51 protein-coding genes, 3 tRNA genes and 1 CRISPR repeat array (1 of these 55 running past the window's edge) are annotated in these 56,095 nt (G+C 62.6%); of the genes, 29 read left to right on the top strand and 25 right to left on the bottom strand.

The genetic code is table 11. The features are described from left to right. Positions 1 to 64: 64 nt before the first annotated feature. The 3 genes from DFR34_RS04750 to DFR34_RS04740 form a co-directional block, all read right to left on the bottom strand. A complete protein-coding gene (locus DFR34_RS04750; protein ID WP_110390017.1) occupies positions 65 to 295 on the bottom strand; it encodes a hypothetical protein in 231 nt (76 codons plus the stop codon). Between the two features lie 159 nt (positions 296 to 454). Beyond that, positions 455 to 530: transfer RNA gene (locus DFR34_RS04745), tRNA-Asn, on the bottom strand. Between the two features lie 99 nt (positions 531 to 629). Next, entirely contained in the window at positions 630 to 1,388 is a 759-nt protein-coding gene (locus DFR34_RS04740) for a hypothetical protein (RefSeq protein ID WP_146215054.1), read from the bottom strand. Positions 1,389 to 1,807: 419 nt separating this feature from the next. Between DFR34_RS04740 and ccoG the strand changes: the two genes are divergently transcribed. Further along, the gene (gene ccoG, locus DFR34_RS04735) at positions 1,808 to 3,178 is read left to right on the top strand and encodes a cytochrome c oxidase accessory protein CcoG (RefSeq protein WP_110390015.1); all 1,371 of its coding nucleotides are present in this window, start codon (positions 1,808 to 1,810) and stop codon (positions 3,176 to 3,178) included. Between the two features lie 190 nt (positions 3,179 to 3,368). Next, a complete protein-coding gene (locus DFR34_RS04730) occupies positions 3,369 to 6,539 on the top strand; it encodes a DEAD/DEAH box helicase (RefSeq protein ID WP_245906812.1) in 3,171 nt (1,056 codons plus the stop codon). An 89-nt stretch (positions 6,540 to 6,628) separates the two neighbouring features. Here DFR34_RS04730 and DFR34_RS04725 read toward each other — a convergent pair whose 3' ends face one another. Together DFR34_RS04725 and DFR34_RS04720 are read right to left on the bottom strand one after the other, a co-directional pair. Then, a complete protein-coding gene (locus tag DFR34_RS04725) occupies positions 6,629 to 6,817 on the bottom strand; it encodes a YgaP family membrane protein (RefSeq protein ID WP_110390013.1) in 189 nt (62 codons plus the stop codon). Positions 6,818 to 6,914: 97 nt separating this feature from the next. Next, positions 6,915 to 7,583, bottom strand: coding sequence for a phosphoglycolate phosphatase (locus DFR34_RS04720; protein WP_158281735.1), 669 nt, complete (start codon positions 7,581 to 7,583; stop codon positions 6,915 to 6,917). Between the two features lie 497 nt (positions 7,584 to 8,080). On the opposite strand from DFR34_RS04720, the gene DFR34_RS04715 reads away from it, so the two are divergent. Next, positions 8,081 to 9,445, top strand: a complete 1,365-nt coding sequence (locus tag DFR34_RS04715) for a DEAD/DEAH box helicase (RefSeq protein WP_110390011.1) — start codon at positions 8,081 to 8,083, stop codon at positions 9,443 to 9,445. A gap of 160 nt (positions 9,446 to 9,605) precedes the next feature. On the opposite strand, the gene cysS is transcribed toward DFR34_RS04715, so the two are convergent. Next, positions 9,606 to 10,979 (bottom strand): cysteine--tRNA ligase, encoded by a 1,374-nt coding sequence (gene cysS, locus DFR34_RS04710; protein WP_110390010.1) that lies wholly within the window; start codon positions 10,977 to 10,979, stop codon positions 9,606 to 9,608. Positions 10,980 to 11,749: 770 nt separating this feature from the next. On the opposite strand from cysS, the gene DFR34_RS04705 reads away from it, so the two are divergent. Both DFR34_RS04705 and DFR34_RS04700 read left to right on the top strand, forming a co-directional pair. Then, positions 11,750 to 12,055 (top strand): type II toxin-antitoxin system HigB family toxin, encoded by a 306-nt coding sequence (locus DFR34_RS04705; protein WP_110390009.1) that lies wholly within the window; start codon positions 11,750 to 11,752, stop codon positions 12,053 to 12,055. Position 12,056: 1 nt separating this feature from the next. Continuing rightward, positions 12,057 to 12,437, top strand: coding sequence for a helix-turn-helix domain-containing protein (locus DFR34_RS04700; RefSeq protein ID WP_110390008.1), 381 nt, complete (start codon positions 12,057 to 12,059; stop codon positions 12,435 to 12,437). A gap of 277 nt (positions 12,438 to 12,714) precedes the next feature. Here DFR34_RS04700 and DFR34_RS04695 read toward each other — a convergent pair whose 3' ends face one another. The 9 genes from DFR34_RS04695 to DFR34_RS04655 all read right to left on the bottom strand — a co-directional run bounded on the left by DFR34_RS04695 (position 12,715) and on the right by DFR34_RS04655 (position 22,782). Beyond that, positions 12,715 to 13,212, bottom strand: coding sequence for a GNAT family N-acetyltransferase (locus DFR34_RS04695; RefSeq protein WP_110390007.1), 498 nt, complete (start codon positions 13,210 to 13,212; stop codon positions 12,715 to 12,717). After that, the gene (locus tag DFR34_RS04690) at positions 13,209 to 13,490 is read right to left on the bottom strand and encodes a type II toxin-antitoxin system TacA family antitoxin (protein ID WP_110390103.1); all 282 of its coding nucleotides are present in this window, start codon (positions 13,488 to 13,490) and stop codon (positions 13,209 to 13,211) included. The genes DFR34_RS04695 and DFR34_RS04690 overlap by 4 nt, the downstream gene beginning before the upstream one ends. 122 nt (positions 13,491 to 13,612) lie before the next feature. Beyond that, a complete protein-coding gene (locus DFR34_RS04685; protein WP_146215052.1) occupies positions 13,613 to 14,071 on the bottom strand; it encodes a hypothetical protein in 459 nt (152 codons plus the stop codon). 27 nt (positions 14,072 to 14,098) lie between these two features. Further along, positions 14,099 to 15,001: a CRISPR direct-repeat array (repeat unit 37 nt; unit sequence GTTTCAATCCACACCCGGCGGTGTCCCACCGGGTGAC). Positions 15,002 to 15,258: 257 nt separating this feature from the next. Then, positions 15,259 to 16,236, bottom strand: coding sequence for a type I-C CRISPR-associated protein Cas7/Csd2 (gene cas7c / locus DFR34_RS04680; protein WP_110390005.1), 978 nt, complete (start codon positions 16,234 to 16,236; stop codon positions 15,259 to 15,261). Next, the gene (gene cas8c / locus DFR34_RS04675) at positions 16,233 to 18,008 is read right to left on the bottom strand and encodes a type I-C CRISPR-associated protein Cas8c/Csd1 (RefSeq protein WP_110390004.1); all 1,776 of its coding nucleotides are present in this window, start codon (positions 18,006 to 18,008) and stop codon (positions 16,233 to 16,235) included. Before cas8c ends, cas7c begins: the two co-directional genes overlap by 4 nt. Next, complete coding sequence (gene cas5c / locus DFR34_RS04670; RefSeq protein WP_110390003.1) at positions 18,005 to 18,679, bottom strand: type I-C CRISPR-associated protein Cas5c; 675 nt, start codon at positions 18,677 to 18,679, stop codon at positions 18,005 to 18,007. Before cas5c ends, cas8c begins: the two co-directional genes overlap by 4 nt. Before the next feature lie 117 nt (positions 18,680 to 18,796). Further along, the gene (locus tag DFR34_RS04665) at positions 18,797 to 21,031 is read right to left on the bottom strand and encodes a CRISPR-associated endonuclease Cas3'' (protein WP_110390002.1); all 2,235 of its coding nucleotides are present in this window, start codon (positions 21,029 to 21,031) and stop codon (positions 18,797 to 18,799) included. 159 nt (positions 21,032 to 21,190) lie between these two features. Then, on the bottom strand, positions 21,191 to 21,502 hold the full coding sequence (locus DFR34_RS04660) for a hypothetical protein (protein WP_211309292.1): 312 nt from the start codon (positions 21,500 to 21,502) through the stop codon (positions 21,191 to 21,193). A gap of 509 nt (positions 21,503 to 22,011) precedes the next feature. Continuing rightward, a complete protein-coding gene (locus DFR34_RS04655; RefSeq protein WP_110390001.1) occupies positions 22,012 to 22,782 on the bottom strand; it encodes a calcium-binding protein in 771 nt (256 codons plus the stop codon). Positions 22,783 to 23,068: 286 nt separating this feature from the next. Between DFR34_RS04655 and DFR34_RS04650 the strand changes: the two genes are divergently transcribed. Together DFR34_RS04650 and DFR34_RS04645 are read left to right on the top strand one after the other, a co-directional pair. Beyond that, positions 23,069 to 24,205, top strand: a complete 1,137-nt coding sequence (locus tag DFR34_RS04650; RefSeq protein WP_110390000.1) for an ISAs1 family transposase — start codon at positions 23,069 to 23,071, stop codon at positions 24,203 to 24,205. 84 nt (positions 24,206 to 24,289) lie between these two features. Further along, entirely contained in the window at positions 24,290 to 25,498 is a 1,209-nt protein-coding gene (locus DFR34_RS04645) for a DUF1615 domain-containing protein (protein WP_110389999.1), read from the top strand. Between the two features lie 60 nt (positions 25,499 to 25,558). On the opposite strand, the gene tgt is transcribed toward DFR34_RS04645, so the two are convergent. After that, positions 25,559 to 26,674, bottom strand: coding sequence for a tRNA guanosine(34) transglycosylase Tgt (tgt, locus tag DFR34_RS04640; RefSeq protein WP_110390102.1), 1,116 nt, complete (start codon positions 26,672 to 26,674; stop codon positions 25,559 to 25,561). A 117-nt stretch (positions 26,675 to 26,791) separates the two neighbouring features. Here tgt and DFR34_RS04635 point away from each other — a divergent pair. The 13 genes from DFR34_RS04635 to DFR34_RS04580 all read left to right on the top strand — a co-directional run bounded on the left by DFR34_RS04635 (position 26,792) and on the right by DFR34_RS04580 (position 36,760). Further along, positions 26,792 to 26,868 (top strand) — tRNA-Val (locus tag DFR34_RS04635). A 206-nt stretch (positions 26,869 to 27,074) separates the two neighbouring features. After that, complete coding sequence (thrS, locus tag DFR34_RS04630; protein ID WP_110389998.1) at positions 27,075 to 28,979, top strand: threonine--tRNA ligase; 1,905 nt, start codon at positions 27,075 to 27,077, stop codon at positions 28,977 to 28,979. Between the two features lie 45 nt (positions 28,980 to 29,024). After that, positions 29,025 to 29,543, top strand: coding sequence for a translation initiation factor IF-3 (gene infC / locus DFR34_RS04625; protein ID WP_110389997.1), 519 nt, complete (start codon positions 29,025 to 29,027; stop codon positions 29,541 to 29,543). 167 nt (positions 29,544 to 29,710) lie between these two features. Continuing rightward, the gene (gene rpmI / locus DFR34_RS04620; RefSeq protein ID WP_110389996.1) at positions 29,711 to 29,908 is read left to right on the top strand and encodes a 50S ribosomal protein L35; all 198 of its coding nucleotides are present in this window, start codon (positions 29,711 to 29,713) and stop codon (positions 29,906 to 29,908) included. Positions 29,909 to 29,918: 10 nt separating this feature from the next. Continuing rightward, on the top strand, positions 29,919 to 30,278 hold the full coding sequence (gene rplT, locus DFR34_RS04615; RefSeq protein WP_110389995.1) for a 50S ribosomal protein L20: 360 nt from the start codon (positions 29,919 to 29,921) through the stop codon (positions 30,276 to 30,278). A gap of 266 nt (positions 30,279 to 30,544) precedes the next feature. After that, positions 30,545 to 31,468, top strand: coding sequence for a phenylalanine--tRNA ligase subunit alpha (gene pheS / locus DFR34_RS04610; protein WP_245906814.1), 924 nt, complete (start codon positions 30,545 to 30,547; stop codon positions 31,466 to 31,468). 19 nt (positions 31,469 to 31,487) lie between these two features. Continuing rightward, positions 31,488 to 33,845, top strand: a complete 2,358-nt coding sequence (gene pheT / locus DFR34_RS04605) for a phenylalanine--tRNA ligase subunit beta (RefSeq protein WP_110389993.1) — start codon at positions 31,488 to 31,490, stop codon at positions 33,843 to 33,845. Between the two features lie 190 nt (positions 33,846 to 34,035). Further along, entirely contained in the window at positions 34,036 to 34,338 is a 303-nt protein-coding gene (locus DFR34_RS04600) for an integration host factor subunit alpha (protein WP_110389992.1), read from the top strand. Then, a complete protein-coding gene (locus tag DFR34_RS04595) occupies positions 34,310 to 34,639 on the top strand; it encodes a MerR family transcriptional regulator (RefSeq protein ID WP_110389991.1) in 330 nt (109 codons plus the stop codon). The genes DFR34_RS04600 and DFR34_RS04595 overlap by 29 nt, the downstream gene beginning before the upstream one ends. 58 nt (positions 34,640 to 34,697) lie before the next feature. Further along, positions 34,698 to 34,774 (top strand) — tRNA-Pro (locus DFR34_RS04590). 332 nt (positions 34,775 to 35,106) lie between these two features. Beyond that, entirely contained in the window at positions 35,107 to 35,349 is a 243-nt protein-coding gene (locus tag DFR34_RS17075; RefSeq protein ID WP_158281734.1) for a hypothetical protein, read from the top strand. Positions 35,350 to 35,675: 326 nt separating this feature from the next. Continuing rightward, entirely contained in the window at positions 35,676 to 36,005 is a 330-nt protein-coding gene (locus DFR34_RS04585) for an H-NS histone family protein (RefSeq protein ID WP_110389990.1), read from the top strand. Between the two features lie 314 nt (positions 36,006 to 36,319). Then, positions 36,320 to 36,760, top strand: coding sequence for an ATP-binding protein (locus DFR34_RS04580; protein ID WP_158281733.1), 441 nt, complete (start codon positions 36,320 to 36,322; stop codon positions 36,758 to 36,760). Positions 36,761 to 37,150: 390 nt separating this feature from the next. Here DFR34_RS04580 and DFR34_RS04575 read toward each other — a convergent pair whose 3' ends face one another. Next, positions 37,151 to 38,302 carry a pyridoxal phosphate-dependent aminotransferase gene (locus DFR34_RS04575; protein ID WP_110389988.1) on the bottom strand — a complete coding sequence of 384 codons (1,152 nt, stop codon included), beginning with the start codon at positions 38,300 to 38,302 and terminating at the stop codon, positions 37,151 to 37,153. 171 nt (positions 38,303 to 38,473) lie between these two features. Here DFR34_RS04575 and DFR34_RS04570 point away from each other — a divergent pair, with 171 nt between their 5' ends. The 3 genes from DFR34_RS04570 to DFR34_RS04560 are packed head-to-tail and all read left to right on the top strand — an operon-like array spanning position 38,474 to position 41,861. After that, on the top strand, positions 38,474 to 39,463 hold the full coding sequence (locus DFR34_RS04570; protein WP_110389987.1) for an NADH-quinone oxidoreductase subunit B family protein: 990 nt from the start codon (positions 38,474 to 38,476) through the stop codon (positions 39,461 to 39,463). Further along, the gene (locus DFR34_RS04565) at positions 39,460 to 40,881 is read left to right on the top strand and encodes a nickel-dependent hydrogenase large subunit (protein WP_110389986.1); all 1,422 of its coding nucleotides are present in this window, start codon (positions 39,460 to 39,462) and stop codon (positions 40,879 to 40,881) included. Before DFR34_RS04570 ends, DFR34_RS04565 begins: the two co-directional genes overlap by 4 nt. Positions 40,882 to 40,889: 8 nt before the next feature. Further along, positions 40,890 to 41,861: a sensor histidine kinase gene (locus DFR34_RS04560; protein WP_110389985.1), complete on the top strand. Its 972-nt coding sequence runs from the start codon at positions 40,890 to 40,892 to the stop codon at positions 41,859 to 41,861. Positions 41,862 to 41,951: 90 nt separating this feature from the next. Here the strand turns inward: DFR34_RS04560 and DFR34_RS04555 are convergent, their stop codons facing one another. Then, positions 41,952 to 42,926, bottom strand: coding sequence for an NAD(P)/FAD-dependent oxidoreductase (locus DFR34_RS04555; RefSeq protein WP_110389984.1), 975 nt, complete (start codon positions 42,924 to 42,926; stop codon positions 41,952 to 41,954). Positions 42,927 to 43,073: 147 nt separating this feature from the next. Further along, complete coding sequence (gene fnr / locus DFR34_RS04550; RefSeq protein WP_110390101.1) at positions 43,074 to 43,832, bottom strand: fumarate/nitrate reduction transcriptional regulator Fnr; 759 nt, start codon at positions 43,830 to 43,832, stop codon at positions 43,074 to 43,076. 96 nt (positions 43,833 to 43,928) lie between these two features. On the opposite strand from fnr, the gene hemN reads away from it, so the two are divergent. The 5 genes from hemN to DFR34_RS04525 all read left to right on the top strand — a co-directional run bounded on the left by hemN (position 43,929) and on the right by DFR34_RS04525 (position 49,098). Then, the gene (gene hemN, locus DFR34_RS04545) at positions 43,929 to 45,341 is read left to right on the top strand and encodes an oxygen-independent coproporphyrinogen III oxidase (protein WP_110389983.1); all 1,413 of its coding nucleotides are present in this window, start codon (positions 43,929 to 43,931) and stop codon (positions 45,339 to 45,341) included. 13 nt (positions 45,342 to 45,354) lie between these two features. After that, a complete protein-coding gene (locus tag DFR34_RS04540) occupies positions 45,355 to 46,245 on the top strand; it encodes an alpha/beta hydrolase family protein (protein WP_110389982.1) in 891 nt (296 codons plus the stop codon). Between the two features lie 209 nt (positions 46,246 to 46,454). After that, positions 46,455 to 47,084 carry a uracil phosphoribosyltransferase gene (gene upp, locus DFR34_RS04535; RefSeq protein ID WP_110389981.1) on the top strand — a complete coding sequence of 210 codons (630 nt, stop codon included), beginning with the start codon at positions 46,455 to 46,457 and terminating at the stop codon, positions 47,082 to 47,084. Positions 47,085 to 47,167: 83 nt separating this feature from the next. Further along, positions 47,168 to 47,803 carry a hypothetical protein gene (locus tag DFR34_RS04530; RefSeq protein ID WP_110389980.1) on the top strand — a complete coding sequence of 212 codons (636 nt, stop codon included), beginning with the start codon at positions 47,168 to 47,170 and terminating at the stop codon, positions 47,801 to 47,803. A 47-nt stretch (positions 47,804 to 47,850) separates the two neighbouring features. Continuing rightward, positions 47,851 to 49,098, top strand: a complete 1,248-nt coding sequence (locus tag DFR34_RS04525; protein WP_110389979.1) for a uracil-xanthine permease family protein — start codon at positions 47,851 to 47,853, stop codon at positions 49,096 to 49,098. Positions 49,099 to 49,393: 295 nt separating this feature from the next. On the opposite strand, the gene DFR34_RS04520 is transcribed toward DFR34_RS04525, so the two are convergent. Both DFR34_RS04520 and DFR34_RS04515 read right to left on the bottom strand, forming a co-directional pair. After that, positions 49,394 to 50,440 (bottom strand): hypothetical protein, encoded by a 1,047-nt coding sequence (locus DFR34_RS04520; RefSeq protein WP_146215051.1) that lies wholly within the window; start codon positions 50,438 to 50,440, stop codon positions 49,394 to 49,396. A gap of 325 nt (positions 50,441 to 50,765) precedes the next feature. Beyond that, a complete protein-coding gene (locus tag DFR34_RS04515) occupies positions 50,766 to 50,945 on the bottom strand; it encodes a YjfB family protein (RefSeq protein ID WP_110389977.1) in 180 nt (59 codons plus the stop codon). A gap of 391 nt (positions 50,946 to 51,336) precedes the next feature. Between DFR34_RS04515 and DFR34_RS04510 the strand changes: the two genes are divergently transcribed. Next, positions 51,337 to 51,597: an acyl-CoA-binding protein gene (locus tag DFR34_RS04510; protein WP_110389976.1), complete on the top strand. Its 261-nt coding sequence runs from the start codon at positions 51,337 to 51,339 to the stop codon at positions 51,595 to 51,597. Positions 51,598 to 51,715: 118 nt separating this feature from the next. On the opposite strand, the gene DFR34_RS04505 is transcribed toward DFR34_RS04510, so the two are convergent. From DFR34_RS04505 to DFR34_RS04490, 4 genes are all read right to left on the bottom strand, one after another. Further along, positions 51,716 to 51,937: a SlyX family protein gene (locus DFR34_RS04505; RefSeq protein WP_110389975.1), complete on the bottom strand. Its 222-nt coding sequence runs from the start codon at positions 51,935 to 51,937 to the stop codon at positions 51,716 to 51,718. Between the two features lie 13 nt (positions 51,938 to 51,950). Continuing rightward, complete coding sequence (locus DFR34_RS04500; protein ID WP_110389974.1) at positions 51,951 to 54,764, bottom strand: EAL domain-containing protein; 2,814 nt, start codon at positions 54,762 to 54,764, stop codon at positions 51,951 to 51,953. Between the two features lie 8 nt (positions 54,765 to 54,772). Beyond that, the gene (locus tag DFR34_RS04495; protein ID WP_211309291.1) at positions 54,773 to 55,537 is read right to left on the bottom strand and encodes a phosphate/phosphite/phosphonate ABC transporter substrate-binding protein; all 765 of its coding nucleotides are present in this window, start codon (positions 55,535 to 55,537) and stop codon (positions 54,773 to 54,775) included. Positions 55,538 to 56,031: 494 nt separating this feature from the next. Then, positions 56,032 to 56,095 carry the 3' portion of a YbaY family lipoprotein gene (locus DFR34_RS04490; protein ID WP_158281732.1) on the bottom strand. The gene runs 344 nt beyond the window's last position, so only the last 64 of its 408 coding nucleotides appear in the window; its start codon lies off the right edge, out of view; the stop codon is at positions 56,032 to 56,034.

The raw sequence follows: 56,095 nt of genomic DNA, 5'->3' as shown, positions 1-56,095 counted from the left end.
AGGATGTGGGAACAACCCGGAGAAAACAGCCACAAGGCGGGTGGGGCAACCCGCCCCATGTGCATCAGGATGGCGTCAGAGCCGGGCGCAAGGCGCCTCCGGCAAACACCGTGCGAAAAAATTGGTCAATTTCTTGTTCGATCTCCACCACGGGGCGGGTATAGCGGCGTCGCAGCGCAGCCAGCAGGCTTTTGCGATTGACGATCTGGTCAAGATCGCGTTCGCTCAGGCGTTGCCAGCATTGGCGCAGCATGCGGCGCAAGCGGGGGGAAATCTGGCGGGAAGTCAGTTGCATCACGGCCTCCTGTCTGCAGCAACCTGGCGCGGCGGCGGCTTATCCGCTGGGCCTGAAACGCGCAAGTTGTAGAGTGTATGACTGGCTGTTTCAGCAGAAGTTCCGTCATGAAAACGAAAAAAAGCCCGATGTCGTGAAGACATCGGGCTTTTTTGAATCTGGCTCCTCGACCTGGGCTCGAACCAGGGACCTGCGGATTAACAGTCCGTCGCTCTACCGACTGAGCTATCGAGGAATCGAATTGAATCGATGGAGCGCATCATACGCATGCGCCCCATGCTTGTCAACAGTTAATGTGAAAAAAATGCCGTTATTCGTAAATTTTTTGAAAAAATCATGGTTTTTCAACAACATCATGTATGGTCGGCGGCATGCGGCGCGGTGGATGGCTGGCACTGGCCATCACCTGGGCACTCTGGGCTGCATAATGCGCCGACAGTAATTGCGCATCCAGACCGCGCCCCGGGCCGGTAGCCGGGTGGTTCAGCCGGCGTTGGGCGCCCAGCACCTGGGCATGCAGATTGGCCACCACGGCATCCAGCCGGCGCGCCATGTCCGGGCGCTGCTGGCAGGCCCAGGCCAGCCGGGCGGCATCCACATGCAGCTCACCTTCAGCCCCCAGCCGCACGCCCAGGCTGCTCATTGGCAGGCCATCGTCTTGTGCCGGCACATGCGTCAGCCCTTCCTGCAAGCTGGCTGCCACGCCCAGCAAATCGGCCGGGTTGTCATGCCGGCCATACGGCGCGGCCAGGCGCTGATAAGCCTGGCGCAATTGATCGGCGGCGCGCAGCACGGTGTACACCGCCTCATCGCTGGCCAGCCGGCTGCGCACCGCCAGAAGTTCTTCGGCCACATCATCCAGCAAGAGTAATAGTTCGCCGCGTTCAGACACATCCACCGCGTCCCAGTCGTTGGGCTTGCGCGGCCGCAGTGGCCGACGCTCGCTGGCGCGCTGGGCATCTTGCTGCACCGAACGGCCAAGCGTTTCTGCCTGTACGGGCGAGGTGCGGCCCACGGCGGTGACGTCCGGCACCATATCCGGCGCTTTCGGCTGGTACACCGGGAGCTGGGGAGAAACCGGGGGGATGAACATGATGACGCACTCCTTGCTGACCTCGGACACTGGGCTTGGCGCATGCCGTGCGCTGTTTTGGCGCTGCTGACAAAACCTGTCTGGGATTGTGCCGCAATCTTGCCGTATTGCGTGTACCGGCCGTGCGCCTAGCCAGGCGCGCTGCGCTGGGTATTGTGGGCGGCGTTTATTCGCCGTGTTGCAGAGTACGGCGGGCCCAGGCTCAGAAAAGTTCCCGCGCGTCCCAGAGTGTACAGCCATCAGTATGCATGCAATGTAATTGTCATGCAAGCTGATGATTTATCAACAAAAAGCAGATAGCTCATCAGGTGCTGGGCACACGGGTTTTCTGTGCTCTGCAAAATCGGGTTTTTCTGTGTCTGGCAGGGCACAGAATGGGCGCGTTACCCTGCGGCCATTCATTGTTGCCGGAGAATAACATGACTGTTGCCACCCTGCGCCGCCCTGCCACGGGCGGCCCCTGTGTGCCCAAGCTCACGTCTGGGCGCTTCAACACCTGGCGGGTGGCCATGGTGTTGCTCACCCAGCTGATTTTTTTGGGCGCGCCCTGGCTGCGCTGGGATGGCCACCAGGCCATCTGGCTGGATCTGGAAGGCCAGCGGATTTTTTTGTTTGCCTGGTGTTTCTGGCCGCAAGATTTGGTGTATCTGGCTGGCGCGCTGATTATCTGTGCGCTGGGGCTGTTCTGGTGGACGGCGCTGGCCGGCCGGCTGTGGTGCGGCAATAGCTGCCCGCAAACGGTGTACACCGAAATCATGCTGTGGATCGAACACTGGATCGAGGGCGACCGCCCGGCGCGGCTGAAATTGCGCGCCGACCCGTATAAACCGGCGCATCTGGCGCGGCGCGTGGCAAGCCAGGCGGTGATGATTGCCGTCAGCCTGGTGATTGGCTTTGGTCTGGTGGCGTATTTTGTGCCGGCGCCCGAGCTGTTGGCCAGTGTGCTGGACGGCAGCATGGGCGGCTGGACGCTGTTCTGGCTGCTGTCTTACGCCGGTTTTACCTATCTGCTGGCCGGCCGGCTGCGCGAGCAGGTGTGCCTGCATATGTGCCCGTATGCGCGTTTTCAGAGTGTGATGTTTGATTCGCACACCTTATTGGTGGGCTACGACGCCAAGCGCGGCGAGCCGCGCGGCGCGCGCCGCCAACAGCACACCGCCAATCCGCGCGGCGACTGCGTGGACTGCGGCGTGTGCGTGCAGGTGTGCCCCACCGGCATTGATATTCGCAACGGCCTGCAATACGAATGCATCGGCTGTGGCGCCTGCATCGACGCCTGCGACACAGTGATGGACAAGCTGCGCGCACCGCGCGGGCTGATCCGGATGACCACCCCGCACGCCGAGGCCAGCGGCCAGCCGGCGCGGGTAAGCTGGCTGCGTCCGCGTCCCTTGATTTATCTGGGCCTGATTGCCGCCACGGCGCTGGCCATGGCGGTGGGCCTGTGGCAGCGTGCGCCGCTGCATGTGAATGTGCTGCGCGACCGCGCAGTGATGGTGCGGGAAACGCCGGAAGGCCTGCTGGAAAACGCCTACCAGATCAAGGTGTTCAACGCCGACAGCCGCCCGCATGTCTTGCAGCTGAGCGCCGAAGGCCTGCCTGGCGCGCGGGTGCTGACCGAACCGGCGCAATTGCTGTTGCCGGCGCATGGCCAGCTGCAATTGCTGGCGCGAGTGCAAGCCGCGCCGGACAATGTGCAGCATGGTGCACAGGTACTGCACTTGAATGTGCGCAGTCGGGACGATGCCAGCTTCCAGCGCCAAGAAGACACGGTGTTTATCGGCGAATAAGCGCCGCTCACCCCATGCTTGTCGCGGTCGTGCGCCTGACCAGATTTGCTGCGCTGAGAGTGGTGAGCCGCTCGGCTCGCTGACAAATCACACGCAGCCACGCCCACCCAGCCCAGCGGGTGGGCGCCGCCACGTCGGGCCACAGGCTATAATCCGGGCCTTCCCCGTTTGCACCTTGTACTTGCCCGCCATGAACCTTCCCCCCGCCGCCCGCGCCGTGCTGCACGCGCTGGCCTGTGTGCCCGATGGCCTGTCCGACCGCGCTTTATTGATGGTGCTGCCGCCCTTGCTGCCGGCCGACGCCCCACCCTTGCCGCCGCGCCCGCAAGCCATCTTGCGCCGGCTGACTGAGCAAGGCTGGCTGACCGCCCGTCCCGGCGGCTGGCGGCTGGCCGAGGCGCGGCTGGGCGAGGTGTGGCGCGACATCGCCGAGCAGTCCTGGTTATGGCCGCTGCTGGCCATGCTGATGGAAAGGCTGTACGACGCGCCGCCCAGCCCGGCGCAGGCGCACCGGCAAGACTGGCTGGCCCGGCTGCAAGCCGGCGACCGCAGTTTTTTGCCGGGGCTGAGCGCCGCCCACGCCGCGCTGGCGCGGCTGAACGCCGAGGCCGACGCCGCCCAGCCGGCCGCCCCCAGCGTCGAGCGCCGGCTGGCCTGGCGGCTGGAAGCCAGCGATGGCGGCGTGGCGCTGGAAGCGCGCGAACAAAAACACAGCGCCCAGGGCTGGACCTCCGGCCGCGCGCTGAGCTGGAAGCGCCTGCTGGGCGAGCTGCCCGACTGGCTGAGCGCGCAAGACCACGCCGCGCTGCGCTGCGCCAAGGTCAGCGAGGTGTATTACTACGGCGGCGAAAGCTACACCCTGGACGAAGACGCCCTGCCGGCGTTGGTGGGCCACCCGGCGCTGTTTGCCGCCGAGCTGCCGCACGCGCGCATCGAGCTTAGCCTGGGGCAGCCGGCGCTGGTGCTGCGCCAGCAGGGCGATATGCTGCGGCTGGAAGTCTCGCCGCCACAGCTGACTGACGCCCGCACGCAGTGGCTGGACCACAGCCAGCCCGAACACTGGCGATTGTACCGGCTGGATGGCGAGCTCAAGCGGCTGGTGGCGCTGGTCGGCCATGGCCTGGCGGTGCCGCGCGCGGCGCGCGCGCCCCTGCTGGACGCCATCAGCCAACTGGCCCCGCTGTTGCCGATTCACAGCGACCTCACCGACCTGGCCGGCCAACTGCCGGCGCTGCCGGCCGACGCCACGCTGTATGCGCTGCTGCGCGCCGACGGCGACAGCCTGCGCGTGCAACTGCGCGTGCGCCCGCTACCTGGCGGGCGCGACTACCGCCCCGGCCAGGGCATGGTGACGGTGGTGGGCGCGGTGGACGGCGAGGCGGTGCACACCTGTCGCGACCTGGACGCCGAACGCCGCGCCCACGCCGCCGTGCTGCGCCAATGCCCGACACTGGCCGCCTGCCCGCACGACCCCATCATCGGCGAGCGGGTGTGTGTCAGCATTGATCAAGCCTTGGACGTGCTGGCTGAGCTGCAAGCGGTGGGCGAGGCGCAGCTGCGTTGCGTGTGGCCGGCAGGCCAGCGTTTGCGCCTGCGCGGCCCGGCGCACGCCGGCCAGGCGCGGCTGAGCATTCGCCAGCGCGGCGACTGGTTTGCCGTCAACGGCGAGCTGGCGCTGGACGACGACGGCCGCCTGCTGCAACTGCGCGAACTGTTAACCCTGGTCGGCCAGCACAGCGGCCGCTATGTGCGCTTGGGCGAAGCCGACTGGCTGGCGCTGGACGACGCGCTGCGTCAGCAATTGGCCGCGCTGGCCCGCGCCAGCGCCGGGCTGGACGCCGACGGCGCCACCCAGCTCAGCCGGCTGGCCGCGCCGATGCTGGCGCAACTGGCCGACAGCGCCGCCGCTTGTGAAGGCGACGCCGGCTGGACTGCGCAGCGCGCGCGCTGGCAAGCGCTGGAGCAGATCAGCCCCGCCGTGCCCAGCGCCTTGCGCGCCACGCTGCGCGATTATCAGCTGGCCGGTTTTCATTGGCTGGCGCGGCTGGCGCACTGGGGTGTGGGCGCTTGTCTGGCCGACGATATGGGCTTGGGCAAAACCATGCAAACCCTGGCGCTGTGCCTGCTGCGCGCCGAACACGGCCCGCAACTGGTGGTCGCCCCCACCTCGGTGGCGCAAAACTGGCTGGCCGAAGCCGCCCGCTTTGCCCCCAGCCTGCGCCTGCGGCCGTATGCCCAGCAACGCGCGCTGGACGCGCTGGCGCCGGGGGATCTGGTGGTGGTCAGCTATGGCTTGTTTCAGCTGGACGCCGAACGCTTTGCCCAGGTGCATTGGGCCAGCGTGATTCTGGACGAAGCCCAGGCCATCAAAAACCCGGACACCCGCCGCGCCCAAGCGGCGTTTGCCCTGCGCGCCGATTTCCGGCTGGCCGCCAGCGGCACCCCAGTGGAAAACCATCTGGGCGAGCTGTGGAGCTTGTTTCGTTTTCTCAATCCGGGTTTGCTGGGCAGCCTGGAGCAGTTTGGCGAACGCTTTGCCACGCCAATTGCCGAAGGCGACGAGCAAGCCCGCCTGGCGCTGCGCCGCCTGCTGCAACCCTTTATTTTGCGCCGCACCAAAACCCAGGTGCTGACCGAACTGCCGCCGCGCACCGAGCTGACCTATCGGGTCGAACTGTCCGACGGCGAGCGCGAGCTGTACGAAGCCCTGCGCCAGGAGGCGCTGGAACAAGTGGCGCAAGCGCCCGAGCACGAGCGCGCCATGCAGGTGCTGGCGCACATCACCCGCCTGCGCCGGCTGTGCTGCCACCCCACCCTGGCCCTGCCCAACGCCACCCTGCCCGGCAGCAAGCTGGCCGCCTTTGCCCGGCTGATGCGCGAGCTGCTGGACAACGGCCACAAGGCGCTGGTGTTCAGCCAGTTTGTCGATCACCTGGCGCTGGCGCGCCGCTGGCTGGACGAACAAGGCATTGCCTACCACTACCTGGACGGCGCCACCCCGGCGCGCCAGCGCCAGAAAAAAGTCGAAGCGTTTCAGGGCGGCCAGGGCGAGGTGTTTCTCATCAGCCTGAAAGCCGGCGGCTCGGGCCTGACGCTGACCGCCGCCGACTATGTGCTGCATCTGGACCCCTGGTGGAACCCGGCAGTAGAAGACCAGGCCAGCGACCGCGCCTACCGCATGGGCCAGCAACGCCCGGTGACCATCTACCGGCTGGTGGCCGCCCACACCATCGAAGAACGCATCCTCGCCTTGCACGCTGCCAAACGCGAACTGGCCGACGCCCTGCTGGCCGGCGGCGACGCCAGCGCCCGCCTGGACACCGATGCCCTGCTGGCCCTGCTGCGCGAAGCAAGCGCCTGAACAGACAAAGCCCCACGCCCGGACAACGGGGGTGGGGCTTTCGCCAGAGGGACGAGATGACGTCCCGTCTGGAATGAGCTTTCGGCGACTTACTTCTTCTTGCAGGTATTGATGCCCAGCATCGCATACGGCGGGCACCAGCCCAGCAGGCCGGTCAGCACCGGCACCAGGCCCAGATACGCCCACGGGCTTTGCGGGCCGACAAACGCCAGGCTGGTGATGATCAGGCCGACGATCACGCGCAGAATGCGCTCGGTTTTGCCGATATTGCAGGTCATGGTAAGGGCTCCTTGGGCTGAACTTGAACAATTTATATAAACATATAACAAATTGTGCTGAAAGGAAAGCCCTGTCCGGCAGGCATGCCCGCCCAGCTCACCCCAACAGCGCCACCATCTGGTCGATGCGGTCAATCACTGCATCTGCGCCCAGTGCGCTGGCCGATGCGGTATAGCCATAGCTCACCGCCAGCACCGGCGAGCCGTGCGCGCGGGCGGCCAGCACGTCGTTTTTTGAGTCGCCCACCATTAATAGCTGTGCCGGGGTGACGGCCAGGGCCTGGGCGACATGCGCCAGCGGCAGCGGGTCGGGTTTTTTGGCGGCCAGGCTGTCGCCGCCTAGCACCAACTGAAAGTACTGCGCCAGATCCAGCGCTGCCAGCAGCGGGGTGGTAAAAGCAATCGGCTTATTGGTCACGCAGGCCAGCGGCAGGCCCAGCGCCGCCAGCGCCTGCAAGCCTTCCGCCGCGCCGGGATAGGGGCGGGTGTGCTCGGCCACCACGCGGGCGTAATGCTGGTTGAAGTGGGCGCGGGCGGCGATTTGCAGCGGGGAATCATCCACCTGGGCATGTGGGTCGTCCTGGGCGGTGCGCGCCATCAGCATGGCCGAGCCATCGCCGATAAAGCCGCGCACCCGGCTATCGGCCAGCGGCGCCAGGCCCAGCTCGGCGCGGGCGGCGTTGGCGGCGGCGGCGATGTCGGTCAGGCTGTCAACCAGGGTGCCATCCAGGTCAAAGGCGATGGCGCGAATCGGGGTGCTGAACATGGCAAACATTCCGGTGGCAAACAAAACAGCATGGTGCCTGCGGCCTGCCGGCAAGACAAGCGTGGCGGATGTGGTGAAAATCTGACGCAAATCATAAATCCGTAAAAATACGGTGCTTGGTCAGACCATTTCCCGCCCGGCAATGTTAAGATGCCCCGCTTTGTGTACGACGTACGCAGCACAGAAACCCAGTATTTACACCTAGTTTGTGTGCGATTCGCTATAATCGCGAACCATTCGCTTTTTCTGTGGCTGATATAGCCTGACACAGACTGACACAAGCGCCTCGCGTTTGTCCGGCGCAAGCCTACGTCAGCCCCACATCCAGGCGCGCCGCATTCAAAGCTTTGAACTGAATGGATGCACGGGGCGCTGGCCGCGTTTGTTGGTCCGGCGTGGCGGCGTGTGACGGACGGCGCGTGCGCGTTCCCCGGCAAGGTTTCCGCCCTGGTTTTATCTCCCGTCCGCGCAGATGCGCGGCGGCTGGAGTTGTTTGCATGCCTTTTTCCCGACTGGGGTTGTCCGACCCCATCGTCCGCGCTGTCACTGAGCTCGGCTACACCACCCCCACCCCGATCCAGACCCAGGCTATCCCTGCTGTGTTGAGCGGTGGTGATCTTCTGGCGGGCGCGCAGACCGGCACCGGCAAGACTGCCGGCTTCACCCTGCCCATCTTGCAGCGTTTGTCCAGCACCGCGCCGGCCAACCCGCAGGCGCGCCCCGGCGTGCGCGCGCTGATCCTCACCCCCACCCGCGAGCTGGCGGCGCAGGTGGAAGAAAACGTGCGCGGTTACGCCCGTTATCTCAAGCTCACCTCAATGGTGATGTTTGGCGGCGTGGGCATGAACCCGCAAATCGAGCAGCTGAAAAAGCGCGTGGATATCCTGGTGGCCTGCCCTGGCCGCCTGCTGGATCATCTGTCGCAAGGCTCGCTGGATCTGAACAGCGTCGAAATCCTGGTGCTGGACGAAGCCGACCGCATGCTGGACATGGGCTTTATCCACGACATCAAAAAGGTGCTGGCCAAGCTGCCGCCCAAACGGCAAAACCTGCTGTTCTCGGCCACCTTCTCTGAGGACATCCGCGGCCTGGCCGACCGGCTGCTGGATCGCCCGGCGCTGATCGAAGTCGCCCCGCGCAACGCCACCGCCGACCGCGTGCGTCAGCAAGTGTACCGCGTGGACCGCGAACGCAAGCGCGATTTGCTGTCGCACCTGATCCAGCAAAATAACTGGCAACAAGTGCTGGTGTTCACCCGCACCAAGCACGGCGCCAACCGCCTGGCGGAAAAGCTGGAAAAAGACGGCATCCCGTCCGCCGCCATTCACGGCAACAAGAGCCAATCGGCCCGCACCCGCGCGCTGGCTGGCTTCAAGAGCGGCGAATTGCGCGTGCTGGTGGCCACCGACATCGCCGCGCGCGGCATCGACATCAGCGAGCTGCCGCACGTGGTCAACTTCGAGTTGCCCAATGTGCCGGAAGACTACGTGCACCGCATTGGCCGCACCGGCCGCGCCGGCGCCGAGGGCGAGGCGGTGTCGCTGGTGTGCGTGGACGAAAACAAGCTGCTGGTGGATATCGAAAAACTGATCCGTCGTCCGCTGCCGTGCGCCCAGCTGCCGGGTTTTGAAGTGGACCCGAGCATTGCCGCCGAGCCGATTCCCAATGGCCGCAACGCCCCGCGTGGCGGCGGAGGCGGTGGGCGCGGCGCGCCTCGCGGCGGCAGCCAGCCGGCCGGCAAGCCCGGCCAGGGCGGCAAGCCGCAAGGCGCCCGCCAGGGCCAAGGCGGCCCGCGCAATGGCGGCAATGGTGGTAATGGCCAGGCGCGCGCGCCCAAGCCGTCCACCTCGCGCCATCACTAAGCGCGGTTCACAAAACCCTCCTGGCGTTGCTGCCCGACCTTGCCGTACCACGTTACGCGATCTGGCCAGCACCGCTTCGCAGCGTTTTGTTGGCAGCGCTAAAAAAACCCCGCGACATCGGCCTGATGTCGCGGGGTTTTTTATCGCGGCTGACGGGGTATCAGCCGGCGCGGCGCCAGGTCGTGCCCTGCGCGCCATCTTCCAGCACGATGCCGGCGGCGGTCAGTTCGTCGCGGATGCGGTCGCTTTCTACCCAATTTTTGGCGGCGCGCGCGGCGCGGCGGGCGGCAATCAGCGCCTCGATGGCCTCGGCCGACAGCCCATCGGCGTCATCGCCGCCTTGCAAAAACGCCTGCGCATCGCGCTGCAACAAGCCCAGCACGCCGCCCAGCGCCTTCAGCAGGCCAGCCAGCTCGGCCGAGCCGCTGCGGTTGCTTTCTGCCGCCAGCTCAAACAGCACGGCCATGGCTTCGACGGTGTTGAAATCGTCGTTCATCGCCGCCTGAAAACGCGCGGCATACGGGTTGGCCCAGTCGATGGCCACCTCGGCCGCCGGCACGTTTTTCAGCGTGGTGTACAAGCGGGTCAGCGCATTGCGGGCGTCGGCCAGGTGGGCGTCGGAATAATTCAGCGGGCTGCGATAGTGGGCGCGCAGAATAAAAAAGCGCACCACTTCGGCGTCGAATTTTTCCAGCACCTCGCGGATGGTGAAGAAATTGCCCAGCGATTTGGACATTTTTTCGTCGTCCACGCGGATAAAGCCATTGTGCATCCAGTAATTCACATAGGCGTGGCCGTGCGCGCCCTCGCTTTGGGCGATTTCGTTTTCGTGGTGCGGAAACTGCAAATCCGCGCCGCCGCCGTGGATGTCGAAATGCTCGCCCAGGTGGTGGCAGCTCATCGCCGAGCACTCGATATGCCAGCCCGGCCGGCCCTCGCCCCACGGCGACGCCCAGGCCGGCTCACCGGCTTTCGAGGCTTTCCACAGCACAAAGTCCAGCGGATCGCGCTTGTAAGGATCCACATCCACCCGCTCGCCCGCACGCAGGTCTTCCAGCGATTTGCCCGACAACTTGCCGTAGCCGTCAAACTCGCGCACGGCGTAATACACATCGCCATTGGCCGCCGGGTAGGCCTTGCCGTTGGCGATCAACTGGGCAATCAGCGCCAGCATGCCGGAGATATGCTCGGTGGCGCGCGGCTCGAAAGTCGGGCGCACAATGCCCAGCGCGTCGGCGTCCTGGTTCATCGCGTCGATAAAGCGCTGGGTCAGCGCCTGGATGGATTCACCATTTTCAGCCGCGCGCTTGATGATTTTGTCGTCAATATCGGTGATATTGCGCACATAAGTCACGTCCAGCCCACTGGCGCGCAGCCAGCGGCTGACCATGTCGAACACCACCATCACCCGGGCATGACCCAGATGGCAGTAGTCGTACACCGTCATTCCGCACACATACATGCGGACCTTGCCGGGTTCGATGGGGGTGAACACCTCTTTCTGGCGGGTGAGCGTGTTGTAAAGCGAGAGCATGGACAGTCCTGATTCGGGCGAATGCGTAAAACCAGCATTGTAGCATCGCCCAGCCCAAGCACGGGCCGAGCGCTGCCGTGATGGCTTTAGCGAACGTGCGCTTTAACCGGTATTTGGTGAGAAGGCGGGTGACTACGGCAGGGATGTTTCAGGGGCTTCCTGCATGTGGTTTCAAGCTATACCCGGTGGTGACCCACCGGGTGACAGCCGTACTCCACCCCACCCGCCACCAGACGGTAGTTTCAATCCACACCCGGTGGTGACACACCGGGTGACGCTCGAACTGCGAGCTGTTGCGCAGGTCCCGCGCAGTTTCAATCCACACCCGGTGGTGACCCACCGGGTGACTTCTCGCCAGAAACCCCTTGAATTTCCACCCATTTTTCTGCATCGCGCGCGAACCTGCCGCCCACATTGGATGGTGAGCGGGCATACCCCCGAGCATCGAGAAAAAAGAGTTTTATATTCAATGGACTCACTCCAGCGCGAACCCCACCGGGTTTAGCCGTTCGCTTGGGGTTCGCGCGGGGCGAGCTTTGGCGGTGGAGTGGCCTGGTGGGTGTGGGCATTGTGCGCAGGGCGTGCGGGCGGGTCAATGCCCGATCAGACAATCAGTGGGCCGTCAAATTGTCACTGATGTGACCCGCCGGGCGCCTGCCGAGCGAGCATCAAATCCTTGCACGCCCCACCAGGTGGCCATCGTGTTGCCGGATAGTGTGTTGTCTTGCTTGTCATTTCTTTTGTCCCAAGGTGGGACTATAATCGCCACGATGAACATCATCGCCGTTAAATTTCTTCGCGTTTTCTGGGAAAAACACCCGGATGCAGAACAAGCGCTCAAGTCTTGGGTAGATGAAGCCAGGAAGGCCGCATGGACACAACCCGCTGAGATCAAAGAACGCTATCGAAGCGCAAGCATCCTCAAAAATCGCCGCGTGGTGTTCAACATCAAGGGCAACGATTACCGACTGGTGGTGTCTGTTGCTTACCACTACCAAGCGATCTATGTGAAATTCATCGGCACCCATCAGGAATACGATGCCATAGACGCCGAAACTGTAGAAATGGAGGTCTGACATGGATATTCGCCCGATCCGCACCGAAGAAGACTATCAGGCCGCGCTACGTGAAGTCTCGGCCTACTTCGACAATGAACCGGCCCCTGGCACGGCAGACGGTGACCGTTTTGAAATCCTGCTGACGCTGGTGGAAGCCTACGAAGCCAAACACTACCCGATTGACCTGCCCGACCCGGTCGAGGCCATCAAATTCCGCATGGATCAAGCAGGGCTGACGCCCAAGGACTTAACGCCTGTCATCGGCCGGCTGAATCGCGTCTATGAGGTTCTGAACCGCAAACGCCCGCTGACGCTGAACATGATCTGGAAGCTACACGATAAGTTGGGCATTCCGGCCGAGTGCCTGATACAGCCCCAGAAGATGCACCGCCCGGCCTGATCTTTGTGCTTCATCCATAACGGGTAACGATCTGCCGGGTGATGCGCATGATTTGCGCGGTGCGGGTGTAATTTTCGTTTTAGAGCGGCTAACAAAACCCAGCGAAGCGATCCTGGCTAGGCGCACGACCGTAGACAGTACAGGTAGTACGGCAAGGTCGTGCAACAACGCCAGGAGGGTTTTGTTAGCCGCTCTTAATCCACACCCGGTGGTGACCCACCGGGTGACCTCTGGCCTGCCGCCCAGCTCAATCGCGGCTGGACGTTTCAATGGTGCGTCAAGCGTGCGGGACGGTGGCCAGCGGCAAAAACAGGATAAGCGGTGAGTTTGGCAAGGCAATAAAGCCGTGATGCCGGTAGAACGCGGCGGCGGCCTCATCCTTGGCATCCACCACCAGGGCAAAGGCGGCAATTTCTGAACGGGCAGCGCGCGCCAGCGCATCGGCCAGCAGCGCCCCTCCCAAACCTTGCCCCTTAAACGCCTGATCGACCGCCAGGCGGCCCAGGCGGACGGCGGGCACGCTTGGATAGCGCGGCAGTTTTTTGCCAATGCTGGCCGGCAGATCGGCCAGCACCAAGCTTGCCGAGGCCAATGTGTAGTAGCCGGCAATGCGCCGATCATCCGCCAGGGCCACAAAACAAGCCGCCACACGGCGGCGCATGTCCTGGCTGGCTTGCTTGCACAGATAGCGGTTCAGCGACTCCGCCTCGCAGCAAAAAGCGGCGCGATCATGTGCGGCATCCAGCGGCGTCAGCCGAAACGGCGCCTGGCTCATTCCGTGCGCAACAGCGTGTTGCGCCGGGTAAAGGCGCGCTCCAAGGCGGGCGCCGGTTTGGGTGGCGACAACAGCGCTTGCGCAAAACATTCCTGATCGGCCAGAGACAGCCGGATCACTTCGGCTTGCTCAATGGCGCGTTGCGCCGCGTCTTGCACGGCGGACACCACAAAATCAGTCATGGTGCGCCCCTGAAGTTCAGCTGCGCGCTTGAGCATCGCATGCAGATCGGTGCTGATGCGGGCTTCGAGACGAGCAGTTGCGGTGGCAGTGGGCATGGTTTTATCCTCCTGATTCAACAATACGGCAAATTGCCGTACAGCTCAAGGCAGGTCTTGCGGTTTTATGGTTGCTTGTTCAGTCTGCGCCATGCCACATATCGGGCAGCCCGTCACGGGTTTCAATTCACACCCGGTGGTGACCCACCGGGTGACCTTATCTCTTTTCTTGGTTCGTAAAACTCATTGGGGAAATGCTTGGCTAGCACGGTGCGCACGCGCGGCCATACGCCGGTGCTCAGGCCAAAAAGTTTGCACGTAGCGGTCATCCCCTCGGCGCGGGCTGCGGCAACCAGGTCGCCGGTAATGACCGGCGCCGGCTTGCCTTGGCCGGCGGTGGCCATGGGCCAGGGGATTTGGCCGGCGGTTGTGTCGGCGTTGGAAAACTTGCAGACGGTGCATTCCTGGCCGTCGATATCGGTGATGGTGTCGCCGATTTTTACGCCAGCGGGGGCACTGTAGGGGCCGCCTTTGAACGGCGATTTGTGGGCTTCGCGCGCGGCGTTGAGTTGGGCGACGATGGCGCGCAGGGCGGGGGCATCGTCGGGGTGGACGTAGAAGGCCAGTCTGATGTTCTTCATGGTGTTGTTTGCCATTGGTAGTCGATGGTTTCAATCTACACCCGGTGGTGACCCACCGGGTGACGCCCCGCCGTCGGCTGCCGCGCGGCAAAGGCTGGCTGTTTCAATCCACACCCGGTGGTAACCCACCGGGTGACTGGTCGAGTTGGGCGCTTGACTGCTGCGCCATGGTTGTTTCAATCCATACCCGGCGGTGACCCACCGGGTGACCTCCCCACGCCAAACAATTCTGCCGCCACTTCCTGGTTTCAATCCACACCCGGTGGCGACCCACCGGGTGACCTCCCCACGCCAAACAATTCTGCCGCCACTTCCTGGTTTCAATCCACACCCGGTGGTGACCCACCGGGTGACAACATAATCGGGATTACTGCCGATGGCGATGTACTGGTTTCAATCCACACCCGGTGGTGACCCACCGGGTGACGGCGACACTCGAAAGCTTGGGGTTTTCTCACTGTGGTTTCAATCCACACCCGGTGGTGTCCCGCCGGGTGACTGCCGGGCCTTATAAAGCTCGAAAGCCTCAGTATTGTTTCAATCCACACCCGGCGGTGTCCCACCGGGTGACTGCGCCTACGGCGGCATCCAGATCAAAATGACCCGGTTTCAATCCACACCCGGCGGTGTCCCACCGGGTGACAAAGTCATGGCCCGCACCAGCTACAATGCCAAGCAAGTTTCAATCCACACCCGGCGGTGTCCCACCGGGTGACGGCGGAATCAAAAAAGACGACTTCCAAACCGACGTTTCAATCCACACCCGGCGGTGTCCCACCGGGTGACTATAACTACATCGACGAAGCAAACGCACCAAGGAGTTTCAATCCACACCCGGCGGTGTCCCACCGGGTGACGCCAGCATGGAGCTGCCGACCCCGGCGCATGTTTCTGTTTCAATCCACACCCGGCGGTGTCCCACCGGGTGACTTCGCGCCAGAAACCCCTTGAATTTCCAGCCATTTTTCTGCGTCGCGCGCGAACCTGCCGCCCACCTTGAATGGTGGGCAGGCACATTTCCATGCATCCAGAAAAAAGTGCTTTTTATTCAATTGATTAACTCCAGCGCGAACCCCGCCGGGTTTGGCCGTTCGCTTGGGGTTCGCGTGGGGCGATCCTGGGCGCTTGGGCTGGGGCCGGCGGGTGTGGGCATTGTCCGCGCCGGGGGGGGCGCGGTCAATGTGGGCTTAGAATGCCTGCTCGTCCAGCTGGACGCCGGCAGGGATGTGCTCGCGGTTGATGGTGATTTGATAGTCGCTGAAGTGGCGCGCCACGGCCACGTCTTCGCGTCGGCGGATGGTAATCAGGTCAAATAGCCGATGGGCAGGGGCGTTGCCCAGTTCGCTGTCGTGGCGGAACACATACAGGGCGCGGGCGCTCATTTGGCCTCGGCTGGCGGCGTGGTCGTGCTCAAACATCTGGCTGAGCGCCTGCCACAGTTGTTGCAGGTCGGTTTCGTCAAAGCCGGTTTGCCGGGCCAGGTGGGCGGAGACAAAACCGTGGGCGCGATACAGGCCATAGGGCACGGTGTATTTGCGGCCCATGGTGCGGTTGTCGCCTTGTTGTTTTTCGGCTTCGGCTTCAGTGGTGACCGCCACACGGGTGATGCTGTGTTCTTGCGGCACAATCGGGTCGATTGAGCGGGCCAGGGTGAGTTGCACCGGGCCGCGCACTTGTCCGCAGTTGACGCCAGTGGACATGACGGCGCCAAAGGTGCGCACATCGTAAAAATTCTGGCACATCCAGGCGCGGGCTTGCTCGGCGTCGCCCGCGCTGCCTTTGCGCTTTTCTTTGGCGGGCGCGCGCGCTTTGCCTTTGCTGGGCTTTTCTTCGCTGGCGTCTTCGGTCGGGGCCTCGGCGGGCGCTTCGGCGGCTTCCAGGTTCAGCGCGGCGTAGGCGCGCTGGTGTTGCAGGTTGAGCACGGCTTTTTCGCGCACGTAAATTTCATAGCGTTTTTCGCCGGCTTGCGGCTCGCGCGGGCTTTGGTCGTGGGCCAGGGCGATGTAGTTGCGCACTTTGCGCTTCAGGCAAACGTCGGTCACCAGGCCCAGGCCGGTTTCGGCGTCGATGCGCGGCAGGTTGCCGGCGTCGGGGTCGCCGTTGGGGTTGCCGTCGGTCACGTCAAACAGCAGCACAAAATCATAGCGGTGGGCGAGGGCGGTCATTGGGCGTCTCCTTGGGCGTCAGCGGCGGTGTCGGTGTCAGGTTTCTGAAAAAAGTCGTGTTTTTGGTGGTAGTAGCCCAAGGCGAACAGTGCTTGGTCTTGCAGGGTCAGTTGGGTGGGAAACTGATCCAGCTTGCTCATCACGCTGCCCAGCAATTTGCTCAGGTTGATGGCTTCGCCGGGAGCGTGCTGGGCAATTTTGCTGTGGTGATGCACGGCCAGTTTGAGCAGATTGGGAAACACCATCACCGGGTTGCTGGAAGCCGAGCCATAAAAGCGGTCGCATATGGTGGCGTTGAGTTTGCGCCCGCTGCTGGCGCGTTCTTGCAGGCGCTCCAGCACGGCAAACAAACGGCCCAGGCAGTAGCCGGGGTCGGTGCGGTCAGGGTTGAGCGACACGGTGATGTCCTCCTGTGGGTGAGTGGCGTTTGGATAGGCGCGCGCCCAGCGGTTAAGCCAGGCTTTCAGCAGGGCGGCGCGGGGATAAGTGACTTTTTGTTCGGCGCGGATGCGGCGAATGCAGGCGGCCAGCAAGGTGTCCGGGTAGGGGCGGTCGTCCAGGATGGCGCGCAGGGTGTCGCCGCCCAGGCTGGGCGGCAGGTGTTTCAGTTCGCCTTGCAGCGCCGTGCAGCCCAGCAGGCGGATCAGCGACAGGTGCGGCGGGTCAAACGGGCCACGGATGATGTTCAGGTCGTCAAAGTGGCGCACCAGCCGGGTGGCCAGCTCGGCCACGGTGGCGCAGTGCCAAAAGCGCACCGACAGCCGCGCGGCGTTGGGGGCCAGGCCCAGCACATAAAACCGGGTGTCGCCGCCTTCATCCACAAATTGGCCATGCTGCACCGAGCGATACAGCGCGCTGACCGCCTGGCTGTGGGCGTCCGGGTTGTCTTTGTGTTCGTTGAACAGATCGGCCAGGCTGTTTTCCATGGCGCAGGGGTGCGCCGCCCAGAACACGGTGGAGGCGTCGCCCACTTGCAGGCGCTGGCGAGAGTCCTTGCCTAATAAATGGTTGAGCGCGGTGGTGTAGGCAAAGACAGTGGCCTCGCCCACTGGGGCGTTTTCGCCCTGGCGGCCTTCTTTGCCATACGATTCAAACGCGCGCTGGTTGAACGAGACAATATTGGCCCCCGAGGTTTGCGCGCCCCACACGCCTTTGATGGCGGGATGCAGGCGGGCAATCGGCTGGGTTTCGCCACTCACCAGGCAAATGCCTTGCGCGCTGTTGTCGGCGCTGGCCGGGCCGCCTTGCAAGTGGGCCACAATGGCCGGGCGGGTACATACCAGTTCGCCAAAGTCGTCTTGCAGCTGAAAAGTGATCACCGGGTTGACGGTGAGCAGGGTTTCCCAGTCTGGGTGGGCGTGCAGCGTGTCCCAGGGGATATCCGCCAGAAAAGCGCGCACGGCGCGCACCCCGGCATCATCGGCGGGCAGTTCGTCCAGCCGGGCGACAAACGCCGCGTGCTGCTGCGCCACCCGCTCGGGCTTGCCTTTGGTGTCGATGCCCAGCACGTATTCCACGGTGTCCCACAGCAGATTGGCGGCCACCCCGGAGGTTTTTTTCACGCCTTGCGGCACTTGGTAGCTGCGCGCGCGCAGCTTTTTGCCCACCGGTTGCTGGGTGTTGATCAGATTCACCAGTTGCCCGGCGTGGTCCAACTCCAGCACAAACGGAATTTCTTTGTGTTCAAAGCCTGCGGGGGCCAGCGCCGCCTGGCCGGGGCCGGCGGCTTCTGCCTTGCGGTGGTAATAGTCAGTCAGGGCTTGCAGAATCATCCGAGCACCTCTTCGCTTTGCCAGTCGGGCACATGAATCACGCCATCGCGCATCACCGGCCGGTAAAAGCGCGGGCGCGGGTCGTCGGCCTGGGTAAAGTCCAGGTCGTAGAGCATCCAGCCCAGCGGGTATTCACCGCGCAGCGCAGGCGGGCAGGGTGGCGCAGCCTGGTCTGGCGAGGCCAGGCTAACGTCGGCGGCAAATTCGCGGCAGCCCAGATAGGGCTGATTGACGCACTGGCCACGGCTGGCGCGGCGGCGAAACATCTCGGCAAATTTCACCAAAGAATCATCCGGGCCGGCGCGTTCGGTCAGGCTGAAATCGGCATACAGCCGATAGGCCACGTCGCGCAGCAGCAGGCTGGCGCGCTGCTGGCGTTCTTCTTCGATGTACTGCGCCAGCTGGCCCACACCGTGGCGCATGGCGCTGTGCACCGAGGCCAGCGACAGCTTGCCGGCCAGCTCATTGCGCCGCAGGGTGGTCCAGCGGATGGGCGCCAGCACATCAATGCGGCGTATCTGCCAGCGGATGGCGGGTTTCCATAAAATCGACTCGAATATTGCCCGCGCCGCCGATGGGGTAATGACGTCGTAGCTGACGCGCTCGACTTTCATTTCCGGGCGGGTAAAACAGGCAAAGTCGCCTGTGACATGTAAAACAAAGGGTTGCATCACTTCCCTCCTGAGTTCAGGCGCAGATGGCGCCCCAGATAGCCTGTGCTGAGCGGCAAGGAAATACAAAAGCATAATCTGTTTGCGATGGGCGGTATTTGACCCTCAACAAAGCAGTTACTCCGGGTTGGCTGCCTCAATCTCCCTCACCAACAGCCCCCGCTTCTCGTCATACATCACGTCGTTTTTCACCCACCAGATATCGCGATAGATTTCCTCCAGCTCGCCCGCCCGGCGCAGCCACTCAAACTGTGACTGGGGCAGGCTGACGGTAAAGCGTTGCAGCTGGCGCAGCAGGTCGCGGTGCATTTCGCCGGCCTGCAAGCGGCGGCGTAAAGCGTGACTGTCACGGCGGTGTTCGCCGTCTTGTCGGGTGTAGGGCACGATGACGGCAACTGTGTGGGCGTTGTCGATCAGGCGCATGCGCTCGGCAGCGGTGCGAAAAAATATCTCGCCCTGGCCGGCGTGTTGGGTCAGCAGGGCGTGCAGGCCTTCGCGGTCAAAACCAGCTTGGCCGGCCTTGCCGTAGTAGTGATTGAAGTAGCGTTGCATGGCGTCGGGGGCCAGGGCGTCGGCGCCACATTGGCCCAGCACGGTGCGGGCGGCTTCTTCGGCGGCGCGTTGCCAGCCCAGTGGGGATGGGTCGGGCGGCACAAACACATGCACATCGCCATGCGGCAGCCGGCCTTCGCGGTTGCAGCGGCCAGCCGCCTGGGCGATGGAGTCCAGCCCGGCCAGCGCACGAAACACCACCGGAAAATCCACATCCACCCCAGCCTCGATCAAGGTGGTGGACACCACGCGCACCGACTCGCCTCTGGCCAGGCGCTGGCGGATGTCGGCGATCTGCTGGCTGCGGTGTTCGGCGCACATCAGCGCCGATAGATGAAACGTGCCTTCGGGCAACAGGGCGTGCAGCTCGCGGCAGTGTTGCCGGGTGTTGACGATCACCAGCACGCTGGGGTGTTGGCTGATTTGCCTGGCGATATCGGCCCAGCTTTGCCGGGCGTCCAGGTCGGCGGGCAGGTGCAGGCGCACACGCGCCAGTTGTTGATACAGCTGGGCTTCGCGCTGAATGATGGCGCGACGGGCGTCCAGCCCGCGCAATTGGATATGGCCAAAGCTGTTGCTGCGGGTGTGCAGCGCTGGCTGGGTGGCGGTGCACAGCAGCAGGGTGACGCCGTAATGCTCGGTCAGCAGGCGCAGGGCGTCGAGCAGGGGTTGCAGATAGGGGATGGGCAGCAGTTGGGCTTCGTCCAGCACAATCACGCTGTCCACCAGGCGATGCAGTTTGCGGCAGCGGCTGGTGCGGGCGGCAAACAGCGATTCAAACAGCTGCACATTGGTGGTGACAATCACGCTGGCGTCCCAGTTTTCGGCGGCCAGCCGGCTGTGTACGGTTTCGTGTTCGACATCCAGGCTGCTGTGGTGCTCCAGCACGGCGTCGTCACCCAGGGCCGCGCGAAACACTTCAGCGGTTTGTTCGATGATGCTGGTGTAGGGGATGGCGTAAATCACCCGGCGTTTGCCGTGCGCCAATGCGTGCTCCAGGGCAAAGGCCAGGCTGGACAGGGTTTTGCCGCCGCCCGTGGGCACGGTGAGGGTGTAGCAGCCGGGTGGCTGCTGCGCCTGCTCGCGACACTGGCGCAACACGTCGGCGCGCACGCTGTTGACGGCGCTGGGCGCAGCGTGGGCGTGTTTGTCGGCCAGATAGGCATCCAGCCGGGCGCGCAAGTCAGCCAGATCGGGCGGCGGGCGGCGCTGTTGGGCTTGCTCGGGCTGAAAATAGGCTTCGCTGTCGAGAAAATCAGCATCCACCAGGCAAGAAAACACCAAACGCAGCCATAGGTGCAGGCCGTCTTTGCCGCCGATGGCTTGGGGGTTCAGCGTCAGCGGCGTGGCGGCCAGCAGGTCGGCGGGAATGTCGGCGCGCAAGGCGTCGGCCAGCGCTTGCGGGCCTTGCGCCAGCCGATGGCTGAGCGAGGCGGCGCCTTGATATTCGGCTGGGCCGTCAGGCAGGCCGGTGTGGTGGCCGGCAATCAGATAGGCCAGCAGGCGGCCAAACTTCGGCTGCGTAAGAAGGGCATGCTGCGCGCCAGCCAGAGAGTGGCTGGGGTGGCTGGGCTGGCCATCCAGCAGATGGGCTTCGTAGCCGCTATCCCGGCGGATATAGTCTTGAAACGCCGGGTCATATTTGCCCAGATCGTGCCAGCGCCCGGCTTGGCGCGCCCAGTCGGCCCAGGCTGGAGCGGCAAAGCTTGCCGCCAGTTCGCCCACTTTGCGTAGGTGTTCATCTAAAAGGTGGGGTGGAGAGCAGCCGTCTGCGGGGGTGTGAGCAATCGGGGTGAGCATGGTGGCGTCCTGCGTGTGAAGTCAGGACTCCATCCTATCAGCATGATGATGGCTTGGAGGTGTTTGCAACGTCCTTTTGGCGGTGCAGGGCAGCCGCAGGCTGTGCTACTTGTACTGTCTGCGGCCGCGCACCGCGTAGGGCTGTGCTGTTAGCCGTTCTTAACGCCCATCCAGCGAGGCGCGCAGGCGGGCGTCTGGGTCGTCGGGGTTGCCGTCATCGACGATGGCGGGTGGGGCAAAGCCGTTGATTTCGGCGCTGCTGTGCTGCAAGTACAGCGTCAGCGCGCTGACCAGCGCACACAAGGCCCAGGAGGCAAAAAAGAAGGCGGTATAACCGGCCAGCGGGCTGATGAACAGCGCCTGGCCGTGCAGGGTGAGTTCCATCGGGTCGAATACCGAGAAGAACGCGGTGGTCATCACCAGCGCAATCAGAAACGAAGGCCACAGAATCAGAATGGGTTTGTGCTGCATGACATGACTCCTTCAACGCGGCAACCAAGCTTGCCCCCTGCCCGTCTTGCCGCGTGGGCGGGCAGGGTGATGATGGGAAATCAGGCGGCTGCGTGCGGCCGCCCTTCGCTTCAGCGTAGTGGATTTGGAGCGAGATGCCAAAAAAATGGCGACGGGGGTAGCCGTCGCCCAAACTCATCAACACCATTGAGAAACGCGGAGAAACGCTCGCCAAAACCACGGGGGGATGGGCTTGGCGCGCGGCTCTCGCCGTAGCGCTGCGCATAACATGCTTTTGCCTGGCGGTACTGTTGCGACCACATGCTTGGCCAGCAGCGCTTTGCTGCGTGTTGTACCGGCCCATCCTGCCGGGGCGTGCGGCCGCACACAGTACGGCTGTCGGGCAAGCGCGCCAGGAGGCGTTTGTGAGCCGCGCTTAGAGCCCCCCCAGGCGTTGTTGTGTGACCTTGTCGTACGATTTGTACTGTCTGCGGTCACACGCCTGGCCAGGATCGCTTCGCTGAGTTTTGTTAGCGGTGCATGGCACTGCTGGTGCTGCTGAACACAAAATCGCTTTCTGTCACCGAGCTCACCCCCACCAGGGTGATGGTGTCGCCACCCGTTACCGTGATGGTGGTATTGCCGCCGCTGCTGGTGATCGACGCCACGGCTTGCAGTTCGGCATAGCTGGACACATGCAGCTCGTGCACGTCGATTTTGTCGGTGCCCTGGGCAAAGCCGCTGACGGTGGCCTGGCCGCTGCCGTGCCCGATGTCGATGACGTCCACGCCGCTGCCAGCGGTGAGGTTGACCGTGCCATAGCCGACATCAACATGGCTGCCGCCGCTGCCGGCGATAATGGTGGACACACCCGCTTCGGCGCGCACGGTCAGGCTGCCGCTGCCACCCGTGATGGTGTCGGTGCCGCCGTGGGTGACCACCAGGGTGTTGCCGCTGGCAGCGGTGAGGGTGTTATGGCCGCTGCCCAGGTCTACGGTCAGGCTCAGGCCGTCCTTGAGAATAATCGTCTGGTCCGCGCTGCCGCCTTGAATGCGCTCAAAGCCGGAAAAGCTGGCCAGGGTGCTGAAATTGAAGATGCCGCTGCCGCTCAGGCTGATGGTGTCGAATCCATCACCGCCGACCAGACTGTCACCACTATTCAGCGTGGCTGCCGTGGCGGTAATCCAATCATTGCCGCTGGTGCCCACACTGTCGGCGCCGGTTGTCAGCGCCACGGGTGTCAAGATCGCCGCTGCGCCTTTGCCGCCTGCATCGCCCTTGCCGCCGTGTCCGTGTCCCATGATGATCCTCCTGAAAAATCAGGCAGTTCTCGCTGCCTTCATGACTGTTGCGTGATGAGATAAATGATACGAATCCCATTGCCACCCGTCAGCCCATGACATCGTAAAACTCGGTAAACCTGCGTTAGCACAGTGCAAAACCGCTCAAGTTATCGTCGTCGCGGTGTGGTGGCGGTGGCCCAGGGCAATCGCACGAATGCCAATACGCTAAAAACCCCGTAGACCGCCCCCCTGGCTGTTCACCCATCCCCGACTTGTGTAGCTTCCCACTTTTTCGGGGTGATTTATGGAGACAGAAAGCAAATTGCGGCTATCGGATGTGTTTGTCTCCATCACCGATCCTCGCCAAGCCCGCAAGACGCGACACGATCTGGTCGAAGTGCTCGTGGTGGCGGTCAATGACGTGCTGGCCGGCGCTGACACCTTCGTCGAAATCGAAGCCTGGGCGAACGAAAAGCTTGAGTGGTTTCGCCGCTACCTCAAGCTTGAGCATGGCATTCCGTCTCATGACACCTTCGGGCGATTGTTTGGGCTGATCGACCCCACAGAATTCGAGTCGGCATTCCAGCGTTGGGTTCGCAGCGTGCTGCCAGCGCTGGGCCAGCAGAACGTGGTGGCGATTGATGGCAAGACCAGCCGACGCTCGGGCAAGATCGACGCCACCGCCCTACATCTGGTCAGCGCCTTTGCCGCTGGCGCCGGGCTGGTGATGGGCCAAACAGCGACCGCCAAAAAATCCAATGAGAAAACCGCCATTCCGGCATTGCTGCACACGCTCGCGCTTGAAAACTGCATCATGACCATTGACGCAATGGGCACGCAGGCCAACATCGCCCAGGCCATTCGCGACAAGAAGGCTGACTATGTGCTGGCGGTCAAAAACAACCATCCCACGCTCGCCGATTCAATGCGGGACTTCTTTGCACAGTTCCAGGCCACGTCAGCAGAACGCACGCCGCACAGCTTTTACGAGCAGATCGAGAAGGATCACGGCCGCATCGAGCATCGTCGCTGCTACGTCTTCGATCAACTGGACTGCCTGCACAACCCCAGGCAATGGCCCGATTTGAAGGCCTTCGTCGTGATTGATGCTGAACGCACAACCAAGGGCAAGACCACCTGCGAGCAACGTTACTACATCACCAGCCTGGCAGCGGATGCCCAGCGCCTGGCGGACGCGATCCGATCACACTGGTCAGTGGAGAATCGCCTGCACTGGTGCATGGACGTGGCCTTCGGAGATGACCAGATGCGCGCCCGCACCGGTCATGCGGCGCATAATCTTGCCGTCCTCAAGCACATCACGCTGAATCTGATCCGCCTTGACCCGATCCCACGCAAGGGGGGCATCAAAGTGCGTCGGTTGATTGCGGCGACTTCTGACGAATACCGTGAGCAGCTCTTCGGACTTCGTCCTGTTTGAATTCATGCGATTGCCCTGGGCGGTGGCCAAAGCCGGGCTTTGCTACAATATCGGCCGTGTATATTGGCTGGTACAAAGCTTGTGATGAAACCTTCTCTGTTTGCCGCCGCGACGCTGGCGGCCCTGCTCGGTGCCTGCGCCACGGCACCCCAGCAAACCACTCCTGTTGTTACCCCCAGCGTGCCCAGCATGCCTCCCACCCCGATCACCACGCCAACCGGGCCAGTGGTGTCGCAGCCGGTCAGCCCGCCGGCGCCGGTGCCGCCATTTCCCGCCTATCCCAATGAAGCCGCTGCCCGTGCCCTGGTACAAAACAAGTTGCTGCCGGCCAGTGTGCGCGACAAGGCGGGCTGGTCGCAGGAGATTGTCGGGGCGTTTACTGGCTTGCATCTGCCGTATCGGGCCGATTTGCTGTGCGCTGCCATGGCGGTGATCGAGCAGGAATCCACCTGGCAGGCCGATCCGGTGGTGCCGGGCTTGGGTGAGATGGTGTGGAAGAAAATCGCCGAAAAAGCCGGCGGGGTGATTCCGGTGGCGGCGTTGAAGGTGGCCTTCCTCAAGCCTTCGGCCACCGGCGAGAGTTACACCTCGCGTATCGACCGGCTGCGCACCGAAAAAGAAATGAACGCCCTGTTTGAAGACATGGTGGCCGACGCGCGCCGGCTGGGCTTGCCGGTCAATATGAAAAACCCGATCCGCACTGGCGGGCCGATGCAGGTCAGTGTGGAGTTTGCCGAAGAACATGTGCGCGCCAAGGGCTACCCTTATCCGCGCAAGGGCAGCTGGCGTGATGAGGTGTTCAGCCGGCGCGGCGGGCTGTATTTCGGCATTGCCAATTTGCTGGATTTCCCTGCGGATTACCCAGATATGCGCTACCGCTTTGCTGATTTCAATGCCGGGCGCTACAGCAGCCGCAATGCCGCGTTTCAGGCTGCTGTGTCGCGGTTATCGGGCATGAAGTTGTCGCTGGATGGGGATTTGCTGATTTATCGCGATGGCGCACCCAGCAGCAGCACCAGCAGCACGCAACTGGCGCTGGAACGGCTGGAGGGGCGCTTGGGCATGAGTCGGGCTGAGGTGAGCCGGGATCTGCGGCTGGAGAAAACCCCAGCCTTCAGTCAGAGCGCGCTGTATCAGAAGGTGTTTGCCCTGGCCGGCGGCCATGCCGCGCGGGCGGTGATGCCGCAAATCCAGCTGGTCAGCCCGAAAATCACCCGCAAGCTGACCACTGAATGGTTTGCCGACCGGGTGGATGGCCGTTACAAGGCGTGTCTGGCGCGCGAGGCGCGTTGATGCGCGGCTGCCTCACTGTGCGCAGGGCTGGCGCAGTGAGGCAGCACGCTGGCGTGGCGGTCAATCCACGCCGCGCTGGCGGTCGGCGTGGAATTGCGCGACAAAGTCATTAAAGCGGTCGGCCTCGATGGCGGCGCGCATATCGGCCATCAGCTGCTGGTAGTAATACAGGTTGTGGATGGTGTTCAAGCGCGCGCCCAGGATTTCGCCGGCGCGGTGCAGGTGGTGCAGGTAGGCGCGGCTGAAATTTCGGCAGGCGTAGCAGCCGCAGGTTTCGTCCAGCGGACGGGTATCGCTGCGGTATTTGGCGTTTTTGATCTTCACATCGCCAAAGCGGGTGAAAATCCAGCCATTGCGGGCGTTGCGGGTGGGCATCACGCAGTCGAACATGTCGATGCCGTGCGCCACGCCGTACACCAGGTCTTCCGGGGTGCCCACGCCCATCAGATAGTGCGGCTTCTCGGCCGGCAGCATTGGCTGCATCACTTGCAGCATGCGCTGCATCTCGTGCTTGGGCTCGCCCACCGACAAACCGCCAATGGCGATGCCGTCAAAGCCGATGGCCATCAGCTCGCGCAGCGATTCTTCGCGCAGCGCCGGGTACATGCTGCCCTGCACGATGCCAAACAGCGCATTCGGGTTGTGCAGATCGTCAAACGCCTTGCGGCTGCGCTCGGCCCAGCGCAGGCTCATGCGCATCGAGTCAGCGGCGGTTTTTTCGTCGGCCGGGTAGGGCGTGCATTCGTCAAAGATCATCACGATGTCGGAATTCAGCACATGCTGGATTTCCATGGACTTCTCCGGCGACAGAAACAGCTTGTCGCCGTTGATTGGGCTTTGGAAGGTCACGCCTTCTTCGGTGATTTTGCGCAAATCACCCAGGCTGAACACCTGAAAGCCGCCCGAGTCGGTGAGGATGGGTTTGTCCCAGCCAATAAACTGGTGCAGGCCGCCAAACTGGCGGATGACGTCCAGCCCCGGGCGCAGCCACAGGTGAAAGGTGTTGCCCAGGATAATCTGGGCGCCGATTTCGTTCAGCTCCAGCGGACTCATCGCCTTGACCGAGCCATACGTGCCCACCGGCATGAACGTCGGCGTTTCGATCTGGCCGTGGTTGAGGGTCAGCGTACCGCGACGGGCGCCGGCGCTGGTGGAATGTAAGGTGAACTGCAACATGGTGTCGGTCAAGTTTCCAGAAAAATCAGATGGCTAGTATAGCGCATGAAGAATTTTGAAAAAAATGCTTGCACAAGTGAAAGTCCATCTATACAATGCGCAGCTCCTGGTAACGACAGGCACGTAGCTCAGCTGGTTAGAGCACCACCTTGACATGGTGGGGGTCGTTGGTTCGAGTCCAATCGTGCCTACCAATATTATTGCGGAGTAATCCCATGGCTTTCCGAACTACTACTACCGGCATCAGCACCCTCGCTTGAGCCTCGGAAAGTTATTGCGAATTACTGCGTAAACACCAAAAAAGTGCGGCTCTTGCCGCACTTTTTTTTTGCCCGTTCGTTTTGCCTCATCCTCAGCCGCCCCGTAAACGAGGCTGGCTGATACAGCCCGGAGAACAGACATGCCTGACATTCGATTGCCCGATGGTTCCATCCGCTCCTTTGAACAGCCGGTCACCGTGGCAGGCGTGGCCGCCTCGATTGGCGCCGGCCTGGCCCGCGCCACCCTGGCCGGCAAAGTGGACGGCAAGCTGGTGGACGCCAGCCATCTGATTGAACACAACGCCGACCTGGTGATTGTCACCGAACGCGACGCCGACGGCCTGGACATCATTCGCCACTCCAGCGCCCACTTGCTGGCGCACGCGGTCAAGACGCTGTTCCCCGATGCGCAAGTGACCATCGGCCCGACCATCGAAAACGGCTTTTACTACGATTTCAGCTACAAGCGCCCGTTCACCCCGGACGATCTGGCCGCCATCGAAAAGAAAATGGCCGAGCTGGCCAAGGCGGATATTCCGGTCGAGCGCTACGAGCTGCCGCGCGATGAAGCCATTGCTTACTTCAAGTCGATTGGCGAAGCCTACAAGGCCGAGATCATCGAATCCATCCCGGCGGGCGAAGTGCTCAGCCTGTACCGTCAGGGTGACTTCACCGACCTCTGTCGCGGCCCGCACGTGCCGTCCACCGGCAAAATCAAGGTGTTCAAGCTGATGAAGCTGGCCGGCGCTTACTGGCGCGGCAACAGCAAGAACGAAATGCTGCAACGCGTGTACGGCACGGCTTTCATGAAAAAAGAAGAGCTGGAAGCCTACCTGCACATGCTGGAAGAAGCAGAAAAGCGCGACCATCGCAAGCTGGGTCAGCAGCTGGATCTGTTCCATATGCAGGACGAAGCGCCGGGCTCGGTGTTCTGGCACCCCAAGGGCTGGCGTTTGTTCCAGAGCCTGATCAACTACATGCGCCAGCGTCAGGAACAAGCCGGTTATGTGGAAGTGAACACGCCGGACGTGATGGACCGTGGTCTGTGGGAAACCTCCGGCCACTGGTTCAACTACCGCGAAAACATGTTCACCACGCAAACCGAAGACGAACGCGTGTTCGCCCTCAAGCCGATGAACTGTCCGGGCGCGGTGTCGATGTACGCCCACGGCCTGCACAGCTACCGTGACCTGCCGATGCGCATGGCCGAATTCGGCAAGGTGCACCGCTACGAGCCGTCCGGCGCGCTGCATGGTTTGTTGCGTGTGCGCCACTTTACCCAGGACGACGCGCATATCTTCTGCACCGAAGCGCAAATGGAGCAGGAATGCCGTGATGTGGTGGCGCTGATTCTGGACATTTACAAAGACTTTGGCTTTGACAATGTCCGCATCAAGCTCTCCACCCGCCCGGAAAACCGTATCGGTTCGGACGAAATCTGGGATAAGCTGGAAGGCGCGCTGTCGTCGGCGCTGGAATCGATGAACATGCCTTACGAGCTGTTTCCGGGCGAAGGCGCCTTCTACGGCCCCAAGCTGGAGTTCGTGCTGCGCGACACACTGGGCCGCGACTGGCAGTGCGGCACCTTGCAGGTGGACATGAACCTGCCCGAGCGTTTCGACATCAGCTATGTGGCCGAAGACAATAGCCGCAAACGTCCGGTGATGCTGCACCGCGCGCTGTTTGGTTCGCTGGAGCGCTTTACCGGCATCCTGATCGAACACTACGCCGGCGCCTTCCCGACCTGGCTGGCGCCGCAGCAGGCGGTGGTGATGACCATCACCGAAGCGCAGTGCGATTATGCCCGCGATGTGGTGGCACAATTGCGCGCCGCAGGCGTTCGTGTTGAAGCCGACTTGAGAAATGAGAAAATTGGCTATAAAATCCGCGAGCATAGCCTGCAAAAATTGCCGTACCAGATTATCATTGGCGACAAAGAGAAAGCAGGCGGTCTGGTTGCCGTGCGCACGCGGACTGGCGAGGATCTTGGCCAGTTGACGCTTTCCCAGTTTATCGAACGGATCAAGTCCGAAACCTTGGCCTGAAACTGGCCACGGCGCATGACATTTTTGTAATTAGGAGAATTTGCTATAGCTCAGGAAAAAGAACCCCGGATCAACGGTGAAATCACCGCACGTGAAATCCGGCTGGTAGGCAGTGAAGGCGAACAACTCGGCATCGTTACCCTGCGCGACGCGCTGGAGCGCGCCGAGGAAGCCGAACTTGATCTGGTCGAAATCGCACCCACCGCGCAGCCGCCGGTGTGCAAGCTGATGGACTACGGCAAGTTCAAGTACCAGGAAAGCAAGAAAAAACACGAAGCCAAACTGAAGCAAAAGCAAATTCAGGTCAAGGAAGTCAAATTCCGCCCCGGCACGGATGACGGTGACTACAACGTCAAGCTGCGCAACCTGATCCGCTTCCTGACGGATGGCGACAAGGCCAAGATCACCCTGCGCTTCCGTGGGCGCGAAATGGCCCACCAGGACATCGGCCTGGCGCTGCTCAAGCGCGTCGAGGCGGATCTGATCGAAGTCGGCGCCGTCGAGCAGTTTCCCAAGCTCGAAGGCCGGCAGATGGTCATGATGATTGGCCCCAAGAAGAAATAAGGCTATCATATGCAGTTCATCGGCACGGCAGGGTGACCTGCCGTGTTGATTTTTGCGAAACCGTGCAAGCGGCTTCGCACAAAAGCGTGGCGTTGCGGTTCTCAAAGCACAGTGGGGTTTCCTGCTGTCACCTCTCGCCAAATCTAACAAATCAGCAGGAGCAATCCATGCCTAAGATGAAAAGCAAGTCGGGCGCAAAAAAGCGTCTGAAAGTGTTGGGCAACGGTGGTGTTAAGCGCTCGATGGCATTCAAGCGCCACATCCTCACCAAGAAGACCACCAAGACCAAGCGCCAACTGCGCGGCACCGTGATGGTCCACAGCACCAATATGGCTGCTGTTCGTGCAATGCTGCCCTACGCTTAAGGAGTAAACTATGCCTCGCGTCAAACGTGGCGTTACCGCCCGTGCCCGTCACAAGAAAATCCTCGCGCTTGCCAAAGGCTATCGCGGTCGTCGCAAAAACGTATACCGGATCGCCAAACAGGCGGTGATGAAGGCCGGTCAATACGCTTACCGTGACCGTCGTCAACGCAAACGCCAGTTCCGCACCCTGTGGATCGCCCGTATCAACGCCGCCGCGCGTGAACTGGGTCTGTCCTACAGCAAGTTCATGAACGGCGTGAAGAAGGCTGCCATCGAGATCGACCGCAAGGTGTTGGCCGATCTGGCAGTGTTCGACAAGCCGGCATTCGCCAAAATCGTCGAGCAAGCCAAGGCCAGCCTCGCCGCTTAAGCAAGTGCGTTGAAAAAGGGAGGCCCCGAGCCTCCCTTTTTTTATCACCCGGGTTTTTATGCTGCGCACAAAACCTGGCGTGCGGCGCGCCGCCTGACCACGCGCTCAGCCCGTTCACCACGCCCGATGCCGCCATGCCATGTCCTGGCCCGCGTCGGGCGTGGTAAACCGACTGAACCGACCGCATTCACCCAAAGACCGCAATCATGACCCAACTCGCAACGATTCTTGCCACGGCCCAGGCAGCCTTGGCCGACGTGACCGACATGGTCGGGCTCGAACAGGTCAAGGCCCGCTACCTTGGCAAATCCGGCGAGCTGACCGAGCTGCTCAAGCAGCTGGGCAAGCTGCCGCCTGAAGAGCGCAAAACCGCTGGCGCCGCCATCAACGAAACCAAGCAGGCGTTTGAAGCCGCCTTCAACGCCCGCCGCGACGCGCTGGCCGCCGAAAAACTGGCCGCCCAACTGGCCGCTGAATCGCTGGACGTCACCCTGCCCGGCCGTGGCGCCGCCGTGGGTGGCCTGCACCCGGTGACGCTGACGCTGGAGCGCATTGCCGGGCTGTTTCATTCGCTGGGCTTTGACGTGGCCGACGGCCCGGAAATCGAATCGGATTTTCATAATTTTCAGGCGCTGAATATTCCGGCCAACCACCCGGCGCGCGCCATGCAAGACACCTTCTACGTGGAAGGCGGCGACGTGCTGCGCACGCACACCTCGCCGATCCAGATCCGCTACATGCTCAACAACCCGCCGCCGATCAAGATCATCGCGCCGGGTCGGGTGTATCGCGTGGATTCCGACGCCACCCATTCGCCGATGTTCCACCAGATGGAAGGTCTGTGGGTGGACGAGCGCGTCAGCTTTGCCGACCTGAAAGCCACGCTGACCGACTTTTTGCGCCGCTTTTTCGAGCGCGACGACCTGCAAGTGCGTTTCCGCCCGTCGTTCTTCCCGTTTACCGAACCGTCGGCAGAAATCGACGTGCTGGGCGAGCGCGGCTGGCTGGAAGTGGGCGGCTGCGGCATGGTGCACCCCAATGTGCTGAAAAACGTCAATATCGACCCGGAACGCTACACCGGCTTTGCCTTCGGCATTGGTCTGGATCGCTTCGCCATGCTGCGCTATGGCGTCAACGACCTGCGTCTCTTTTTTGAGAACGACCTGAACTTCCTCAAGCAATTCAACTGACCGCAGGCGAGGCTCACCGATGAAATTCTCTGAAAACTGGCTGAAAAGCTGGGTGAACCCCGGCTTGTCCACCGAACAACTGAACTACCTGCTGACCATGGCCGGGCTGGAAGTGGAAAGCTGCGAGCCCGCTGCGCCGGCGTTTTCTGGCGTGGTGATTGCTGAAGTCAAAACCGTGCGCAAGCACGAAAATGCCGACCGTCTGCGCGTCACCGAAGTGGACGTGGGCACGGGCGAGCTGGTGCAAATCGTCTGTGGCGCGCCTAATGTCGCCGAGGGCGTGAAAGTGCCGTGCGCGCTGCCGGGCGCCGTGCTGCCGGGCGACTTCAAGATCAAGCCGACCAAGATGCGCGGCGTGCCGTCCAACGGCATGCTGTGTTCCGGCAAAGAGCTGGGCGTGCCTGATGAGGTGGACGGCCTGTTGCTGCTGCCGGCCGATGCGCCGGTGGGCGCCTCGATCCGCGATTATCTGGATCTGGACGACCACAGCATCGAGCTGAAAATCACCCCCAACCGCGCCGACTGCCTGGGCATGCGCGGCATCGCCCGCGAAGTGGCCGCGCTGACCGGCGCGCCGCTGACTGCGCCAGCGCTGCCGGCCGTGGCGGTGACGCTGGACGAGCGCCGCGCCGTCACCCTGCGCGCTGACGCCGCCTGCGGCCGTTATCTGGGTCGGGTGATTCGCGGCGTCAACCAGGCCGCGCCGACGCCGGACTGGATGAAAACCCGCCTGGCCCGCGCCGGCCTGCGCTCGATTTCCGCCATTGTCGATGTCACCAATTACATCCTGCTGGAACAAGGCCAGCCGCTGCACGCCTTTGATCTGGCCCGCCTGCAAGGCGGCATCGTGGTGCGCATGGCCGAGCAGGGCGAAACGCTGACCCTGCTCAACGGCAAGGAACAGGCGCTGGACGCCGATATGCTGGTGATTGCTGACGAGCACAAAGCCGTTGCCCTGGCCGGGGTGATGGGCGGCGCCAATAGCGAAGTCAGCGACAGCACCCAGGATGTGTTTCTGGAATCCGCCTACTTTGCCCCGGAAGCGATTGCCGGGCGCGCCCGCCGGCTGGGTTTCTCCTCCGACGCCTCGTTCCGCTACGAGCGCGGCGTGGACTTCACCCTGCAAGCCGAAGCCATGGAGCGCGCCACCGCGCTGATTCTGGACATCTGCGGCGGCCAGGCCGGCCCGGTGACCGAGGCCGTGGGCCAGCTGCCGGCGCGCGCGCCGGTCAAGGTGCGCGTGGCGCGCGTCAACCAGGTGCTGGGCTTGCAGCTGAGCGCGGATGACATGGCCGCCATGTTCGCCCGCCTGGGTTTTGTCGCCCAGGCCGACGGCGAAGGCTTTTTGGTGACGCCGCCCAGCTTCCGCTTTGACATCGCCATCGAAGAAGACCTGATCGAAGAAGTCGCCCGCCTGCACGGCTACGACAATATTCCGTCCGACGCCCCGCAAGCGCGCGCGCGCATGCTGGCCCAGCCAGAAACGCTGACCCCGCGCGGCGAACTGCGCCGTCGCGTGGCCGCCCGCGACTATCAGGAAATCGTCAGCTACGCTTTTGTGGACAGCACCTGGGAACAGGACTTTGCCGCCAACGCCGCGCCGATCAAGCTGATCAACCCGATTGCCAGCCAGATGAGCGTGATGCGCTCCACCCTGTTTGGCGGTCTGGTGGACACCCTGGTCAGCAACCTCAACCGCAAGCAAGCGCGCGTGCGCCTGTTTGAAATCGCCCGCGTGTTCCTCAAGCGCGGCGAGACGGTCGAGCAGCCCGAGCGCGTGGCCGGCCTGGCCTACGGCGGCCGCCTGCCCGAGCAATGGGGCGCCAAGAGCGAGCGCGTGGACTTTTACGACGTCAAGGCCGATGTGGAGGCGCTGCTGGCCCCGCGTGTGGCGGAGTTCCGCAAGGCCAGCCACCCGGCGCTGCATCCGGGCCGTACGGCCGACGTGCTGCTGGACGGCGTGGTGATTGGCGTGCTGGGCGAATTGCATCCGCAGTGGGTGCAAAAATACGACCTGCCGGCCGCGCCGGTGCTGTTTGAGCTGGATTTTGCCGCCCTGCTGGCCCGCCAGCCGGTGGCCGCCCAGCCGGTGTCGCGCTTGCAGCCGGTGCGCCGTGACTTTGCCTTTGTGGTGGACGAAAGCGTCGAGGCCGGCGCGCTGCTGGCGGCGTTTGAGGCGCTGAACCTGCCGGCGGTGACGGGCATTGGTCTCTTTGACGTCTATCGCGGCAAAGGCCTGGAAGAAGGAAAAAAGAGCCTTGCTTTCAAGGTGTTAATGCAGGATACTGCGAAAACGCTGACCGACGCTGACGTCGAGCCGGTGGTGCAGGCGGTGGTGGCCTGCGCCGCCCAGCATGGCGCCCATCTGCGCCTGTAAGCCTTCCCACCTTGTGTAATGCAAAGCTGCTGCCGGCTATTGGGCCGGCAGCAGCTTGTTTTTCCGCGCCTGCCTGGGCAGGCGCCAACCATGATTTGACTGTCGCCACACCCGGCACATGCCCAATGTCCCCATCTGTTGCGTGGGGCTTTTGATGGCGCGTGGCCGGCGTTATGATTAAGGGGTAAGCATGACACTGACCAAGGCTGAACTTGCCGATTTGCTATTCGACAAAGTCGGCTTGAACAAACGCGAAGCCAAAGATATGGTGGAGTCGTTTTTTGAAGAAATTCGCGTGGCGCTGGAAGAAGGCGATGCCGTAAAGCTGTCGGGCTTTGGCAATTTCCAGCTGCGCGACAAACCGCAGCGTCCGGGACGCAACCCCAAAACCGGCGAGGAGATTCCCATCACCGCGCGCCGGGTGGTCACGTTCCACGCCAGCCAAAAGCTGAAGGGAATGGTCGATGACCACTACGCGTCCAAGCACGCCTGATCTGCCGCCGGTGCCCGGTAAACGGTATTTCACCATCAGCGAAGTCAGCGAGCTGACCGGGCTGACGCCGGAGTTACTGCACCAGTGGGAGCTGGCCAGTGCACCGCCTGGCCTGGCTGCGCAAGCCCGGCCACGCCGGCATTATCAGCATCACGAGGTACTGTTGGTGCGCCGCATGCGCAATGCCTTGCTGGCCAGCCGTCCGGCAACGACACCCGCGCCGGCCACGGCCAATGGCCGGCTGGGCGCCAGCTCGCTGCGGGCTGAACTGGCCTCGATTCTGGCCTGGCTGGATATCTGATTGTCACTGGGGGCTAGCGCAGCAGAAATTGTGCTGCTATAATTGCGCTCTTGTTGTACGGAGTGTGGCGCAGCCTGGTAGCGCATCTGCATGGGGTGCAGAGGGTCGGTGGTTCGAATCCACTCACTCCGACCAAATTCAAAAAAGCCGACAGTGTTCTGTCGGCTTTTTTCATGTCTGTATGGCCTGTCGTCGTATCCATGGCAACCCTGGATTAAGAACCGCACACAAAACCCTGCTGGCGTTGCTGCGCAACCTTGCCGTACTTCTGTACTGTCTGCGGTCGTGCACCTAGCGCAGGATCGCTGCGCTGGGTTTTGTGAGCGACGCTAAGCCACATTCTGGCCGGCTTGCCATCAGCATCGGGCCTTGCCATCAGCGGCTGTGGCATGCGAGCCAAGCGGTATTCACCTGGCAGCGCTTTTACAGAAAATGAACTCTTTTCGACTGGCCTGTCTAAGGACCTTATGCTCGCCATCACGGCGGCGCCATCGCGCAATACCGTGATAAACCGAGTGAGTGTGTGGCACGATTATCTGCTGTGCTGGCGCTGCTGGCTTTTGTTTCTCTCTCAGAAACCACAAAATCCATCGCTTTCCCTGAGCGGCCATGCTTTGCTGACCTGGATAAAGGCCGCTCACAACACTTTTCTGGTGTTGTGGTGTGATCTTGCCATCCTTGGTGTACTGCTTCTGTGGTCGTACGCCTAAGCAGAACCGCAGCGCTGGGTTTTGTGAGCCGCGCTAAATACGCTGGCTCGTGTCACACTCCGACCAGCCAGGCAGAATCCCTGCTGAGGGTAGTTAAATCATTTAGTCTGGCCAGACAGGTAGATTCACCTATTCAGATCTGTTTCTTCACGTTATTTAACACGCCCATTGCCAGTGTGGCTCAAGGTCTGACCAGGAAAAATTTTCCTGCCCGGAGTTTTATCCGGCTTGACATTAAATAAAATGCTTGACGAAACCATGATGAATTGGCTAATTTAATAGGGACATTAAATGCCCCCGACACACTGACCCAAGGATATTAAACAATGGTTGATTTCCAGACCTTCACCTTCCAAGAACTGCTGCAACTGAAAGTCGAACTCGAAGTCGAGCTGAAAAAGCGCGAGCAGGAAGAAAAAGCCGCCGCCCGCAAGAAGATTCTCGAAATCGCTCGCACTTTCAACTTTGATCTGGATGAACTGTTCACCTCGCCCAAGGCTGGCGCAGGTGCTCCGCGTCGCGTGGTTGAGCCCAAGTACATCAACCCGAAAGATCCGGAACAAACCTGGACTGGCCGTGGCCGTCAGCCGGTTTGGGTGCAAGAGCACCAAGCCAACGGTGGCACCCTGGAAGAGCTGCTGATCAACAAGGCCTGATTTTCCCCGCCTTGCCGCCACGCGCCGCTCCGTGTTCACGGTTGCGGCGCGTGGCGTTTTATTGTCTGTCCATTTCCTCAACATGCCTCTTCTGCGGTGCGGCTTTTGTCATGCCGGCAAGCCAGAAGCATGCCGAATGTCGCTTTTGCGGCTTGAATCGCCCTGATAACCCGCTACACTGAATGTATGTCATTCATTGTGCGTAAATGTTGGCGCTGCTCTGCCAATATGCAAGATGCGCAAGGGATGCCCGTTTGCCGATGTGCGCCGTACGCGCGCTCGGACCAATCAGGTACTTTCAGGAGCTGTTGAAGATGGAATTTTCTGCGCCGCACGATCCCTCCCTGCGTGTGCTGAGCTTGAGCATTCCGGCGCATCGTCGCCACTTGCCGTTATTGGGCGCTGCAGTTGAGGCTGCCGCGCGTGAGGCCGGCGCCAGCGCAGATGCCGCCTATGCCATCAATATGGCCGTGGTGCAGGCTATTTCTGCCGTGCTGCGCTATGCCGGTACGCCGGCGCTGGCCCAGTTCGAGCTGGAATGCCTGGATTCGCCCGATCGCATACAAGTGTGCATCCACGATCAAGGGCCGCCCTGGGTGGGCACACAGGCCCTGCCAGGCCAGGCTGATACCTTGCAGGCATTCGAATTGGTACGCGCCATGGTTGACGCGCTGGAATACTTGCCACATCCCAGCGGAAACCGGCTCAAGCTCACTCGTTTTCGTACCCGTCCCGTGCTGGACGACGAAGATTAAGCGTCGCTCACAAAACTCAGCAAAGCGCGCCTGGTCAGCCGTGCGGCTGCAGACCGCCGCGCCACGACACCAAGAGGGTGTTGTGAGCGGCGCTGAGCACCACGGACAAAACATGCCGACGACTTTGCTATGCAATGGCCACATGCTTGAGCAAGATCGCTTTGCTGGATTTTGTCTTCGAATCTGCTGAGATACTTGCCATGTGGTTTTGCATGCTGATGAGGCAGCATGACATACCAGACATAAAATGTTGTATTCATACCACAGTTTATGGTTGTTTCCCATGTAACCGGCAAACAATAATCTTGCCCCGGTGAACTGATGAAAAAGCCCGCGCAGGGCCAGGCCTGCGCGGGCTTTTTTACCATCCGCCAATCTGCTTGGCGGCTTTTACAGACACGCGGCAATCCGTGCCGCCGCCTCGCGCAAGCGCGCCTCAGAGGTAGTGTAAGCCAGGCGCACATGGCGGGCGGCCTGGTGCTGGCCAAAATCGCGGCCCGGGGCAATCGCCACATGGGCATCCTGCAAAATCTGCTCGGCCCAGGCAAAGCTGTCGTCGGTGTGCGCCGAGACATCGGCATACACATAAAATGCGCCTTGCGGCTGCGCCGGAAACTTAAAGCCCAGTGGCGCAAATGCTGCTAGCAGCGCGTCGCGGCGGCGCTGAAATTCTGCCCGGCGGCTTTCCAGAATGAGCTGGGTTTCCGGCGTAAATGCCGCCAGCGCCGCATATTGCGCCGGGGTGGAGGGCGACAAAAACAAATTCTGCGCCAGCCGGGTCACCGCATCCACATAGGCATCGGGAACCACCAGCCAGCCCAGCCGCCAGCCCGTCATCTGGAAATACTTGGAAAAACTGTTCACCACAAAAATATCATCACTCACCGCCAGCGCGGTGTGTGCATCACCGTCATAGGTCAGGCCATGATACAGCTCGTCCACCAATAACACCCCGCCTTGCGCGCGCACCGCCTGATGCAATTGCTGCAATGCGTCAGGGGCAATCAGCGTGCCGGTGGGGTTGGCCGGGCTGGCAATCATGGCCGCCACGGTATTGGCCGACCAATGGCGGGCAATATCTTCGGCCTGCAATTGATAGCCGCTGTCGGCATTCACCGGGATACTCACCGGCTCGCCATTCACCAGGCTCACCAGATGCCGATTGCATGGGTAGGTGGGGTCGGGCAATAACACCTGCTCGCCCGGATTCACCAGCGCCGCCAGCGCCAGTTGCAGCGCGCCAGACGCACCCGGCGTCACCACAATACGCCGCGCCGGCACGTCCACGCCATAGCGCTGCTGATAAAAGCGGGCAATCGCCTGGCGCAATTCCGGAATGCCCAGCGCAGGGGTATAAAACGTGCGGCCGTTCTGCAAGGCGGCCATGCCGGCAGCGACAATCGGCGCCGGGGTGGGAAAGTCCGGCTCGCCGATTTCCATGTGAATCACGTCATGCCCGGCCGCCTCCAGCGCCTTGGCTTTTTCCAGAATGGCCATGACATGAAATGGGGCGATGTGGTCCAGACGGTGGGCGACAGCCATAAAACACCTTTGCAAAAAGCCGATTATACGCCGGCCAATCGCCGCGCCAACCGCCAGCGGCAAAATCCTGGGCTTAAATTCCGCATGGCGGAATAAACTTCACCCGATCTGCGGCCGGCGCGCGCATCCCGGTATAATTTGCCGGTTATCACTTGAATCCGGCGAACGCCAATGAAAACCCTGGTCTGGCTGGGCGCGGGCGGCTGTGGCGGCTGCTCGATGTCGCTGCTGACTGCCGAAGCGCCAGATTGTTTGACCGCGCTGGAGCTGGCCGGCATTGAACTCTTGTGGCACCCCTCGCTGTCGGCGCTGGGCGGCGCCCAGCTGTTGGCGATGCTGGACGCCATGGAAGCCGGCGCGCAAACGCTGGACATCCTGTGCGTGGAAGGCGCGCTGCTCACCGCCTTTGCCGGCCAGTGCCAGACGCTGGGCGGCGGCGAGCCGATGGCGGCGCGGGTGGGCCGGCTGGCGCGGGTGGCGCGCCATGTGGTCGCGGTGGGCGGCTGCGCCGCGTTTGGCGGCGTTGGCGCCGCTGACGACGCCGGCATTGGCGGGCGCGGCCTGCAATTTGACGGCGAAACCCCCGGCGGTTTGCTGGGCGCCAGCTTTGTCGCCGCCAGCGGCCTGCCGGTGGTGAATGTGGCCGGCTGCCCCACCCACCCCGGCTGGGTGCTGGACACCCTGGCCTTGCTGGCCGCCGACGCGCTGCCAGCCAGCGGGCTGGACAGCTTGCAGCGCCCGCGCTTTTACGCCGACCGGCTGGTGCATCACGGCTGCCCGCGCAATGAATTTTACGAATTCAAGGCCACCGCCCACGCGCTGGGCCAACAAGGCTGTTTGATCGAACACCTGGGCTGTCGCGGCACGCTGGCGCACGCTGATTGCAATATCCGCCCCTGGCATGGCGCCAGCTCTTGCCTGAAGGGCGGGTTTTCCTGCATCGACTGCACCGCGCCAGACTTTGCCGCCGCCCACCGCCAGCCGCTGACCACGCCCCGGCTGGCCGGTTTGCCGACCATTTTGCCGTCGGACATGCCCAAAGCCTGGTTTGTCGCCCTGTCGGCCTTGTCCAAATCGGCCACCCCGGCGCGGCTGCGCCACAACGCCCAGTCAGAACGGCTGGACATCGCCCCCACCCCGCCCACAGGAAAACGCCGATGAGCCGCAAAATTCTGGGCCCGTTCAATCGCGTGGAAGGCGATCTGGCGGTGAACCTCACCCTGGAAAACGGCCGCGTCGCCCAGGCGCAGGTCACCAGCCCGCTATATCGCGGCTTTGAGCGCGCGCTGGTTGGCCGGCCGCTGGCCGATGCACTGGTGGTGGTTCCGCGCATTTGCGGCATTTGCTCGGTGTCGCAATCGGTGGCGGCGGTGCGGCTGATGCAGGCGCTCAGCGGCGCGCGCCCGGCGGCCAATGGCGAGCGGGTGATGAACATCGTCCACGCCTGCGAAAACCTGGCCGACCATCTCACCCATTTTTATCTGTTTTTTGCCCCAGACCTGGCCCACGCCGACTACGCCGGCCAGCCCTGGCATGCCGACTGGGCGGCGCGGCTGGCCAGCGGCGGCCCGGCGGCGCGGCAATGGCTGGCGGCGCGCGCCACCCTGCTGCGCATTGTCGGCCTATTGGCCGGGCGTTGGCCGCACACCCTGGCGCTGCAAGCCGGCGGCGTCACCCGCACGGTGGACGCCGCCGAGCGGCTGCGCTTATTGGGCTGGCTGGCCGAAGTGCGCCGCTTTGTCGAAATCACCTTACTGGGCCTGCCGATCGACGCCATGCTGGCCATCGACCACCCCGACCAACTGGAGCGTCTGCGCGCCGCTGGCGGCGACAGCGGCCGCTGGCTGCGCGCCGCCGACGCGCTGGGCTTTGCCCAACTTGGCCGCGCGCACGATCATTTTTTGGCGTTTGCCGCCTACGGTTGCGACGGCGAACACCCCTGGCCGGCCGGCGTGTGGCGCGACGGCGCGGCGCAGGCGCTGAATCTGCGCCGCATTCAAGAAGACGTCAGCCACAGCTGGTACGAAAACGCCCCCGCCCGCCACCCGGCCGAAGGCGACACCCGCCCCAACCCGCACAAGCACGGTGCCTACAGCTGGAACAAAGCCCCGCGCATCGACGGCTTGCCCGCCGAAACCGGCGCGCTGGCGCGCCAGCTGCTGGCCGGGCAAGGCTGCTTGCGCGCGCTGGTGGCCGCCCACGGCGGCTCGGTGCTCACCCGCGTGCTGGCCCGCCAGTTTGAAGCCGCCTGGCTGCTGGCCGCCATCGAGCGCTGGCTGCGCGAACTGGATCTGGCCGCGCCCTTTATCGCCGCCGCGCCGCACGACGCGGTGGACGGCTGCGCCGCCGGCCTGACCGAAGCGGCGCGCGGCGCGCTGGGGCACTGGGCCACGGTGGAACACGGCCAGATCACCCGCTACCAGATCATCGCCCCCACCAGCTGGAACTTCTCGCCGCGCGACGCCCACGGCATGCCCGGCCCGCTGGAAACCGCGCTGCAAGGCGTGGCCGACCACGAATTGAGCGTGCAGCACGTGGTGCGCTCGTTTGACCCGTGCATGGTGTGCACGGTGCATTAGGAACCTCCATGACCTCGCCCCGCCTGACCCCGGCTGCCATCCGCGCCGCCCATTTGCCTGACGACGACGCCCTCGACCCGGTGGCCTGGGGCGAAGTAGTGAGCAAGATGGACGAAGTGTTTCGTGAGCTGGTGGCCTCGCAAGAGGCGCTGGAGGCCAAGCACGCCGAGCTGGCCGAGGCGCACGACGCGCTTCAGCGCACCCAGGCGCAGCTGGTGCAGGCAGAAAAAATGGCCTCGCTGGGCCGGCTGGTGGCCGGGGTGGCGCATGAGTTGAACAACCCGATCAGCTTTGTGCTGGGCAACGCCCACGCCATGCAACGCTATGGCCGTCATCTGGGCGAATACCTGAACGCCGTGCACGCCGAAGCCGCCAGCCCAGCGGTGCAGGCGCTGCGCAAACGGCTGCGCATCGACGCCATTCTGGCCGATTTGCCGTCGCTGATTGAAGGCTTGATGGAAGGCGCCGAACGCTCGGCGGCGATTGTCGATGGCCTCAAGCGCTTTTCCGCCACCGACCGGGGCGGCGCCGAGCGCTTTGACCTGGCTGATGCCGTGCGCCGCTCGGCGCACTGGGTGGAAAAAGCCGCGCCGGCACATGTGCAGCTGCTGCTGGACGCGCCAGACGCGCCGGTGATGCTGTGCGGCGCCGCCGGGCGGATTCAGCAGGTGTTGATCAATCTGGTGCAAAACGCCGTGGACGCCACCGCCCACCACCCGGCCCCGCGCGTCAGCGTGCGACTGACCGAGGCTGATGGCTGGGCCACCGTCACCGTGGCGGATAATGGGCCGGGCCTGTCGCCAGAGGTGCAGCAACGGCTGTTCGAGCCGTTTTTCACCACCAAACCAGTGGGCGAAGGCACCGGGCTGGGCTTGTCGATCAGCTTTGGCATTGTCGAGCAGCACGGCGGCCAACTGCGGGCGGATAATGCGCCAGAAGGCGGCGCGCGCTTTACTCTGCGGCTACCGCTGGCTAATTAGCGTCGCTCAACCCCCTGGCCAGGGATGTGCCGAACATGTTGTGCGCGGTGCTTGGCTGGGCCAAGCCAATGCGGTGAGCCGGCTCGCCGCTCAAGATGCCGCCAGCAGCTGCCCGGCCAGATGACGGCCGCTGCGCCAGGCGTCTTCCACCCGCGTGCCCAGACACCAATCCCCGCACAGGCCCAAGCCCAGTTCAGCTTGGTAGGCGCTGCCGATGTCCAGCGGCTGCGCGGCCTGGGCGTATAGCCAGCGGTGCGCGCTGCGGTTGCGGGCATCGACGGCGCTGTCCACCAGTTCGGCAAACGCCGCATGCAGCAAGCCGGCGACTTCATCAGCCGGGGCATCAATATGGGCGGCGCTCCAGGCCGGGGTGGCGTGCAGCAGCCAGCTTTCTGCGCCGCTGCGGCCGGGCTTGCTGCTATTGCGCGCCAGCCAGCGCAGCGGGCCGTGCTCCACCCAGGCGGCGTCAAAGCCGATCTCCAGCGGCGCTTGCGCGTGCAGCATCACCGCCCAGCAGGCTTCCATCTCGACGCCGGCGGCCAGCGCACGCAAGGCCGGCGCGGCGTCCAGCAACGCTGCGGCCTGCGGGGCAGGCGCCGCCAGCAGCACCTGTCGGGCGCGCCAGCTGGGCTGGTCGGCAAAGCTCAGTTGCCAACCGTCCGCTTGGCGCTGGAGCGCGGTCAGCCGGTGATTGAGTTGCACGGGCAGCGCCGCCGCCAACGCGCGGCACAGGCTGCTCATGCCGGGCGTGGCGACGTAGCGGTGCTCCGGGTAGCCGTCCACCGGGCCGGTTGGGCGATGTTGCACCAGCCGCGCCTGCCACGGCGCGCACAGGCCAGCCGCCTGCCAGGCGTGGATTTCGGCGTGAAAATCCGGCTGCTGGGCGGTGAAGTATTGCGCGCCATGGTCCACGCTGAAGCCATCGCCGCGCCGGGTGGCCATGCGTCCACCCATGCCCTTGCTTTTGTCGAACACGGTCACCTGGCTGCCGGCAGCGGCCAGTTGGCGGGCGCAGCTGACGCCGGCCAGGCCGGCGCCAATCACGGCGATGTCGGTGTATTGCATGGTGGGGCTCGACTGGGTAAATAATCCAGACAAAATTGTGCGCCGGCCAGGTGTTTTTGTACAGTACAAATATGTTGCAAAAATGCCAACGCCACGCCCCCGCATCAAGCGGGGGCGTGGCGTTGGTGTGTTCAGGCCAATGTGGTATTACATGGCGTGGGTTTGCTGGGTGTTGCCCGAGCAGCCGGAAATCAGCTCTTTCAGTGCGGTCGGCTGCACCAGCTGGATGTGCTTGTGCTCGACGGTGATCCAGCCATTGGCCTGAAAGCGCGACAGCGTGCGACTGACGGTTTCCAGCTTCAGCCCCAGGAAAGAGCCGATTTCTTCGCGACTCATGCGCAGGATGAAGTCATTGGCGGCAAAGCCGCGGGTGGAAAAACGCAGCGACAGGTTCAGCAAAAACGCCGCCAGGCGCTCTTCGGCCTTCATATTGCCCAGCAGCAGCATCACCGATTGGTCGCGCACGATTTCGCGGCTCATCAAACGGAAAAAATGGTGTTGCAGACTGGGGATGTCGCGGCCCAGGCTTTCCATGCGCGAGAACGGCAGTTCGCAGACTTCGCTGTCTTCCAGCGCGATGCTGTCGCAGCCGTGGGCGTTGGCCGAGATGCCATCCAGCCCCAAAAGCTCGCCCGACATATGAAAGCCGGTGACCTGCTCACGGCCGTCATGGCTGCCGACGCAGGTTTTGAAAAAGCCGGTGCGCACGGCAAAAACCGACTTGAACGGCTCGCCGGCGCGGAACAAATACTCGCCGCGCTTGAGCCGGCGCGACTGCCGGATGACGGCGTCCAGCTGCGACATTTCTTCGCGGCTGAGGCCCACAGGCAGGCAAAGCTCGCGCAAACTGCAATTCGAGCAGGACACCTTAAGGGTGTGAATCGGAATATTGGTGTGTTCAACCATGGTGTTTCGCATGAACGGTGACCCGAGCTTGATGCATGTCAAACCATACTTAACAGGTTTGTTGCAAAGTTTGCAACCTGCCCAAGGAATTTTGTGATGACTGCAACAAATATTACGTTGGCGCCGACTCGCTGTGAGTTCGATCGCGCACTGATTGAAAATCTCGACGGCTATGGCCCGCGCTACACGTCGTATCCAACGGCAGATCGTTTCCACGACGGTTTTACCGAGCGGGATTATCGACATTGGCTGCAACAGAGGCAGATCGGCGCAAGCGCCTGGCCGCTGTCGCTGTATGTGCATCTGCCGTTTTGCAACACCGTCTGCTACTACTGCGCTTGTAACAAGGTGATCACCAAGGATCGCTCCAAAGCAGATACATACCTGGATTATGTCGAAAAAGAGCTGGCTTTGCACGCACAGACGATGGGAGGCGGTGTGCGCGAGGTGGCGCAGCTGCATTTTGGCGGCGGCACACCCACGTTTTTGAACGACGCCCAGCTCACCCGGCTGATGGCGGCGATTCGCCAGCACTTTCATCTGGTGACTGGCGGCGAATTCTCGATCGAGATCGACCCGCGCAAAGTCACTGCCGACACCGTGCGCCTGTTGGCCGAACTGGGCTTTAACCGCATGTCGGTAGGGGTGCAGGATTTTGAGCCGGAAGTGCAACAGGCGGTCAACCGCATTCAGAGCGAGGAAGAAACCCGGCTGGTGATCGATACCGCCCGCGCCTGTGGCTTCAAGTCGGTCAGCATTGATCTGATCTATGGCCTGCCGCTGCAAACTGAAGCCAGCGTGATGCGCACCGTCGAGCGTGTGCTGGCCATGGATCCAGACCGTTTGGCCATTTATAACTACGCTCATCTGCCGCATGCCTTCATGCCGCAGCGGCGCATCAATGAAGCGCAACTGCCCAGCGCCAAGGTCAAGCTGGACATCCTGCAAGCCGTGGTGGGCCGGCTGACCGACGCCGGTTATGTGTTCATCGGCATGGATCACTTTGCCAAGCCGGATGATGATCTTTCCGTGGCGCTCAAGCAAGGCCGGCTGCAACGCAACTTCCAGGGCTACTCCACCCACGCCGACCATGATCTGATCGGCATTGGCGTGTCGGCCATCGGCAAGGTCGGCCCGACCTACAGCCAGAATGTGCGCACGCTGGACGAATACTACGCCGCGCTGGACGCCGACCGCCTGCCCACCTTGCGCGGCATGGTGCTCACCGAAGATGACATCCTGCGCCGCAACATCATTCAGCGGCTGATGTGCCAGTTTGCCCTGTCCAAAGAAGCCATCGAAGAAGTTCACGCCATCGACTTTGCCGGCTACTTTGCGCCCGAGCTGGAAAAACTGGCCGAGTACGAAGCCCACGGCATGCTGACCATGGACAAAGAATGGATCACCGTCACCCCCAAGGGGCGTTTCCTGATCCGCACCATCGCCATGGTGTTTGACCGCCACCTGCGCGAAAAACAGGCGCAGGCGCGTTACTCCCGCGTGATCTGACTCCACCCGACTGATGCCCGATTGGCTGTGGCCCCTGCTGGCGCTGGCCGCTGCGCCAGCCGCCGGCCGCGCCTTGCGCGCCGCGCTGCTGAACCGGCTGCGGCGCAGCCTGACGCCCGAGCGGGTGCGCCTGCCGTGCGCGCTGCCGCCAGCACAGGGCATATTGCAGCCTTGCCGCATTGCTACCGTGGGCGGGCTGAGCCTGGCCGGCTGGCACAGCCCGCCAGGTCGGCCGGGCGCGCCGGTTTTGCTGTTTGTGCACGGCTGGGGCGGCAGCGCCGCGCAATTGCTGCCGCTGATTGCCCCGCTGCACGCCGCCGGCTATGGCGTGCTGGCCTGGGATGCCCGCTGCCATGGCCACAGCGACGACGACAGCTATAGCGCGCTGCCGCGCTTTGCCGAAGACATCGAAGCCGCGCTGGATTGGCTGGCCGGGCAAGACTGGGCGCACGGCGCGCCGCGCTGGCTGATTGGCCATTCAGTCGGCGCCGCCGCCAGCCTGTGGACGGCGCGCCGTCGGGCGGGCGAGGTGGCCGGCGTGGTCAGTTTGTCGGCATTTGCCCACCCCGGTGAGCTGATGCACCGCTGGCTGGCCAGCAAACGCATCCCCTATTGGCCCTTGGGCCGCTGGCTGCTGGCGCAGATTCAGCACATCATTGGCCATCGCTTTGACGACATCGCTCCGCTGGCGCATATGCCGCACCTACGCTGCCCGGTGTTGCTGATTCATGGCGAGCGCGACGACACCATTCCGCCAGACGACGCCCGCCGCTTGCAGGCCGCCGCCCGCCACGTCCCAACTCAGCTGCTTTGCCTGCCCGGCGACCACGAACACGCCGACGACCTGCCCGGCTGCGTGGCGCAGATTCAGCATTTTATTGCCGCCCACTCCGCTGCCTGCTGAGCGAATCGGCCAATTCACACACAATCGCGGCAAAACCGGCCTTGCGCGTGGCGTTGCCCGGCCCGAGCGCGTAAAATTAGCCGGTTTGCCTGGTGGCGCCGACCGCGCGCGCCAGTGACAGTATTTCATACCATCGGCGCCCGGCCACACTGGCCGCCGCGCCTGCGTCCGTTCAAGCTGTCGGACGTTTGATTCAAGAGCGGGGAACCATGCCTATTACCATCGTCAACCATCCGCTGGTGCAGCACAAACTCGGCCTGCTGCGCGAGGCGGACATCAGCACGTATAAATTCCGCACCCTCACCCACGAGCTGGCGCGTCTGCTGGCGTATGAAGCCACCCGCGACTTCGAGCTGGAACCGGTCACCATCGACGGCTGGTGCGGTGATATCAATGTGCAGCGCATCAAGGGCAAAAAAGTCACCGTGGTGCCCATCCTGCGCGCTGGCCTGGGCATGCTGGACGGCGTGCTGGATTTGGTGCCGTCGGCCAAGATCAGCGTGGTGGGCTTGTACCGCAACGAAGAAACCCTGGAGCCGGTGCCGTATTTCGACAAATTTGTCGATAGCCTGGACGAGCGCATTGCCCTGATTATCGACCCGATGCTGGCCACCGGCGGCTCGATGATCGCCACCATTGATTTGCTCAAGCGCAAGGGCTGCCAGAGCATCAAAGCTATCGTCATGGTGGCGGCGCCGGAAGGGGTGAAGGCAGTCAGCGACGCCCACCCGGATGTGGAAATCGTCACCGCCGCGCTGGACAGCCACCTGAACGAGCACGGCTATATCATTCCGGGCCTGGGTGATGCCGGCGACAAGATTTTTGGCACCAAGGGATAACGCCACGTTTGCGCGTCGGTGAGCCTGACGCGCAGCACCGCCGCACTTGCTTTTGTTTGCCGCCTCACCCAAGGAACGCACGAATGGACGCTTTTCAGCAGATCGACCAGGATTTTTTGTTGCGTTTTCCTGGCGGCTTGAACGACCCGGAATGGCTGGCGCTGGCCAAAAAATACCGCGTGGTGGACAAGGTGCGCGAGCTGGCCGCCAGCCTGGACGCCGCCACGCTGGCGCAGGCGCTGGACAGCGGCCGCACCACGGCGGTGGTGGACACGCTGGACAAACTGATCAGCCGCTGCCCGACGGTGAGCACCTTCGAGCGCATGGCGTTTCGCCATTATCTGGCCTACAGCGACACCCATTTGCCGCTGATTGCCGCGCTGGCTGGCGTGTGGCGACGCTGCGAGGCGGAGACATTCGAGCAATTGGTGAGCGTGCTGGAGATGTGTCGCCACGACAAATGCGCCAACCCGGCCAAGTGGCCAGTGGTGACGGCGTTTTTGGCCTACGCCGACCCGGACACGCATGTGCACATCAAACCCACCACCACGCGCCAGCTGGCGGCGCGGCTGGGGGTGGACATTGGCTATCAGTCGCGGCCCAACTTCGCCACCTACCAGCGGGTGCGCGAGATGGTCAGCGCATTTCGCGCCAGCAGCGCGGTGGCGCATGGCCAGAACTACATCACCACCCAGGCGGTGATGTACTGTGCGCTGTGACGGCCAGGCCGGCCGCCATTGACTGAAATTTTCATTTAAGGATCAACATGTTTCAACAACTCAAGACCGTGGTGTCCGGGGCGCAGATTTTGTTTGTCGCCTTTGGCGCGCTGGTGCTGGTGCCGCTGCTGACCGGGCTGAACCCGGCCATGGCGCTGTTGGGTGCTGGCGTGGGCACGTTATTGTTCCAGCTGTGCACGGGCCGCCAGGTGCCGATTTTTCTGGGCTCCAGTTTTGCTTTTATTGCCCCGATTATTTACGCCACGCAAACCTGGGGCTTGCCGGGCACCATGTTTGGCTTGTTTGCCGCCGGCTTTATGTATTTTGTGTTTGCCGCGCTGGTGCGCTGGCGCGGCATCGAGGCGGTGCATCGTCTGCTGCCGCCAGTGGTGATTGGCCCGGTGATCATGATTATCGGCCTGTCGGTGGCCACCGTGGCCAGCAATATGGCCATGGGCCGCGCGGGCGGCAATCAGGTGATGGATTACCAGCAATCGTTGTTGCTGGCGGCGGTGTCGCTGAGCGCCACCGTGCTGGTGGCGGTGTTTGCCCGTGGCATGTTCCGCCTGGTGCCGATTCTGGCCGGAGTGATTGCCGGCTATGTGCTGGCGGCGATGATGGGGTTGGTGGACTTTGCCAAGATCGCCAACGCGCCCTGGTTTGCCGTACCGCACTTTATCACCCCGGAAGTCAACTGGGCGGCGGCGCTGTTTATGCTGCCGGTGGCGATTGCCCCTGCGATTGAGCATATCGGCGGGGTGATGGCGATTGGCGGGGTGACCGGCAAGGACTACACCAAAACCCCCGGCCTGCACCGCACCCTGGCCGGCGACGGCCTGGGCGTGTGCGTGGCCGGCCTGATTGGCGGCCCGCCGGTGACCACCTATGCCGAAGTGACCGGCGCGGTGATGATCACCCGCAACTTCAACCCGGTGGTGATGACCTGGGCGGCGCTGTTCGCCATCGCCATGGCGTTTTTTGGCAAGTTCAACGCCCTGCTGCAATCCATCCCGATGCCGGTGATGGGCGGCATCATGGTGCTGCTGTTCGGCACCATCGCCAGCATTGGCCTGAAAACCCTGATCGAAGCCAAGGTGGACCTGATGGCCCCGCGCAATCTGGTGATTGTCTCGGTGGTGCTGACCGCCGGCATTGGCTCGCTGGAGCTGAAGTTCGGCAGCTTCTCGCTGGTGGGCGTGGGCCTGTGCTCGATTCTGGCCATTGTGCTGAACCTGATCCTGCCGCGCGCCGAGTGTGGCCCGCATGATGGCGTGGTGGAAGGTCAGGATGTCTGAGCGCTGATCCGGCAGCATTGATGGATGACACAGGGCGGTGAAGCTTGCTTCACCGCCCTGTGTCATCTGGAGGCGTTTATTTGGAGCTCAATGGCAAAGCGGCAGCCAAGTGGTTCACCCCATTTCGCACAGTGCGCCTGACGCCTCGTTCGACAAGACCACTCAACCATGCCAGGAGCTGCGCTTAAGCGTTGCTCACAAACCCAGCGAAGCAGTTCTGGCCAGGCACGCGGCCGCAGACAGTACAAGCCGCATACAAAGCCGCACGCGCACCCCGGCGTGTTGTGAGTAGCGCTTATTTGACCGGCAGCACGCGCAGCCGGTAGTCCACGGGTTTGCCGTCGCTGCCTGCACCATCCCGGAACAGGAATACCTTGACGCTGTATTGGCCATCCATCGGCAAGGTAAGCAGCAGGCCACGGGTTTCTGCCGGCACCATTTCTTTGCCATCCGGCTGAATCAGGGTCAGGTATGCCAGCGGATTCTTGCCGTTCAGTTCTACGCGCACGGTATCGCCGGCCTTGGCGTTGAAGCTGTGCAATTTGCTGCTGGCGCCACTGAGGGTTCCGGTAAATGTCTGGCCCGCGGCTTTGGCCGGTTTGGCGGCAGCTGGCTTGGCTGCCGGTGGGCGTGGCTTGGCCGGTGCAGCCGGCGGTGTGGCTTGCGGAGCAGGGGTCGGAGAGACAAGCTCAGCGGCCGGTTCTTTGGGGAACATTTCCGGTCGAGGTGGGGCGACGGCCATCTTGACCGGCGCAGGCGCCGGGCTGGCTGCACGGCTCGGCGCCACGGCAGGTGGGCTGGCCGGCTTGCTCACCGGTTTGTCCGCGGCAGGTTTGCTGGTGTCGGCCGCGGGTGCTGCGGGTTTGCTGGCAGGTTTGTCTGCTGACGTGGCGGAGTTGTGGCGGGTGTCGGCAGCGTGAGGGGCCACCGGTGGTCTGCCTGCCGGTGTGTTGTTGGTGTTGGCCTTGGGGGCCGATTTTTCTGCCGGGGCAGTGGGTTTGCTGGTGGCCGCAGGGCTGGGCGGCGGGCTGGACAGCTTGACTTCGGGCGCCAGGGTTTTGACCTGTGTGTTGTCGCTGGCGGGTTTGTCAGCCGGGCGGTCATCTGGTTTGGCGGCGGCCGGTTTGTGGGTCTCATGCTTGCCGGATGTGCCAGACTTGGTGGCTGCCGGCTTGCTGGCAGCCTTGTCGGCAGACGCGGTATCACCAGTGCCGTCGGCCGGTTTGGCGGGCGCAGCATTGCCTGGGCGTTGCAATGGCACCACTTGCAGTGGCATGGCTTCTTGGGCCAGGGCACCGCCACTGACGGCTGCCCAGGTCAACAGGCAGAGGGTTCGGCGCATCAAGACATTCTCCTTATGTTCAGTATCATGGGCGTGCGGGCTTCATGCCCGGGCGTAGTTCACCAGATCGGTCTGTTGTCCTGCTGTGCATGCCTGGCCCAGACGTGTTGCTGGGTCTGGTGAGCGAGGCTGAGAGCTTGCCCGTATCGCGTCCAGTTTACCTGATGCCAGCCGCTGGCGGCAGTCGTGAAAACGCCCGGATGGGGTTCCATCCGGGCGTGCATTCCTGGCGCGTATGGGCAGCCTGTCTGGCGAGCGTCAGGTCCGGTCCTGATGCCTGAGGCAGGGCCTCATGCCTGGCTGCTGAATAGCGTCAGTTCGACGTTCAGGCGCGAACGTCGATTTTGTTGCCCAGGTGGGCAGGGTTGCTCGGCGGGGTGGCTACCGAGTTCAGCAGGGTGGCCACGTTCTGCTGTTGCAGGTCTTGCGACTTTTTGGCAGCAAAAATGCTGGCCGACAGATGCACATCGCTCGGGGCGTTGCTGATGTTGGAGATGAGGCTCATGATGAACTCCACAAAATATTTGTTTTAAATATCTCGTCACTGAAGGATGAAAGCCGAAGAAGCGCTCACAAGGCAGGCAAACCCTGTGGCGACGGCCTTGTGAGCGCTTCTTCCATCGTTCAATCACCTGATGGTGAAGTGTTTCCGTGTGGCGTACCACATCAGAGCACACTTCACTTTGCTATTGAATGCGCTTTGCCGGAAATGTTCAATCGTAGAAATACCTAAACACATAAGATTTTATGTTTTTGTGATTTACATCAAAAGTCTCTGGACAGCCTAGTCTCGCCATTGGCAAGAATCAAACATTTGTTTGACCCTGGCGACAGGGGGCGCTACAGTGCCGGGCACGTAGTCCGCAGCGCTAACCACTTCTTTAGGAGAGATCCGTATGAGCGATTTGCAAGCCCGTTTTGAACAAGCCCAGACCGACCTGAAATCCTTGTCCGAGCGCCCGGACAATGCCGTGCTGCTGGAGCTGTACGCTCTGTACAAGCAGGCCACCGCTGGCGATGTCAGCGGCGAGCGTCCTGGCATGATGGATTTTATCAATCGCGCCAAATACGACGCGTGGGAGCGCTATCGCGGCTACAGCAGTGAAGCGGCGATGGAGCGTTATCTGGAAGTGGCCAACGCACAACTGGGTCGTTGATTTCGGTGGATATTCCTGCGGCACGCGCCATGCGGCATGGGCGGACGATCACCATAACCCACTTGTCGCAAGCGCTTGCCATGTTGGCGACCCTGGTCATGGCGCATCTGCCACCCATTCAATAATGCGGTGGGATTTCCTGCTGAAGCTGGGCCAGCAGGCTGCCTGACTCGGCCTGGCCCTGCTGGGTGGTCATGTCATACAGCCGGCGCAGCTGTTGCTGCATCAGATCCAGCTGCTGTTGCTGGCGAATCAGCGCCTGGTTCAGGTTGTCCAGCAGGTCATCCTGCCAGGCCAGGCGGATTTCCAGTTCGGTGATGCGGTCTTCGGTGTCGTGCATGCAGGGTGTGGGCTCAGGTGTTCAGTTCGGCCACGCCAGACGGGGCCGGCTGGGTGTTCAAGGTTTGTGGCTGCCAGTTGGCCAGCCAGGTTGGCACTTGTGCGGCCGGCATCGGCCGGGCGATGGTGTAGCCCTGCCCCACCGCACAACCCAGTTCCTGCAGACGCAGGTAATGGGCCTGCGATTCTACCCCTTCGGCCACCACCTGACGACGGAAGGCACGCGACAGGGCAATAATGCCTTCCACAATGGCCAGGTCGTTGACATCGTCCAGCATATCGCGCACAAAAGTCTGGTCGATCTTGATCACATCCACCGGCAGCCGGCGCAGGTATTCCAGCGAGGCATAACCGGTACCAAAATCATCCAGGGCAAAGCGCACGCCCAAGGTGCGGCAGTCGTCCATTTGCCGCGATACGCCTTCCATATCTCCCAAGGCCACCGTTTCCAGAATTTCCAGCTCCAGCCGTTCGCGCGGCACGTCCGGGTACAGTTTGAACAGATTTTCCAGTTGCTGGACAAAATCCGGCGATTGCAAATGCTGGCCAGGCACATTGGCGCTGATGTGGAAAGTCAGGCCCTGCTGGTTCCAGCAGTGCAGTTGTTCCACCACATTGCGAATCACCCAGCGTGATAGCTCTACCTCGAACTCGCTGCCTTCGATCAGTGGCAGGAATTCCCCCGGCGTGACCAGTCCACGTTCGGGGTGTTGCCAGCGCAACAGGGCTTCCATGCCCGTCACTTTGCCCAAAGCCAGATCGACTTTGGGTTGGTAGTAGAGCACCAGCTCCCGGTTTTGCAGGGCTTCGGATACCCGATCGCGGCTTTCAAAGCGGGCACGCACATGGCGGTCGATGTCGGGGTCGAACGCATGCCAACGGTTGCGGCCCTGTTGCTTGGCTGAATACATGGCCTGGTCGGCATGGCGCAGTAGCGCATCAGCATCGGCGGTGTCATCCGGATACAGTGTCAGGCCGATACTGGCTGACAGATGAGCTACCGAGCCAAAGGCTTCCAGCGGATAGGGCTCGGCCAGGACAGCGAGTATTTTGTCCAGCACCTGGGCTTCGTCACCAGGGCGCAGGCCGGTGAGCACCAGCACGAACTCATCGCCCCCCAGTCGGGCAGCGGTGTCGGTGTCGCGGATATGGCGGGTCAGGCGCTGGGCCACTTCTTTAAGCACCAGATCGCCGGTTTCGTGACCATAGGTGTCGTTGATGGTTTTGAAACCATCCAGATCAATCAGTGCCACGCCTGTGCGCTCGCCGGTGCGTCGGGTCAGGGCAATGGCAGTGCTCAGCCGGTCAGCCAGCAGGGTGCGGTTGGGCAAGCCGGTGAGCATGTCGTAGCGGGCCAGGCGTTCGAGTTTTTCCTGCTGGGCCTTGATCTGCGAAATATCGGTAAAGATGCCGATATAGTTCACGATCTGGCCACCGGCATCGTGTACCGAGGTCAGGCTCAGGTGTTCGTGAAACAGTTCACCGTTGGCCCGGCGATTGACGATTTCGCCGCTCCAGTGTCCATGGCTGTGCAGGGCATGGCGCATGGTCTGGCGGATGGCCTCGTCAGCGCCGCCTTCCTCATGCAGCAGGTCGGATGGCTGGCCCACCACCGCCGCACGCGAATAGCCGGTGATGTCATGGTAGGCACGGTTGACTTCCAGAATACGGCCGTCGGCATCGGTAATCATGATGCCTTCCTGTGCATAGCGGAACACACTGGCCAACAGGCGCAGGCGCGCTTCGGTGGATTTGCGTTCGTTGATGTCCAGCAGGGTGCCGATCAGCCGCACGGCGCGCGACTGGCTGTTGCGCTCGACCACCTTGCCACGACTGAGCAGCCATACCCAGTGACCATCATGATGACGGATGCGGAACTCGCTCTCGAACATCGCGGTGTGGCCTTTCAGGTGTTCGACGGCGGCGTAACGCATGTGGTGGCGGTCCTCCGGGTGAACCCGGGCCTCCCAGTCTTTTACATCCGGGTGAAACTGGCCATGGGTTTCTCCCAGCATGGCGGCGCAGCGAGGGTTGATGGTGATTTTGCCGGTGCGAAAATCGGTATCCCACAGGCCGAGTTCGCCGCCGTCCAGCGCCAGGTTCAGCCGTTGCTCACTGGCGTGCAGCGCATCCAGCCGGTCGCGGATGGCCCGCGACATGGCGTTGAAGGCGCGACCGAGCCGGCCGATTTCGTCGTCGCCTTCAGCCACCAGTCGTGACGCCAACTGGCCGCGCGCCACCGCTTCGCTGGCACGGGTCAGCTCAGACAGCTGACGGGTGAGATATAGCCCCAGAAAGGTCAGCAGACCGGCAGAGAGCATGATTTCGCCCAAGGCAATCAGCACGCCCTGGCTGATCAGCGATTCCCGCGCGGCCACAATGTGGCTCAAATCCAGTCCAAAACGCAGGCTGCCCAGTTTTTGGCCATACAAGGTGATGGGGGTGTCCACATCATAGCGCGAGCCACCTTCATCCTTGTCATCCAGGGTGAAGGACGCATCGGGTTCAGGCAGTGGTTGACCTGCAGGCCAGCCACTGCGGGCCACGGTGACGCCGCGTGAATCACTGACGGCCAGATACAGAATACCGTTCTTGCCTCGGCTTTCGTCCAGAATGGCGCGCACCGTGGCGTAGTCACGCTGTGCCAGCGGGGCCATCAGCGCGGCATTCAGGATGGGCGACATTTGTTCGGCATGACGCTTGGCCTGATCTGACAGGCTGTCGTACAGCAGGCGTACACTGTTGCCAATCAGCAGCGCCAGCATGACCGCCTCCACCAGCAAGGCGGCCAGCAGCAGACGTCCACGAACTGTTTTTACCAAATGCATGCCATGTCCTAATGTCCGGGCTGTGTGGCCAGCGTGCGACGCACTTCGTCTGCGTAAGGCCGCATCACTTCCAGCTCACCCGGTTTGAGCAGACGGTAGCCGTCCAGCTTGTTTTCCTGAAAATACTGCATGCCCTCTGCGCTTTGGCCAAACTGCTGGATCAATCGCATCAGTTGTGCCTGTCGGCTGGCCAGGCGGGGGTGCAGCAAATAAATGCGCCCTGCCATTTCCGGGCTGCGCGCCACCACGCGCAGCTGTGCGCGGGTTTCGGCGCTGAGTTTTTCGTAGTTGGCCTGCGACATGAAGCCGACTACCGCATCATGCTGAATCACCAACTGCGCCATGCTGTCGGCCGCACTGATGAACTGCATGCGCTGCGGTTTGACCTTGTTTTGCTCCAGCCAGTGAATGCCCCACAGGGTGACCAGTGAGGAAGGGCTCAGGCCCAGTACGGTTTTGCCATTGAGCTGGGCTGCCGAGCTGCCCGCTGGCATGGAGGCCAGCCCCACCACCACGGCCTGAAAAGGCGCCCGGTAAGTGACCAGAGGAAGATAGTGCGCATCGTCACGCAGCAGCAGTGCCTGATGCCCGGTCGTAATGGCCAGATCATATTCGCCACGCAGGGCACGGCGGGCAAAATCAGTAAAGTCTGGCGCGGTGGCAATTTCCACTGGCTGACCCAGGCCTTTTTCCAGGCTGGCGCGCAAAGGCTGGTATTGCTGCAAAATCAGGCGCGCGCTGGTATGGGGCGCGACGCCGACCCGAAACGGCATGTCACTGGCCATCGCAAAACACGCTGCACTCAGCAGCCATGCCATTGCGTATAGCCAGCGCATGCACCCATGACAGACCGTGTGCATTGCTGAACTCCTCCATCGTTTCTCCGTGCGCCCATACCTTGCGCAGCGGCGACAACTTTTTTGCGCATTGTCACCCGCGTATGCCGGTGCAACCCGCTTGAACGGCGAGGACTCCCGTCTTGCCGTCATTGAGCGGATCAATCGGGACGTCCACGCCTTATTGTTATCGTAGTTATGCAGGCTCGCAAGCAGTCAAGTCAAGGTTTTGTCGGGTTGATGATGGCAATAAATCCTGCAAACGACATTACCAAGAAACAGCAATATGCTTACAACATTAATTTCACCGTCAAACCACCAGCCACACATTCTTTTAGCGTCGCTCACAAAACTCAGCGCGGCATTTCTGGCTGGACACGCGCCGGCAGGCAATACAGGTCACAACGCCAGCAGGGTTGTGTAAGCGGCGCTCAGCGAGGCTTGGCCGTCAGCAGCAGTTCAACAGCCTGCTGATCGCCTGGTCGCCAGCGCACG

Source organism: Rivihabitans pingtungensis (assembly GCF_003201855.1).
GTDB classification, from domain to species: Bacteria; Pseudomonadota; Gammaproteobacteria; order Burkholderiales; family Aquaspirillaceae; genus Rivihabitans; species Rivihabitans pingtungensis.
This window is presented reverse-complemented; position numbering and strand designations above follow the sequence as displayed.

Bases quoted from the DNA above. Each gene is read 5' to 3' on its own strand.
- DFR34_RS04750 (WP_110390017.1), bottom strand. From the start codon at position 295: ATGCAACTGACTTCCCGCCAGATTTCCCCCCGCTTGCGCCGCATGCTG.
- DFR34_RS04740 (WP_146215054.1), bottom strand. From the start codon at position 1,388: ATGTTCATCCCCCCGGTTTCTCCCCAGCTCCCGGTGTACCAGCCGAAA.
- ccoG (WP_110390015.1), top strand. From the start codon at position 1,808: ATGACTGTTGCCACCCTGCGCCGCCCTGCCACGGGCGGCCCCTGTGTG.
- DFR34_RS04730 (WP_245906812.1), top strand. From the start codon at position 3,369: ATGAACCTTCCCCCCGCCGCCCGCGCCGTGCTGCACGCGCTGGCCTGT.
- DFR34_RS04725 (WP_110390013.1), bottom strand. From the start codon at position 6,817: ATGACCTGCAATATCGGCAAAACCGAGCGCATTCTGCGCGTGATCGTC.
- DFR34_RS04720 (WP_158281735.1), bottom strand. From the start codon at position 7,583: ATGTTCAGCACCCCGATTCGCGCCATCGCCTTTGACCTGGATGGCACC.
- DFR34_RS04715 (WP_110390011.1), top strand. From the start codon at position 8,081: ATGCCTTTTTCCCGACTGGGGTTGTCCGACCCCATCGTCCGCGCTGTC.
- cysS (WP_110390010.1), bottom strand. From the start codon at position 10,979: ATGCTCTCGCTTTACAACACGCTCACCCGCCAGAAAGAGGTGTTCACC.
- DFR34_RS04705 (WP_110390009.1), top strand. From the start codon at position 11,750: ATGAACATCATCGCCGTTAAATTTCTTCGCGTTTTCTGGGAAAAACAC.
- DFR34_RS04700 (WP_110390008.1), top strand. From the start codon at position 12,057: ATGGATATTCGCCCGATCCGCACCGAAGAAGACTATCAGGCCGCGCTA.
- DFR34_RS04695 (WP_110390007.1), bottom strand. From the start codon at position 13,212: ATGAGCCAGGCGCCGTTTCGGCTGACGCCGCTGGATGCCGCACATGAT.
- DFR34_RS04690 (WP_110390103.1), bottom strand. From the start codon at position 13,490: ATGCCCACTGCCACCGCAACTGCTCGTCTCGAAGCCCGCATCAGCACC.
- DFR34_RS04685 (WP_146215052.1), bottom strand. From the start codon at position 14,071: ATGAAGAACATCAGACTGGCCTTCTACGTCCACCCCGACGATGCCCCC.
- cas7c (WP_110390005.1), bottom strand. From the start codon at position 16,236: ATGACCGCCCTCGCCCACCGCTATGATTTTGTGCTGCTGTTTGACGTG.
- cas8c (WP_110390004.1), bottom strand. From the start codon at position 18,008: ATGATTCTGCAAGCCCTGACTGACTATTACCACCGCAAGGCAGAAGCC.
- cas5c (WP_110390003.1), bottom strand. From the start codon at position 18,679: ATGCAACCCTTTGTTTTACATGTCACAGGCGACTTTGCCTGTTTTACC.
- DFR34_RS04665 (WP_110390002.1), bottom strand. From the start codon at position 21,031: ATGCTCACCCCGATTGCTCACACCCCCGCAGACGGCTGCTCTCCACCC.
- DFR34_RS04660 (WP_211309292.1), bottom strand. From the start codon at position 21,502: ATGCAGCACAAACCCATTCTGATTCTGTGGCCTTCGTTTCTGATTGCG.
- DFR34_RS04655 (WP_110390001.1), bottom strand. From the start codon at position 22,782: ATGGGACACGGACACGGCGGCAAGGGCGATGCAGGCGGCAAAGGCGCA.
- DFR34_RS04650 (WP_110390000.1), top strand. From the start codon at position 23,069: ATGGAGACAGAAAGCAAATTGCGGCTATCGGATGTGTTTGTCTCCATC.
- DFR34_RS04645 (WP_110389999.1), top strand. From the start codon at position 24,290: ATGAAACCTTCTCTGTTTGCCGCCGCGACGCTGGCGGCCCTGCTCGGT.
- tgt (WP_110390102.1), bottom strand. From the start codon at position 26,674: ATGTTGCAGTTCACCTTACATTCCACCAGCGCCGGCGCCCGTCGCGGT.
- thrS (WP_110389998.1), top strand. From the start codon at position 27,075: ATGCCTGACATTCGATTGCCCGATGGTTCCATCCGCTCCTTTGAACAG.
- rpmI (WP_110389996.1), top strand. From the start codon at position 29,711: ATGCCTAAGATGAAAAGCAAGTCGGGCGCAAAAAAGCGTCTGAAAGTG.
- rplT (WP_110389995.1), top strand. From the start codon at position 29,919: ATGCCTCGCGTCAAACGTGGCGTTACCGCCCGTGCCCGTCACAAGAAA.
- pheS (WP_245906814.1), top strand. From the start codon at position 30,545: ATGGTCGGGCTCGAACAGGTCAAGGCCCGCTACCTTGGCAAATCCGGC.
- pheT (WP_110389993.1), top strand. From the start codon at position 31,488: ATGAAATTCTCTGAAAACTGGCTGAAAAGCTGGGTGAACCCCGGCTTG.
- DFR34_RS04600 (WP_110389992.1), top strand. From the start codon at position 34,036: ATGACACTGACCAAGGCTGAACTTGCCGATTTGCTATTCGACAAAGTC.
- DFR34_RS04595 (WP_110389991.1), top strand. From the start codon at position 34,310: ATGACCACTACGCGTCCAAGCACGCCTGATCTGCCGCCGGTGCCCGGT.
- DFR34_RS17075 (WP_158281734.1), top strand. From the start codon at position 35,107: ATGCTCGCCATCACGGCGGCGCCATCGCGCAATACCGTGATAAACCGA.
- DFR34_RS04585 (WP_110389990.1), top strand. From the start codon at position 35,676: ATGGTTGATTTCCAGACCTTCACCTTCCAAGAACTGCTGCAACTGAAA.
- DFR34_RS04580 (WP_158281733.1), top strand. From the start codon at position 36,320: ATGGAATTTTCTGCGCCGCACGATCCCTCCCTGCGTGTGCTGAGCTTG.
- DFR34_RS04575 (WP_110389988.1), bottom strand. From the start codon at position 38,302: ATGGCTGTCGCCCACCGTCTGGACCACATCGCCCCATTTCATGTCATG.
- DFR34_RS04570 (WP_110389987.1), top strand. From the start codon at position 38,474: ATGAAAACCCTGGTCTGGCTGGGCGCGGGCGGCTGTGGCGGCTGCTCG.
- DFR34_RS04565 (WP_110389986.1), top strand. From the start codon at position 39,460: ATGAGCCGCAAAATTCTGGGCCCGTTCAATCGCGTGGAAGGCGATCTG.
- DFR34_RS04560 (WP_110389985.1), top strand. From the start codon at position 40,890: ATGACCTCGCCCCGCCTGACCCCGGCTGCCATCCGCGCCGCCCATTTG.
- DFR34_RS04555 (WP_110389984.1), bottom strand. From the start codon at position 42,926: ATGCAATACACCGACATCGCCGTGATTGGCGCCGGCCTGGCCGGCGTC.
- fnr (WP_110390101.1), bottom strand. From the start codon at position 43,832: ATGGTTGAACACACCAATATTCCGATTCACACCCTTAAGGTGTCCTGC.
- hemN (WP_110389983.1), top strand. From the start codon at position 43,929: ATGACTGCAACAAATATTACGTTGGCGCCGACTCGCTGTGAGTTCGAT.
- DFR34_RS04540 (WP_110389982.1), top strand. From the start codon at position 45,355: ATGCCCGATTGGCTGTGGCCCCTGCTGGCGCTGGCCGCTGCGCCAGCC.
- upp (WP_110389981.1), top strand. From the start codon at position 46,455: ATGCCTATTACCATCGTCAACCATCCGCTGGTGCAGCACAAACTCGGC.
- DFR34_RS04530 (WP_110389980.1), top strand. From the start codon at position 47,168: ATGGACGCTTTTCAGCAGATCGACCAGGATTTTTTGTTGCGTTTTCCT.
- DFR34_RS04525 (WP_110389979.1), top strand. From the start codon at position 47,851: ATGTTTCAACAACTCAAGACCGTGGTGTCCGGGGCGCAGATTTTGTTT.
- DFR34_RS04520 (WP_146215051.1), bottom strand. From the start codon at position 50,440: ATGCGCCGAACCCTCTGCCTGTTGACCTGGGCAGCCGTCAGTGGCGGT.
- DFR34_RS04515 (WP_110389977.1), bottom strand. From the start codon at position 50,945: ATGAGCCTCATCTCCAACATCAGCAACGCCCCGAGCGATGTGCATCTG.
- DFR34_RS04510 (WP_110389976.1), top strand. From the start codon at position 51,337: ATGAGCGATTTGCAAGCCCGTTTTGAACAAGCCCAGACCGACCTGAAA.
- DFR34_RS04505 (WP_110389975.1), bottom strand. From the start codon at position 51,937: ATGCACGACACCGAAGACCGCATCACCGAACTGGAAATCCGCCTGGCC.
- DFR34_RS04500 (WP_110389974.1), bottom strand. From the start codon at position 54,764: ATGCATTTGGTAAAAACAGTTCGTGGACGTCTGCTGCTGGCCGCCTTG.
- DFR34_RS04495 (WP_211309291.1), bottom strand. From the start codon at position 55,537: ATGCCGTTTCGGGTCGGCGTCGCGCCCCATACCAGCGCGCGCCTGATT.